The organism is Dermatophilaceae bacterium Sec6.4, assembly GCA_039636865.1.
GTDB lineage: Bacteria > Actinomycetota > Actinomycetes > Actinomycetales > Dermatophilaceae > Allobranchiibius.
In genome coordinates, this window is sequence record CP144172.1 from 3,510,675 (window position 1) to 3,568,345 (window position 57,671).

53 protein-coding genes, 1 tRNA gene and 1 riboswitch (2 of these 55 cut by a window edge) are annotated in these 57,671 nt (G+C 66.4%); of the genes, 31 read left to right on the plus strand and 23 right to left on the minus strand.

The window, feature by feature from the left end:
- The 4 genes from V3G39_16745 to V3G39_16760 all read left to right on the plus strand — a co-directional run.
- On the plus strand, positions 1-117 hold the end of the coding sequence (locus V3G39_16745; protein XAS76267.1) for an FmdB family zinc ribbon protein. It extends 333 nt beyond the left edge of the window; the window shows 117 of its 450 coding nt (coding positions 334-450); its start codon lies off the left edge, out of view; its stop codon occupies positions 115-117.
- A 100-nt stretch (positions 118-217) separates the two neighbouring features.
- Complete coding sequence (locus V3G39_16750; GenBank protein XAS76268.1) at positions 218-1,048, plus strand: S-methyl-5'-thioadenosine phosphorylase; 831 nt, start codon at positions 218-220, stop codon at positions 1,046-1,048.
- Complete coding sequence (locus V3G39_16755; GenBank protein ID XAS76269.1) at positions 1,045-1,722, plus strand: SAF domain-containing protein; 678 nt, start codon at positions 1,045-1,047, stop codon at positions 1,720-1,722. Before V3G39_16750 ends, V3G39_16755 begins: the two co-directional genes overlap by 4 nt.
- Positions 1,723-1,820: 98 nt before the next feature.
- Complete coding sequence (locus V3G39_16760) at positions 1,821-2,186, plus strand: MscL family protein (protein ID XAS76270.1); 366 nt, start codon at positions 1,821-1,823, stop codon at positions 2,184-2,186.
- Positions 2,187-2,215: 29 nt separating this feature from the next.
- Here the strand turns inward: V3G39_16760 and V3G39_16765 are convergent, their stop codons facing one another.
- Positions 2,216-2,404, minus strand: a complete 189-nt coding sequence (locus tag V3G39_16765; protein XAS76271.1) for a hypothetical protein — start codon at positions 2,402-2,404, stop codon at positions 2,216-2,218.
- A gap of 22 nt (positions 2,405-2,426) precedes the next feature.
- Positions 2,427-6,188 carry an AAA family ATPase gene (locus tag V3G39_16770; protein XAS76272.1) on the minus strand — a complete coding sequence of 1,254 codons (3,762 nt, stop codon included), beginning with the start codon at positions 6,186-6,188 and terminating at the stop codon, positions 2,427-2,429.
- A 314-nt stretch (positions 6,189-6,502) separates the two neighbouring features.
- On the opposite strand from V3G39_16770, the gene V3G39_16775 reads away from it, so the two are divergent.
- Positions 6,503-7,819 carry an AI-2E family transporter gene (locus V3G39_16775; protein ID XAS76273.1) on the plus strand — a complete coding sequence of 439 codons (1,317 nt, stop codon included), beginning with the start codon at positions 6,503-6,505 and terminating at the stop codon, positions 7,817-7,819.
- Positions 7,820-7,834: 15 nt separating this feature from the next.
- Here V3G39_16775 and V3G39_16780 read toward each other — a convergent pair whose 3' ends face one another.
- Positions 7,835-8,356, minus strand: a complete 522-nt coding sequence (locus tag V3G39_16780) for a hypothetical protein (GenBank protein XAS76274.1) — start codon at positions 8,354-8,356, stop codon at positions 7,835-7,837.
- A gap of 165 nt (positions 8,357-8,521) precedes the next feature.
- Here V3G39_16780 and V3G39_16785 point away from each other — a divergent pair.
- The 3 genes from V3G39_16785 (at position 8,522) to V3G39_16795 (ending at position 10,547) form a co-directional block, all read left to right on the plus strand.
- Positions 8,522-8,597, plus strand: a tRNA-Arg gene (locus tag V3G39_16785).
- 430 nt (positions 8,598-9,027) lie between these two features.
- On the plus strand, positions 9,028-10,254 hold the full coding sequence (gene ilvA, locus V3G39_16790) for a threonine ammonia-lyase (GenBank protein XAS76275.1): 1,227 nt from the start codon (positions 9,028-9,030) through the stop codon (positions 10,252-10,254).
- A gap of 26 nt (positions 10,255-10,280) precedes the next feature.
- Positions 10,281-10,547 carry a hypothetical protein gene (locus V3G39_16795; GenBank protein ID XAS76276.1) on the plus strand — a complete coding sequence of 89 codons (267 nt, stop codon included), beginning with the start codon at positions 10,281-10,283 and terminating at the stop codon, positions 10,545-10,547.
- Between the two features lie 75 nt (positions 10,548-10,622).
- On the opposite strand, the gene V3G39_16800 is transcribed toward V3G39_16795, so the two are convergent.
- Complete coding sequence (locus tag V3G39_16800) at positions 10,623-10,907, minus strand: type II toxin-antitoxin system prevent-host-death family antitoxin (protein ID XAS76277.1); 285 nt, start codon at positions 10,905-10,907, stop codon at positions 10,623-10,625.
- Between the two features lie 189 nt (positions 10,908-11,096).
- Between V3G39_16800 and V3G39_16805 the strand changes: the two genes are divergently transcribed.
- A complete protein-coding gene (locus V3G39_16805; GenBank protein XAS76278.1) occupies positions 11,097-12,251 on the plus strand; it encodes a cellulase family glycosylhydrolase in 1,155 nt (384 codons plus the stop codon).
- A 71-nt stretch (positions 12,252-12,322) separates the two neighbouring features.
- Here V3G39_16805 and V3G39_16810 read toward each other — a convergent pair whose 3' ends face one another.
- From V3G39_16810 to nhaA, 3 genes are all read right to left on the minus strand, one after another.
- Positions 12,323-13,849: an amidase gene (locus tag V3G39_16810; GenBank protein XAS76279.1), complete on the minus strand. Its 1,527-nt coding sequence runs from the start codon at positions 13,847-13,849 to the stop codon at positions 12,323-12,325.
- A gap of 35 nt (positions 13,850-13,884) precedes the next feature.
- Positions 13,885-15,885, minus strand: a complete 2,001-nt coding sequence (locus V3G39_16815; GenBank protein ID XAS76280.1) for a KUP/HAK/KT family potassium transporter — start codon at positions 15,883-15,885, stop codon at positions 13,885-13,887.
- 108 nt (positions 15,886-15,993) lie between these two features.
- Positions 15,994-17,211, minus strand: a complete 1,218-nt coding sequence (nhaA, locus tag V3G39_16820; protein XAS76281.1) for a Na+/H+ antiporter NhaA — start codon at positions 17,209-17,211, stop codon at positions 15,994-15,996.
- A gap of 293 nt (positions 17,212-17,504) precedes the next feature.
- On the opposite strand from nhaA, the gene V3G39_16825 reads away from it, so the two are divergent.
- The 4 genes from V3G39_16825 to V3G39_16840 all read left to right on the plus strand — a co-directional run bounded on the left by V3G39_16825 (position 17,505) and on the right by V3G39_16840 (position 21,711).
- Positions 17,505-18,512, plus strand: a complete 1,008-nt coding sequence (locus V3G39_16825; GenBank protein XAS76282.1) for a TerC family protein — start codon at positions 17,505-17,507, stop codon at positions 18,510-18,512.
- A 3-nt stretch (positions 18,513-18,515) separates the two neighbouring features.
- Positions 18,516-19,883 carry a hemolysin family protein gene (locus V3G39_16830; GenBank protein ID XAS76283.1) on the plus strand — a complete coding sequence of 456 codons (1,368 nt, stop codon included), beginning with the start codon at positions 18,516-18,518 and terminating at the stop codon, positions 19,881-19,883.
- Entirely contained in the window at positions 19,876-20,931 is a 1,056-nt protein-coding gene (locus tag V3G39_16835) for a hemolysin family protein (protein XAS76284.1), read from the plus strand. Before V3G39_16830 ends, V3G39_16835 begins: the two co-directional genes overlap by 8 nt.
- A 111-nt stretch (positions 20,932-21,042) precedes the next feature.
- A complete protein-coding gene (locus V3G39_16840; GenBank protein ID XAS76285.1) occupies positions 21,043-21,711 on the plus strand; it encodes a methyltransferase domain-containing protein in 669 nt (222 codons plus the stop codon).
- Here V3G39_16840 and V3G39_16845 read toward each other — a convergent pair.
- The 3 genes from V3G39_16845 to V3G39_16855 are packed head-to-tail and all read right to left on the minus strand — an operon-like array spanning position 21,708 to position 25,139.
- Entirely contained in the window at positions 21,708-22,346 is a 639-nt protein-coding gene (locus V3G39_16845) for a CDP-alcohol phosphatidyltransferase family protein (protein ID XAS76286.1), read from the minus strand. The two genes, V3G39_16840 and V3G39_16845, sit on opposite strands and share 4 nt — an antisense overlap.
- A 44-nt stretch (positions 22,347-22,390) precedes the next feature.
- Entirely contained in the window at positions 22,391-24,568 is a 2,178-nt protein-coding gene (locus tag V3G39_16850) for an MMPL family transporter (protein ID XAS76287.1), read from the minus strand.
- 4 nt (positions 24,569-24,572) lie between these two features.
- Positions 24,573-25,139: a hypothetical protein gene (locus tag V3G39_16855; protein ID XAS76288.1), complete on the minus strand. Its 567-nt coding sequence runs from the start codon at positions 25,137-25,139 to the stop codon at positions 24,573-24,575.
- A 62-nt stretch (positions 25,140-25,201) separates the two neighbouring features.
- Between V3G39_16855 and V3G39_16860 the strand changes: the two genes are divergently transcribed.
- Positions 25,202-25,768 carry a MarR family winged helix-turn-helix transcriptional regulator gene (locus tag V3G39_16860; GenBank protein ID XAS76289.1) on the plus strand — a complete coding sequence of 189 codons (567 nt, stop codon included), beginning with the start codon at positions 25,202-25,204 and terminating at the stop codon, positions 25,766-25,768.
- On the opposite strand, the gene V3G39_16865 is transcribed toward V3G39_16860, so the two are convergent.
- Positions 25,667-26,116 (minus strand): hypothetical protein, encoded by a 450-nt coding sequence (locus V3G39_16865; protein ID XAS76290.1) that lies wholly within the window; start codon positions 26,114-26,116, stop codon positions 25,667-25,669. The two genes, V3G39_16860 and V3G39_16865, sit on opposite strands and share 102 nt — an antisense overlap.
- Positions 26,117-26,127: 11 nt before the next feature.
- Positions 26,128-26,481: a ferredoxin gene (fdxA, locus tag V3G39_16870; protein ID XAS76291.1), complete on the minus strand. Its 354-nt coding sequence runs from the start codon at positions 26,479-26,481 to the stop codon at positions 26,128-26,130.
- Between the two features lie 53 nt (positions 26,482-26,534).
- Between fdxA and V3G39_16875 the strand changes: the two genes are divergently transcribed.
- From V3G39_16875 to V3G39_16900, 6 genes are all read left to right on the plus strand, one after another.
- On the plus strand, positions 26,535-27,008 hold the full coding sequence (locus V3G39_16875; protein ID XAS76292.1) for a hypothetical protein: 474 nt from the start codon (positions 26,535-26,537) through the stop codon (positions 27,006-27,008).
- A 94-nt stretch (positions 27,009-27,102) separates the two neighbouring features.
- Positions 27,103-27,906 carry a DeoR/GlpR family DNA-binding transcription regulator gene (locus V3G39_16880; GenBank protein XAS76293.1) on the plus strand — a complete coding sequence of 268 codons (804 nt, stop codon included), beginning with the start codon at positions 27,103-27,105 and terminating at the stop codon, positions 27,904-27,906.
- A gap of 343 nt (positions 27,907-28,249) precedes the next feature.
- A complete protein-coding gene (locus tag V3G39_16885) occupies positions 28,250-29,413 on the plus strand; it encodes a substrate-binding domain-containing protein (GenBank protein XAS76294.1) in 1,164 nt (387 codons plus the stop codon).
- Between the two features lie 113 nt (positions 29,414-29,526).
- Positions 29,527-30,339 (plus strand): ATP-binding cassette domain-containing protein, encoded by an 813-nt coding sequence (locus V3G39_16890; protein XAS76295.1) that lies wholly within the window; start codon positions 29,527-29,529, stop codon positions 30,337-30,339.
- A 2-nt stretch (positions 30,340-30,341) separates the two neighbouring features.
- Positions 30,342-31,661: an ABC transporter permease gene (locus V3G39_16895; protein ID XAS76296.1), complete on the plus strand. Its 1,320-nt coding sequence runs from the start codon at positions 30,342-30,344 to the stop codon at positions 31,659-31,661.
- Between the two features lie 4 nt (positions 31,662-31,665).
- Positions 31,666-32,874 carry an ROK family transcriptional regulator gene (locus V3G39_16900; protein XAS76297.1) on the plus strand — a complete coding sequence of 403 codons (1,209 nt, stop codon included), beginning with the start codon at positions 31,666-31,668 and terminating at the stop codon, positions 32,872-32,874.
- On the opposite strand, the gene V3G39_16905 is transcribed toward V3G39_16900, so the two are convergent.
- Entirely contained in the window at positions 32,863-33,750 is an 888-nt protein-coding gene (locus tag V3G39_16905; GenBank protein XAS76298.1) for an FkbM family methyltransferase, read from the minus strand. The genes V3G39_16900 and V3G39_16905 overlap by 12 nt on opposite strands.
- Positions 33,751-33,790: 40 nt before the next feature.
- Here V3G39_16905 and V3G39_16910 point away from each other — a divergent pair, with 40 nt between their 5' ends.
- Entirely contained in the window at positions 33,791-34,021 is a 231-nt protein-coding gene (locus V3G39_16910; protein ID XAS76299.1) for a hypothetical protein, read from the plus strand.
- A gap of 104 nt (positions 34,022-34,125) precedes the next feature.
- On the opposite strand, the gene V3G39_16915 is transcribed toward V3G39_16910, so the two are convergent.
- The 3 genes from V3G39_16915 to pdxH form a co-directional block, all read right to left on the minus strand.
- Positions 34,126-34,965, minus strand: a complete 840-nt coding sequence (locus V3G39_16915) for an NlpC/P60 family protein (GenBank protein XAS76300.1) — start codon at positions 34,963-34,965, stop codon at positions 34,126-34,128.
- Positions 34,966-34,969: 4 nt separating this feature from the next.
- Positions 34,970-35,170, minus strand: a riboswitch (cyclic di-AMP (ydaO/yuaA leader).
- Positions 35,171-35,254: 84 nt separating this feature from the next.
- Positions 35,255-35,977, minus strand: coding sequence for a metal-dependent transcriptional regulator (locus V3G39_16920; protein XAS76301.1), 723 nt, complete (start codon positions 35,975-35,977; stop codon positions 35,255-35,257).
- Between the two features lie 495 nt (positions 35,978-36,472).
- A complete protein-coding gene (gene pdxH / locus V3G39_16925; protein XAS76302.1) occupies positions 36,473-37,159 on the minus strand; it encodes a pyridoxamine 5'-phosphate oxidase in 687 nt (228 codons plus the stop codon).
- 33 nt (positions 37,160-37,192) lie between these two features.
- Here pdxH and serC point away from each other — a divergent pair, with 33 nt between their 5' ends.
- Both serC and pepN read left to right on the plus strand, forming a co-directional pair.
- A complete protein-coding gene (gene serC / locus V3G39_16930; GenBank protein XAS76303.1) occupies positions 37,193-38,311 on the plus strand; it encodes a phosphoserine transaminase in 1,119 nt (372 codons plus the stop codon).
- An 18-nt stretch (positions 38,312-38,329) separates the two neighbouring features.
- Complete coding sequence (pepN, locus tag V3G39_16935; GenBank protein ID XAS76304.1) at positions 38,330-40,912, plus strand: aminopeptidase N; 2,583 nt, start codon at positions 38,330-38,332, stop codon at positions 40,910-40,912.
- A 93-nt stretch (positions 40,913-41,005) separates the two neighbouring features.
- Here pepN and V3G39_16940 read toward each other — a convergent pair whose 3' ends face one another.
- A complete protein-coding gene (locus V3G39_16940; protein XAS76305.1) occupies positions 41,006-42,304 on the minus strand; it encodes an MFS transporter in 1,299 nt (432 codons plus the stop codon).
- Positions 42,305-42,494: 190 nt separating this feature from the next.
- Here V3G39_16940 and V3G39_16945 point away from each other — a divergent pair, with 190 nt between their 5' ends.
- The 4 genes from V3G39_16945 to V3G39_16960 all read left to right on the plus strand — a co-directional run bounded on the left by V3G39_16945 (position 42,495) and on the right by V3G39_16960 (position 46,772).
- Positions 42,495-43,190, plus strand: coding sequence for a response regulator transcription factor (locus V3G39_16945; protein XAS76306.1), 696 nt, complete (start codon positions 42,495-42,497; stop codon positions 43,188-43,190).
- Entirely contained in the window at positions 43,187-44,749 is a 1,563-nt protein-coding gene (locus V3G39_16950; GenBank protein ID XAS76307.1) for a HAMP domain-containing sensor histidine kinase, read from the plus strand. The genes V3G39_16945 and V3G39_16950 overlap by 4 nt, the downstream gene beginning before the upstream one ends.
- A 9-nt stretch (positions 44,750-44,758) precedes the next feature.
- The gene (locus V3G39_16955; protein XAS76308.1) at positions 44,759-46,300 is read left to right on the plus strand and encodes a trypsin-like peptidase domain-containing protein; all 1,542 of its coding nucleotides are present in this window, start codon (positions 44,759-44,761) and stop codon (positions 46,298-46,300) included.
- 166 nt (positions 46,301-46,466) lie between these two features.
- Positions 46,467-46,772, plus strand: a complete 306-nt coding sequence (locus tag V3G39_16960) for a WXG100 family type VII secretion target (protein ID XAS76309.1) — start codon at positions 46,467-46,469, stop codon at positions 46,770-46,772.
- A gap of 9 nt (positions 46,773-46,781) precedes the next feature.
- Here the strand turns inward: V3G39_16960 and V3G39_16965 are convergent, their stop codons facing one another.
- From V3G39_16965 to V3G39_16975, 3 genes are all read right to left on the minus strand, one after another.
- On the minus strand, positions 46,782-48,812 hold the full coding sequence (locus V3G39_16965) for an NADPH-dependent 2,4-dienoyl-CoA reductase (GenBank protein ID XAS76310.1): 2,031 nt from the start codon (positions 48,810-48,812) through the stop codon (positions 46,782-46,784).
- Positions 48,813-48,838: 26 nt separating this feature from the next.
- Positions 48,839-49,423 (minus strand): PadR family transcriptional regulator, encoded by a 585-nt coding sequence (locus V3G39_16970; GenBank protein ID XAS76311.1) that lies wholly within the window; start codon positions 49,421-49,423, stop codon positions 48,839-48,841.
- 108 nt (positions 49,424-49,531) lie between these two features.
- Positions 49,532-50,347, minus strand: coding sequence for a DUF1028 domain-containing protein (locus V3G39_16975; protein ID XAS76312.1), 816 nt, complete (start codon positions 50,345-50,347; stop codon positions 49,532-49,534).
- A gap of 74 nt (positions 50,348-50,421) precedes the next feature.
- On the opposite strand from V3G39_16975, the gene V3G39_16980 reads away from it, so the two are divergent.
- The 4 genes from V3G39_16980 (at position 50,422) to V3G39_16995 (ending at position 53,844) form a co-directional block, all read left to right on the plus strand.
- Positions 50,422-50,934, plus strand: coding sequence for a SigE family RNA polymerase sigma factor (locus V3G39_16980; GenBank protein ID XAS76313.1), 513 nt, complete (start codon positions 50,422-50,424; stop codon positions 50,932-50,934).
- Positions 50,931-51,923: a hypothetical protein gene (locus tag V3G39_16985; protein XAS76314.1), complete on the plus strand. Its 993-nt coding sequence runs from the start codon at positions 50,931-50,933 to the stop codon at positions 51,921-51,923. The genes V3G39_16980 and V3G39_16985 overlap by 4 nt, the downstream gene beginning before the upstream one ends.
- Positions 51,920-52,867, plus strand: coding sequence for a hypothetical protein (locus V3G39_16990; protein XAS76315.1), 948 nt, complete (start codon positions 51,920-51,922; stop codon positions 52,865-52,867). The genes V3G39_16985 and V3G39_16990 overlap by 4 nt, the downstream gene beginning before the upstream one ends.
- 164 nt (positions 52,868-53,031) lie before the next feature.
- Positions 53,032-53,844, plus strand: a complete 813-nt coding sequence (locus V3G39_16995) for a hypothetical protein (protein XAS76316.1) — start codon at positions 53,032-53,034, stop codon at positions 53,842-53,844.
- Between the two features lies 1 nt (position 53,845).
- On the opposite strand, the gene V3G39_17000 is transcribed toward V3G39_16995, so the two are convergent.
- From V3G39_17000 to groL, 3 genes are all read right to left on the minus strand, one after another.
- Complete coding sequence (locus tag V3G39_17000; GenBank protein XAS76317.1) at positions 53,846-55,705, minus strand: potassium transporter Kup; 1,860 nt, start codon at positions 55,703-55,705, stop codon at positions 53,846-53,848.
- A gap of 152 nt (positions 55,706-55,857) precedes the next feature.
- The gene (locus tag V3G39_17005; protein XAS76318.1) at positions 55,858-56,988 is read right to left on the minus strand and encodes an aminotransferase class I/II-fold pyridoxal phosphate-dependent enzyme; all 1,131 of its coding nucleotides are present in this window, start codon (positions 56,986-56,988) and stop codon (positions 55,858-55,860) included.
- Between the two features lie 113 nt (positions 56,989-57,101).
- Positions 57,102-57,671, minus strand: partial view of a chaperonin GroEL gene (gene groL / locus V3G39_17010; protein XAS76319.1) — the end only. The gene runs 1,068 nt beyond the window's last position; 570 of the gene's 1,638 nt are visible here — the last part of the coding sequence; its start codon lies off the right edge, out of view; the stop codon is at positions 57,102-57,104.

A 57,671-nucleotide genomic window follows, 5' to 3' on the forward strand; every position in this document is an offset into this window, starting at 1 on the left:
CCCGCCAAGACCGGCGATTCAGGATCGGCCGGGACGGGCTCGAAGCAGCCGGCTTCCTCCGGCGCGTCGACCGGCGGCACGTCCGGTTCCTCATCCTCGGGCGCATCGGGCTCCTGACCGCCTGAGGCTGTCCACAGCCCCTGCGACAGGCCGGCCGGTATCCCCAAGGCGTCGACCGGGTCCGCCCGTGCGCACCCATGCTGGATAGCGTGCTGCCATGAAGACAGCGGCAACTCCTGCGGACATCGGGGTCATCGGCGGTTCGGGTTTCTACTCCTTCCTGGAGCAGACCGAGCGCGTCAAGGTGACCACCCCCTTCGGCGATCCGACCGACGACATCGTGATCGGTGAGGTGGCCGGGCGCCGGGTGGCGTTCCTGGCCCGGCACGGCCAGGGCCACACCTACCCGCCGCACCGCCTCAACTACCGGGCAAACCTGTGGGCACTGCGCTCGGTCGGGGTCCGTCAGGTCCTGGCGCCCTGTGCGGTCGGGTCGCTGATCCGCGAGCAGGGCCCCAGCACGGTCGTCGTGCCCGACCAGGTCGTGGACCGCACCTACGGACGCGAGCAGACGGTCTACGACGCGCCGGGCACGGTGGTGCACGTCAGCCTCGCCGACCCGTACTGCCCGCAGGGTCGGGCCGCTGTCCTGGCGTCCGACGCACCCGGCCTGGATCTCATCGACGGCGGCACCATGGTCGTGATCAACGGCCCGCGCTTCTCCACCCGCGCTGAATCGTTGTGGCACCAGAGCGCCGGCTGGAGCGTGGTCGGCATGACCGGTATGCCGGAGGCAGCGATCGCCCGCGAGCTGGCGATGTGCTTTACCACCGTGTGCCTGGTCACCGACCTCGACGCCGGTGTCGACTCCGACGAGGCGGTCAGCCACCAGGCTGTCCTGAAAGTCTTCGAGCGCAACATCGAGGCTCTGAAGTCGCTGTTGAAGGACACCGTCGCGAAATTGCCCGATCCCGTCCCCGACGCCGATGCCACCTGCGGTTGCCGTCGATCCCTGGACGGCTTGTCATTGCCCTTCGAATTGCCATGAGGGACGGCGCCGGCGCCCGACTGCACCGGGTGCTGCCACCCGCGTGGCGCGGCGTCGGCCGCGCCGCCCAGTGGCACCGGGCCCGCGCCCGGCGGGTGCTCAGCGCAATTCTGCTGCTGATCTGCGGATCACTGCTCTGGACCGCGGTACGGCCCCCGGCGGATGCCGCCGAATCGATGCTGGTCGCGGCGCGCGACCTCCCGGCGGGTCATCGCATCGTCTCCGCCGACCTGCGGTCGGTCTCCTGGCCGCGCATTGCCCGGTTGAAGGGAGCGCTCACCCCCGCGTCTGCGCAGGGCTCGCTCACCGTCGCGGGCATCGACGCGGGTGAGCCCATCACGTCCTCGCGGGTGGCGGTCTCCCGGCGCTGGCCGGGGGTTGCCGACGGCAATGTCGTGGCATCGGTGTCGTCGGTGGACCCGGCCGTGACCGAGCTGGTGCGCGCCGGCGACCACGTCGATCTGATCGGCGCGCAGGGTCCGCTGGGGACGAACCTGCCCGTCGTGCTGGTCAGCCCTGGAACCGCCGGTGGCGGGTTCGGCGCCTCGACGCGGACCGCGGGCACCCTGTGGGTCAGTGTCCCCGCAGGCACCGCGGCGCGGATCGCGTCGGCCACCATGGTGTCGCGTACCTCGGGGGCGGGCATCGCGGTCGTTCTGCGACCCGCAACATGATGTGCGCTGCCCGAAATCTCGGCAGTCGACGAACGTCGTAGCCGGCTTGTCCCAGGCTGTACGGTCCTCCTTGTCTACTCATCAACTAAGGAGTCCTGGTGAAGGGTTTCAAAGATTTCATTCTGCGCGGCAACCTGATCGAGCTGGCCGTCGCCTTCGTCGTTGCCGCGGCATTCGCCGCACTTGTCAAGGCGACCGTTGAGATCCTGCTGGCCATTGTCGGCAAGGTCGGAGGAGCTCAGGATTTCTCGAGCTACAAGCCGAGCGGTATCCCCGTCGGCGGATTCCTCACCGCCCTGATCTCGTTCCTGACAATCTCCGCAGTTGTGTACTTCGTCGTTGTCTTGCCCTACAACAAGTACCGTGAAATGCGCGAGAAGAACGTGGACACCGAGTCCGACCCGACAGAACTCGACATCCTGGCCCAGATCCGCGACGAGCTGAAGGCCCGCCCGCACAACTGATCGGCGTATCTGAGCAGGAGTTCGCGCTCTTACTCCCAGTGTGGTGGCCGCTGCTCGCGCCACCACTGCTCCTCGCGGTCGGCGGAATCCCCAGCAGTCGGGTTTCCGCCGACCGGCGACCTGTGGGTGTCCGCCTGGTACCCCGCTTCGACGCCCTGAACCTGAGCAGACAGGTCCGGCGCGCCCTGCCCGATCGTCGCCGTGCCAGGACGCGTCACCCGTCGCGACCGGCGACGATGCTCAGTCATGGTGTTGCGTCGGGGACAGGGCCGGCATGGCATTGCGGCGTATCGAGGCGGCCTGCACGACCCGGATCAGCCGCGCTACCTCCTTGGCCGGGTCGCGGAACAGATCTCTGGTCAGCACTCGTTCGTAGGTCCATCCGCGGGCCCGTAACTGAGCCGGCCTGATCCGTTCGCGGTCGCGTGCGTAGCGCAACGATCCGTAAACCGCGCCGTCGCTCTCGATCGCGACCAGCAGATCACCACGACGTCTCGGGTCCTCGACCACGAGGTCGATGCGCGGGTCACCGAGGCCGTGTCCGGTGTGGACCGTGAGGCCTTCTGCGCCGAGACGCCGCGCGAGGTCCGCTATTGCCGGAGACACCTCGACGACCGCCTCACCGGGCTCAGGCCGGTCCAACACGCTGCCTGTCGACGCCGTCCGCCGGCGGCGCGCCGGGGTGGCGCCGACCGGTGCGACACCAGCCGTCCGCGAGATGCGACGTCCCGAACCGCCGGACGCCGCGTACAACAGGTAGTCGCGCAGCAGCATCGCACCGCGTGACCGTAGCGACGAAGGGTCCAGATCGTCTCCGGACAGCCCCGATACGACGACGATCCGGCGCCGCGCCCTGGTCATGGCGACGGTCACCAGGCGCTCGCCACCGGGTTCGCTGACGGCGCCGAGGCGGGCAGGGACCCGGCCGCGTTCGTCTCTGCCGAATCCGACCGCGACGATCACGGCATCCCGCTCGATCCCGATCGCCCGATCTGCGGTCATCACGAACCTGGGGTCGGGCAGCAGCGCCGCCAGGCCCGCATCCTCCACCGCGAGCGCCCGCACCCGGGCAAGAATCTGAGCTGCGTGCCCTTGGTCGAAGGAGATGACCGCGACGCTCTCCTGCGGTCGCGTCTGCAACTGCTCACGCAGCACCTGCACGACCTGGTCGACCTCCGCGGCAGAGGTGCCCTGCTCGTACCGCGCCTCACTGAGGACGTCCAGCCGCACCCCCCCGGTTTGATCCGCTGCGGGGAACGTGCCGATCTGGTGCCCGTACACCCGGGCACCGGCAAACGCGAAAAGGCGTTCGTCCAGTGACCGGTAGTGCGTGCCGAGGGTGCGCAGCGGGAAGAGCTGCTGGGCGTGATCCAGCAGCACGTCAGCTGCGGGGGACGTCTCACCGAGCGGGAAACGTGCGGGAGAGGCTCCCTCCGGGTCGCCGAACACCACTGCCTGCGACCCTCTGGACAGCGCGGGAATTGCGTCGGCCAACCTCACTGAGGACGCGTCGTCGATGATCACGGCGTCGAACCAGAGCCCGGCGGGAAGGTGCGCGGGCACGGCGAGCGGGGACATTGCCCAGCAGGGCGCGAGCGCCGTCAGTAATTCGGTCGCCTGCGGCAGCAGTTGTCCTACCGAACCCGCATGCCGTTGCAGCGCACCGACCTGCTCGGGCAGTTCCCGCTCGGCCGTCGCCCGCTGCACCGCGATCCGGGCGCGCAACCGGGCGGCGCTCAGACTGAGGTGGCGAGCATCGGCAGCGACGTACGCGCTCGCGACTCCGCGCACCTGCTCACCCGTCGAGCCGTCATAGGTCTGTTCGGTCGCCACGACGTGATCGACGATCGAGGCCCACCACACGAACTCCAGTTCCTGAGCGGCTTCGCGCGCTTCCACCCGCCGCGAGGCCAGATCGATGAGCAGCGGACCGAGGCCGAATCCACGCAGCCGGTCCACCGCCTGCAGGGACTGCGTTGCCGCGACGCGTCGTTCGGGTTGGGACGCAAGCAGCGTCATGCGCTCCTGCAACCGATCGCAGTCCAGCTGCAGCAGATCACCACCGTCGGGCGTCTCGGCCAACCGTTCGCCCAGCCACTCCAGGTCCTCGCGCAGCGCTTCGGTGTGCCGCGCCAGTTCCGGCACCCCCGCGCGGGTAGCCGGTCGGGCGCCGGCACCTGCCGCTTCCCGCCAGTCCTGCCGCTGGGTGCGGGCCCGGACCAGTGCCGTGTGCAGGTCCCGTGGAGGTGGTCCCGGGCGAAGCAGTGCACGCGCAGCGCGTTCCAGGCGCCGCCGCTCCATGGCGCCGATGCGGTGTTCGCCGGTGCTGCGGTCCTTGCGGGCAGCGGTCGCCAACACCATGTCGTCCAGCGGCGCGTCGAAAATCTGAGGGGTGAAGATCTCCAGGCTCTGGTGCACCTGCCGCAGCAGCTCCAAGAGCTGCTCCTGCGCGGTCACGGCGCTCGGGACGGACAACCCGAGATGGGTGCACAGCTCCTGCCACCGACGGCGTTGGGCGGGCAGTTCGTCGTGCGCGAGTCGCTGCACGAGGTCGCCGGCCCGGTCGGCCTGACTCGCTCCGACCAATCGGGCGCCATACCACGCATCGACGGCGCCTGTCGTGGTCCAGACTCCGTCCGCGACCACCGTCGACAGCTGCTCCTGCAGCTCGCGGCGACGCTCGAGGTCGATAGCGGTGAGCTGCGGTCCGTGCAGTCGGACCCGCGAACGCGGCGGCGGCGTCCGCTTGCTCAGGCGCGTCAGCCGCTCCTGGGCTTCGTCCAACGTGACGCCCCACGATGTCAGCGGCTCGTGCATCAGCGTCCAGTGCTGCTGCACCCGCCCGCGCAGCGCCTGGACGTCCAGGTCGGCAACGGGCACCTGCTCCGTGACACCCTCGGCGGACCGCAGCACCTGACGCAGCTCGTCCAGCGTCTGTTCCGGGGCGCAGTCAGAGCCCAGATCGAGCAGCACATCGGCGAGTCCCTCGGTCGCGAGGTGCGCCTGGACGGCCTCGATCGAGCCACGGGACTGCGCGACCAACAGGACCCGGCGCCCGGCGCCGGCCATCGCGGCGATGAGGCTGGCGATCGTGTGGGTCTTGCCGGTGCCCGCGGCCCCCACCACACATAGATCCGCTCCGGCGAGTACAGCATCGACGATGTCCTGCTGCGCGCTGTCCAGGTCGACGGCCAGCCACTCATCCGCGGGGTTGCGCTCGGCGTACTCCGGCGGCACCGCGCTGACAGCTGCGATTGCCTCCGGCTCACCGGCCAGGGCAGCGACGATTTCGGCGTGCCCGATGGTGTCCGCCTGACCGGGTAGATCGCGCACGAGTGGGAGTTTGAAATCGCTGTAGACCCCGACCGTCAGGTGCGGCTCGATGTGCAGGTCCAGGACCTGAGCGCAGGCCTGCCGCAAAACGCCGTACGCCGCCCGGGGTATGACGTCGGTGTCACCACTGACTGCCCGCAGTACCGCGTCTTCATCGACCTCGACACCGAACTCACGCAAGGTGGCCGTCAGTACCGGGTTGACCTCGAGCCGGTCGGACATGGTCAGTTGCAGGTCACCGGCAACTGACCGCAGGGAGCACGGCCGCAGGAGCACCGGGGCGTGCGGGGTGCGGTCGACACCCCGCCAGGGCCAGCTCGCGGTCCCGGAGGCCAGGTAGCAGCAGGAGAGGCCGTAATCGTCGAACAACCGGTCGGCGAGTTGTTGCAGCTGCTGGGCCTGGCTGAGCACCCGTTCGCGCGCGGCGGGTTCGCGGAACAGCTGCGAGAGACGCACCGTGCCGGAGGACAGCAGTCGCGCCAGTCCGGCCGGGTGAGCGGCGGTCAGGTCCAGCCGCAGGGCTTCGTCACTGCCGCCGGCCCACAACAGCGAGTTGGGTCCCCCGATCGCCACGAGCTGCCGTTGCCACCCCGCCACGGCGACGGCAACGATCTCGCTGGAAGCGGATTCGTCGGCTGGGCCACGCTCGCCTGTCTCCACCTCTGTCACCGTGCAAGGTTATCCGGGCTCGACCGCCGCACGGCTCAGCCGCGCTCAGGGTGGACGCCGAGGGAACGCCGGTGAGGTCGCCGGCTGCCGATGCCGGATACGGGGCCTGTCGATCGGCGCCGCCGGGTGTTGCGCGCGGATCGGCCTGCGTCCGTGTCATCGTTGTCCCCAGCCGGAACGACGCCAGGTTACCCATTCGTAGACAGCGCTTACTGCTGCTGGCCGACGATCGGCGGCTGCGCATGACCTAATGTGCGCCTGGACCTGCTTGGCTGGACCGCGAACCGCCGTACGCCACGACGAGAGGGACACCGATGACCAAGAGGCCCGGCCCGGCGTCCTTGGAGATGCCGAACGTGCAGATTGGCACGACCGAGTCGCGCCAGGATGCTCTGGACCGCTCCCCCAACATCGGCCTGGACCGCTCCCAGGTCATCTCGCAGGGTTTGCGGTGGACGGCGAGTTGGTCGCTGCGGATGCTGGTTATCTTCGCCGGCGTATGGGCCGTGCTCACCCTGTTGGGCATTTTCTGGAGCGCGATCCTGCCGGTCGTTCTGGCCCTGATCGTCTCCACGGTGCTCTGGCCACCCGCACGGTGGTTACGCAAGCACGGGCTACCCCCGGCTCTCGCGGCGGCCGGCACCATGCTGGGGACATTCGCGGTCATCGGCGGGATATTCACGCTCATCGGTGCGAACGTCAACTCACAGTGGCCGACGCTGACGACCAAAGCCATCGCCGGTGTGAAAGACCTTCAGATGCGCCTGGAACAGGATCCGTTCAACTTCAGCTCCAAACAACTGAACGGCGCAGTGGAGGCAGTCACCAGCAAACTGCAGGCCAGCGGCGACCAGATCACCAATGGCGTGGTGTCCGGCGCGACCGTGGCCACCCACCTCATCGTCACCTTCCTGGTCGCGCTGATCCTCACGTTCTTCTTCATCAAGGACGGCCCCCGCTTCCTGCCGCTGGTGCGCAGAATGGCCGGGCGTGGGGCCGGCGCCCATCTGACCGAGGCGCTCGCCCGGTCCTACAGCACGCTCGGCGGCTTCATCCGGGCGCAGGCGATCGTCAGTGCAATCGACGCGATGTGTATCGGCGTCGGCCTCTGGGTGCTGGGCGTGCCGTTGGCGTTGCCCCTGATCGTGCTGACGTTCTTCGGCGGTTTCATCCCCATCGTGGGCGCTTTCGTCGCCGGGGTGCTCGCCGTGCTGGTCGCGCTGGTGACCGTCGGGCTGACCAAGGCACTGATCCTGTTGGCGGTCATCGTGCTCGTGCAGCAGCTGGAGGGGCACATCCTGTCGCCGATCTTCCAGAGCCGCTCGATGGAGTTGCACCCCGGCGTGGTGCTGGTGTCGGTGGCGTTCGGCGGCGAAGCTTTTGGAATTACCGGAGCATTCCTGGCCGTGCCCGTGGCCGCAACGCTCACCGTGTTGATCCGTTACACCAATGAGCAGATCGACCTACGCACCGGCGACGTGCATGCGGAGCAGCTGGAGCCCATCACTCCCGAGGGCGTGATGGCGGCCGAGGAAGGTGAGCAACACGGCATCCGGCTCGCCACTGAGGCGTACGCGGAGGACATTGGTGAGTCGACCCGGACCTTGATGCAGCGCTTGCGACGTCACTGATGCGTTCGTTGCCGGTCAGCTGTAGACGCGGGTGACCGCGCGACGCACCCGCCGAGAGACCAACAGCAGGGCAGCTGCCAACGGGATCTCGATCAGCACGGCGGTCAGGGCGCTGGTGACCAGGTCGCTGCCGCCTGCAGAGGTCGTCACGTCGAACCAGGCATCGGTCAGAAGCAGCGTCGCGGCGGCAACGGTCGCGGCGATAGCGATCGGGCGGCGTCGCCAGAGCGTCCAGGCCGCCCAGCACAGCGCGGCGAGCAGCGCGAGGTCGAAACCGGTCCAGGTCAGTCGCCAATGCCCGGCGACGTATTCACGCGGCAACATCACCGCCAGCACCGCGATCCACGGCACCAGCAGCACGCAGCAGCCTGCAAGGATTCGCAGGAACCACCGGCGACTGATCAGCACTCGACGCGACTGGGGTAGGTCGATTCGCATCGGCCCCTCCCGTCTTGCCGACCCCTCCAAGCGGAGCATCAAGGCGCGGCGTTCGTCGTCAGTGAGCTCGGCCAGCATCGCGTCGGTGATCTGCGCCATGACGGGTCAACGCCGCCCATTCGAACCGCTGAAACGCCCGACGTGCCGCATGGTTACAGCCTCCCACTGTGCACCACGGTGCTTCTGGGGCGGGCAGGGGCAGGGATCTGGCTCGCTCCCTGATCGGCAGGTTCGAACCGCCCGGTAGAGTGGCCGATCTGCCCCGCCCTCGTAGCTCAGGGGATAGAGCACCGCTCTCCTAAAGCGGGTGTCGCATGTTCGAATCATGCCGGGGGCACCACACGCTTGCCCAGGTCAGAGGCCTGCGAAAGATCCCGGAGCTACGCCGTCTTGGGTGGAACCCAGACGGGACTACGAAGGTTTGACGACATCTGGCGGGCTCCGAGTTTCGTGAGTGACGTGTAGGCCTCCCTCGCCCGTACTCCGGAATCTTTCCTGCGGTGATCGGCGGGTGGTGGGAAGCTCGAAGCGCGAAAGCGCACCGCGAGGCCATGATGACGAGGACCGCGCGCGACTGTTGCCTATAACGAAGCCCGGAGGATTCGATCGCCCGGCTCATACCCACCGCACATTCCGTTCGGAGTTCCGCTACGACCTGCCGTGCGACGATTTTTTCAAGGTGCCTCGACGGCGCCGAATCCTCCCAATTCTCTTCGTCGCGCTGCCTGAGTCAGATGAGTTCCCACCATTCCGGCTGGCATGATCTGCGTATGGAGCTTGTGGGTGCGGAACGGATTGCCGCGGCGGCGCAGTTGCTGGAGCCCGTGGTGCGGCGCACCCCGGTACTGCCCTCCCGGGTGCTGACGGAACACACAGGAGTACCCGTGCACCTCAAGTGCGAGAACCTGCAGCGCACCGGTTCATTCAAGATTCGCGGCGCCTACACACGATTGCACGCACTCTCTGCGGACGAACGGGCCCAGGGCGTCGTCGCAGCAAGTGCAGGCAACCACGCGCAGGGCGTGGCCTTGGCCGCCCAACTGCTCGGTATCGGCGCCACTGTATTCATGCCCGCCGGGGCATCGCTGCCCAAGCTCGCCGCTACCCGCGCCTACGGCGCGCAGGTGTATCTGGAAGGGGCCGTCCTGGAGGATTCCATCGCAGCGGCGATGACGTATGCCGAGCGCACCGGGGCAGTGTTCATCCATCCGTTCGACCACCTCGACGTCATCGCCGGTCAAGGCACCTGTGGGCTGGAAATCGTTCAACAGCTCCCCAAAGTGGCCACCGTGCTGGTCTGCACCGGCGGCGGGGGGCTGCTGGCGGGTATCGCGGCGGCGGCCCGCGCACACCGGCCGGGGGTGCGCATCATCGGGGTACAGGCCGAGGCAGCTGCTGCCTGGCCCGCGTCGCTTGTAGCCGGCCATCCCGTGACCTTGCGCGAGATGTCCACCATGGCCGACGGGATCGCGGTGGGCGCGCCGAGCCCGATCACCTACGCCCACGTCGAAGCGCTGGTCGACCAGATCGTCACTGTCAGCGAGGACGCACTCTCACGTGCCCTGCTGCTGTGCCTGGAGCGCTCGAAGATGGTCGTCGAGCCCGCGGGGGCCGCGGCAGTGGCGGCGCTACTCGACCTCGATCTGCACCTGGACGGGCCGGTGTGCGCGGTGCTGTCCGGCGGCAACATCGATCCACTGCTGCTGGCCCAGGTGATGCAACACGGGCTGTCGGCAGCGGGTCGCTACCTGTCGCTCCAGGTCACCGTGCCCGACCGGCCCGGTTGCCTCGCTGCGTTGCTGAGCACCCTCGGCGCCGCAGGTGGCAACGTCATCGACGTCGCACATTCCCGCCTCACCGGCACCCTCGCACTCGGCGAGGTCGAGATCGAGACCACCGTAGAGACCCGCGGCGCCTCCCACAGCCACGACCTGGTCGCCAGACTGCGCGAACACGGGTACCAGGTCGCGGTGATGACCCCCGACCACCAGGACTGAGTATCCGACCCGACCAGAACACGTAAGTGAGGCGGTTCGGGCCGATGGCGTGCCTGGACGGGATCGGTCGGGCCGGGCTGACGTTCCGTGAGCGGTCGATCTTCCGTACCGCTCTTAAGGGATCGCCGCTCCAGCGAACCAAATCGACCTGGTCCAAGCAGTACGTGCGGCCGGTCGAGCAGGTCATCGACGGTTTTCTTTCCTATACCGAGCTAGACAGATCTCCGCAGGGTGGCTCCGGCTTGCCGATGCCGTCATTACCGTTCCTGCCGATGTCTGAAGCAAAATGCTGATGCGCCTGAGTATCTTTCGGTCATGGCCCTGCCACCACAGGTAGTCAACCCAGGCGCCCTTATCCCAGATCAGCTTCACTCGATCAGTTCTCGTTCCACGCCGTCATCGTTTTCGAGGCGACCTATGGACTCCAGCAGACGCCGAGCATTGGCCGGGCTTCGCAGGAGATACGCCGACTCCTTCAACGCCTCGCAGTCGTCAAGGGACACGATCACCACCGGGTCATGCCCTGCCCTCGTGATGACGACTTCCTCACGGTCATCGACAACAGCGTTAGGTGCCCCGCCTTTCTGCCTCAATAGCCCTACGCTGCGTCGCTGTTCCCAGGAGTACCCACCAGCTCGAATAGTCAGCCACAAAGTTTACGTGTTGTATAGTTCGGATATCCAAAAGGCCGTCCTCCCGAGTCGCGGCACCAATAACAAGCAACGCACCGGACCGGGTTCTTATCGTCTACCCAACTGTGGGAGTCGATCCGGCTGGAAGGGTAGGACGTGCAAGCGCTTCACTCAACACCGCCGCGTAAGACGTCAGGTCGACGCAGCGGTGTGATCGCCCGCCGCCTTGGCGCGGCGCTCGCTGCGGCAACCCTGCTGTGCTCGTGTGCCGCGCACAACGAGAGCGCATCCTCGCCCTCATCGCAGGAGAGCGCGAAAACCGCAGCGGCTCAGGATGCCAAACTCCCCGCCGGTGATTCGTTCTTCCCAACACCCACCGCCAGCCCGCCCGTACCGGTCTCGGAGCTGCCGACGCTGGGCGTCCAGTACAACGGCACCTGGAGCATCTACGACGATGCGGCCCGCGGTCGGGTGCTCGACCGACTCTCCGCAGCAGGAGTCAAGTGGGTGCGCATCGACGTCAGCTGGGCGACATTGCAGCCCCACCCGGGCGGTTACGACATGCAGTGGGGGGTCCCCTTCATCGACCATGTGCTGGCCCAGGCTCGGGCCAAGGGCTTCAAGATCCTGGTCACCTTCTGGCAGGCCCCGAAGTGGGCAAACGGATCGGACAACGTCGACGCCCCGCCCCGTGACCCCCGCCAGTTCGCCGCAGCCGCTGGATGGGCCGCGAATCGTTGGAAGTCCAGCGTGGATGCCTGGGAAATCTGGAACGAACCGAACTTCAACGGCTACTTCGTCGGAGCAAATCCTGCCACCTACACGCGACTGCTGTGTGACACCTACCCCGCCGTCAAAAAGGCCGATCCCAACAGCCCGGTCGTGTTCGGTGGCCTCATGTACAACGACGACGGGTGGCTCAAACGCGCTTACGCCGCGGGCGCGCACGGCTGTTTCGACGTGCTGGGCACCCATCCGTTCCAAGGCCCGTCCAAAGCCCCGCCGTCGACCCCCGACGACGGAAACGTCTGGAATCTGACCCACACGCCGGCGGTACACAACGTGATGGTCGCCCACGGGGACGGAGCCAAACCGATCTGGTTCACCGAATTCGGCTGGTCATCGGCCCAACCCGCCAACGCCAAGCCGTGGAACACCGGGGTCAGTGAGCAGACGCAAGCCGCCTACCTGACCCAGGCCGTCGAGATCACGGCTCGAAAGTACCCGTACGTGAAGGCCATGTTCTGGTTCCGTGACTCCGATCAGAGCACCGGCAACGCTCACGAGGACCATTTTGGTCTGCTCCGGAAGAACCTGACCCCCAAACCTGCTTTGGCAGCTATGAAGGCCCTCACCCCACGCTGACCCGCACGACGCAGCGATCCGCACCTGCACATGCCGGACCGTCCGACGATTGAACGCCGAACGCCCGCTTCCTACGCAGTACGCGCCGGCGACGTCGCGGATGCAACCAGCGCTTTGTCGAGTTGGGCGTAACGGTGCGACCACGGTTGGGCCTCTTCGAGCTGCGCGGCAAGTTGGAGCAGTAACCCGTCGCCGCCGAGGCGTCCGACAAATTGCACACCTAGTGGCAGGCCGGTGTCGGTCCAGTGCAGCGGCACGCTGATCGCAGGTCGTCCGGTCAGGTTCGCGAGCTGGGTGTAGGGCACCCAGCCGAGGTTGTCCGCGATCATCTGGTCGAGCACGCCCGTTGCCGCGAGCAGCTTGCCGGCCCGCACTTTCGCGACGACCCGCGCGGCGCTCTGAAGCCGATTGGGTGTCCCCAGGGCACCCACCTCGACAGGCGGCTTTGCCAGCGTCGGGGTCAGCAGCAGGTCGTAACTCTGATGGAACGCCGCTAGGGACTGGATGTAGTCGTTGGTGTTCGCCAGCGAGCGCAGCAGCGGGAGCATCCCGGCCGCCCGGCCGAGCTCGGCGCATGCCAGGGTGTCGGCCTCGAACTGACTGTCCGGAGCGCTCAACCTCCGTTTGATCTCGGCGACCTGGCCGTAGAGCTGGGCGAACCAGATGGTCAGGAAGTCCCGCGCCAGCGCCTCGTCGTTGTGCGGCGGCGCCACCTCCTGCACCTCGTGTCCCAACTCGGTGAGCAGCTCGGCAGCGGTTTGCACCGCGGTGACCGCCTCACGGTCGGGGTGGGCGTTGATCGCGGACGAGCAGGAGTAACCGATCCGCAGGGTGCCCGGTGGCCGGGTGATCAGGTCGGCGAACGGCACCGGCGGTAGCGCCGCGTCGTACCCGGCGCCCTGATCGCCGCCGATGATGGCGTCCAGCAGGGCGGCGCTGTCCCGGACGGTCCGCGAGACGACGCCCTGGGTCGACATCCCCAGCAGTGACTCGCCGGTCTGCGGACCGTACGGCCCGATCCCGCGAGAGGTCTTCAGCCCGACCAGACCGTTGCAGGCCGCGGGTATTCGCACCGAGCCACCACCGTCGTTGGCTCCGGCAGCCGGCACGATGCCCGCAGCGACCGCCGCGCCGGACCCACCGGAAGAACCGCCCGGGGTACGGGTGAGATTCCACGGATTACGCGCAGCGCCCCACAGCTCGGGCTCGGTGATCGCCTTCGCGCCGAACTCCGGTGTGTTCGTCTTACCGAAGATGACCAGTCCCGCGTCCAGGAAACGCTGGGTCACCAGGGAATGGCGTTCAGCGATGTCACCCGCCAGCGCACGCGAGCCGTTGGACGTTGCGAAACCGGCGTACTCCTGCCCAAGATCCTTGATCAGGAACGGAACCCCCGCAAAGGGCCCTGCCAACTCCGGGTCAACCGCCCGGGCGTCAGCGACCTGCGTCAGCGGGGTGACCACCGCGTTGAGCGATGGGTTGACCTCGTCGCAGCGTTGCCGGGCCAGCGCGAGCAGCTCTACAGCGGTGATCTCCTTCTCGGCGACCAGACCGGCCAGAGTCGTTGCGTCACAGGTGAGGTACTCGCTCAGGTCCATCGCCAGAGTGTAGGGGTCGACCTCGCCGCCCGGGCTCACAGGTTGATGGGGAAGCCCAACGTGACCGTATTCTCCACCGGCAGGTTGAAGTAACGCGCCGGGTCCGCAGCGTTGTGCGCCATCGCCATGAACAGCGCCTTGCGCCATCCGGGCATGCCGGGCGCGTTCGTGCGTTGGATCGATGCCCGGGACAGGAAATAGGTGGCGTTGTTCGGGTCGAACGCGATACCGCACCCTGGCAACAGCTTCTCCGAGGCAGCGAGAAGGGCCGCCGGAATGTCGGGGCGGTCGGAGAATCCGATGTGCATGGTCAGGTGCGCGATGCCGTCCTCCGTGCTGCCGAGGTGATCGAGCTCCAACCGCTCCGGACCGTCTATATGCGGTACGCCGTGCCGCTCGACCGAGACGATGACCACCTGCTCGTGCAGGATGCCGTTGTGGTCGACGTTGGCCCGCATCGCCAGTGGTGTGTTGACCTTGGACGGGTTGGGAAAGATGGCCGTGCCGGGCACGCGCGGCAGACCCTTGGCGTGCACCTCGGCCACGAAGTCCGCGAGCAGACCCTCCTTCGCCGTTCGCTTCGCCGTGACCAGGTCGCGGCCCTTGCGCCAACTGGTCATCACCAGGAACAGGGATGCGGCGATCGCCAGCGGCAACCAGCCTCCGTGCAGCACCTTGGTCAAGTTGCCGAACAGGAAGATCGCCTCGACGCCGCCGAAGATCACCCCGGCGCTGATCAGTTTCCACGCGGGCCAACGCCACAAGGCCCGCGCCACGATCAGCATCAGCGTGGTGTCGACCACGAGGGCTCCGGTGACGGCAATTCCGTACGCCGTCGCAAGACGCTGCGAGGAGCGGAAGAGCACCACCAGGACCACGACACCGATGTACAACATGGTGTTGATCGCCGGTAGGTAGACCTGCCCCGCCGACTTGTCCGAGGTCTGCCGCACCGTCAGCGAGGGCAGCAGACCCAGGCTGCTGGCTTGCCGGGCGATCGAGAACGACCCGGTGATGACTGCCTGCGAGGCAATGACGGTCGCCGCCGTCGCGAGGATGACAACGGGGAAGCGCGCCCACTCGGTGATCTGCAGGAAGAACGGGTTGGCGGCCGACTTCGGATCGGCGAGGATCTGGGCGGCCTGGCCCAGATAGTTCAGCGTCAGGCACGGAAACACCACGAAGAACCACGCCCGGGCAATCGCCGGCCGCCCGAAGTGACCCATGTCGGCGTACAGCGCCTCCGCACCGGTGATGCACAACACCACCGCCCCCATCGCGACGAACGCGAGGTAGGGGTGGTCCCCGATGAACACCAGCGCATAGGTCGGCAGCAATCCGCGGACAACCCCTGGGGTCCGCAACACCGACACCAGACCGATGGCCCCGATGACCCCGAACCAGATCAACATGATCGGCCCGAACGCCGAGCCCACCTTGCCGGTCCCCCAGCGTTGCGCGAGGAAGAGCAAGGTCAGAATGACCAGGGCGATCGGCAGCACCAGGTGCCCCAGACCCGGCTGGGCGACCTGCAGACCCTCCACGGAGGACAGCACCGAAATCGCGGGCGTGATCACCGAGTCGCCGAAGAACAGGCTGGCACCGAGCATGGCCAGGACGACGGCAGCCGCTACCCGCTTGGGCGACTTCGAGGTCATCACCCGTTGCGACAGCGCAGCCAGTGCCATCACGCCGCCCTCACCCTCGTTGTCAGCACGCATCAGGATCGCGATGTACTTGATCGAGACGATCAGCGTGATCGACCAGACGATCAGCGATATGACGCCGTAGACGTCGGCCTCGGTGGGCTTGACCAGGCCGTTGTCGAGGGAGAATACCGTCTGCATCGAGTACAGCGGGCTGGTGCCGATATCACCGAACACCACGCCGAGTGCGGCGAGCGCCACCGCAGCGGCAGGCCCGTGTTGCTGACCGGCACCACCCGTGGGCCCGGACTTCTCCGCTGCAGTCGCCTCGGTGACCGCCGAATCCGTCGCTGGTGCTTCGGTATCGCGTTCTTCACTGGAATTGCTCACGTTGCGCGGGACCTTAAACCTGATAGATGAAAGAACGATGGGAGGTGTGGGTCTCGTGGCCCAGGGTGGGACGGTACGCCGATCTGGTGGGCATCAAAGGTGTAGAGGTCAGTTGTTCTGCATGCTGACGGACGACGCGGATTGCCGTCGGCCCACGATCAGCAGAATGGCCGCGCCGAGTACTGCAGCGGCGATCGAGCCGAAGAAGATTCCCACCTTCGCAGTCTGCACCAGTTCGTCCTGGTCGTACGCAAGCTCGGCAATGAACAACGACACGGTGAAACCGATGCCCGCTACGGCGGCAACCCCGACCACGTGCACCGCCTGGACCCCGTCGGGCAGGCGGCCCAGTCCGGTGCGGACGCAGATCCCCACCGCCGCGCTGATACCGATGATCTTGCCGAGCAGCAGCCCGGCGGCGATTGCCCACGTCAACGAGTTACTCGTTGCCTGCCCCAGAAGTCCGCCGCGAAAATCGACGCCTGCGTTGGCCAGCGCGAACAAGGGGACGATGGCAAAGGCGGAGTAGGGGTGCAAGCGGTGTTCCAAGGTGGACAACACGTCGCGGCCGCTGACCTTTCCGGCCGGGGTCAGCAGGCCCAGAGCGACACCGGCGATCGTGGCGTGTACCCCGGACTCCAACGTCGCCAACCACACCCCGACTCCCACCACCACGTAGGGCCAAATCGCGTGGACGCCCATTCTTCGCAACCCCACAACGATGAGCAGTCCGGCCACACTCGCGGCAAGCCACCCGATGGACACCCCTCCCGAGTAGAAGATCGCGATGACCGTGATCGCAATGATGTCGTCCACGATCGCAATGGTCAGCAGCAGCAGTTTGGCGCCGGCGGGTACCCGGCTTCCCAACAGGGCCAGGACCCCGACCGCGAAAGCAATGTCGGTGGCCATTGGGATTCCCCACCCGCTGCTGGCTTCTCCGCGCGCCAACGCGACGAAGATGAGAGCCGGCAGGACAACCCCGCCCACGGCAGCGACCGCTGGTAGCACTGCCGCCCGCCGATCGCGCAACTCACCGATCACGAGTTCTCGTTTGATCTCCAACCCCACGACGAAAAAGAAGATCGCCATCAATCCGTCGTTGACCCAGTGCTGCAGGTCCTCGGTGACCGACAGCGACCCCCGACCGAGGGTGAGCCGGAAACCCCACAGCGATTCGTAACTGCCCGAGAACGAGCTGTTGGCCCAGATGACGGCGACCACCGCCGCCAGCACCAGCACGATCCCGCCGGCGGCCTCGTCGTGCAGGAACTCCCATAGCGGGTCCAGCACTTTGCGTTGCAGCATCGGATCGGGCTCGGTCATCGGTGTCTCCTGGCTTGTGCCCCGTCATCTGCCCCGCGGGTGGACGGCAAACAGCAGTCGTCGATGTCTCATCACCCGCCGCCAAACTACTACGGCCAACCGAGATACACCGGGTGCGTTCCCTTGAGGACGACCACATCAAGCAGCCTGATCTCCTATCGTTGTATTGCCTTAACCCGGCAGAAATAAGGCCATATGTTGTCCGTAATACCGCCTTACCTGCGTTGTCCTTGCACTCCACACTTGAAACAGCGGCGACCGCACGGGTTGCCATCCTGATTCCTGGAGTTGCCATGTTGACTGTTCCCCTGTGGGCCTGGGCCGCCTTCGCGGCCGTGATCGCGATCATGCTGCTGATCGACCTGTTGGCGCACCGCGGTGCGCACGTCATCGGCTTCAAAGAAGCCGCCTGGTGGAGCGCCCTGTGGGTAGGGCTGTCACTGGTATTCGCAGTTTTCGTCACATTCACCCTGGGCACGACTGCCGGGGTTGAGTTCACCACCGCCTGGCTACTGGAGAAGAGCCTGTCGGTCGACAACCTGTTCGTGTTCGCGTTGATCTTCGGGTACTTCAAGGTGCCGCGGGCCTACCAGCACCGGGTGCTGTTCTACGGCGTGATCGGCGCGCTGGTCTTCCGCGGAATCTTCCTCGCCGCCGGTATCGCCATCGTCAGCAAGTTCACCGCCGTCCTGTTCGTGTTCGCCGCGATCCTGCTCTACAGCGCTTACAAACTGATGAAAGACGAAGAGGAGAGCTTCGACCCCAGCACCAGCTTCGCGGTACGCCTCCTACGCAAGATCATCCCGGTCCGCGATGAGTACGCCGGCACGAAGTTCTTCCTCAAGGAAGCCGGTAAGCGCGTCGCCACCCCACTGCTCGCGGTGGTCGTCGCCATCGAAGCCGCCGACCTGGTCTTCGCCGTCGACAGCGTTCCCGCGGTCCTGGCCGTCAGCGACGACCCGTTCATCGTCTACTCCAGCAACGCCTTCGCCATCCTCGGGCTGCGGGCCCTGTACTTCCTGCTCTCGGGTCTGCTCGAGCGGTTCCACTACCTGTCCAAGGGCCTGGCCATCATCCTAGCCTTCATCGGCTTCAAGCTCATCCTGCAGGCCAGCCACAAGGTCATCAGCACCTCCATCCCGGAGATCCCGTCCCTGCTCAGCCTCGCGGTCATCATCGTGGTGCTGGCGGCCTCTATCCTGCTCAGCCTGAAGGTGCCCGCACCGGAACCAGAGCCTGGGACCGATGAGCAGGGCAGCCAGGACCTCATCGATGAGCAGCCCTCCAAGGACCGCGTCTAACCTGTGCTCACCGTTCTCAGCATCGCGTTCGGGGTGGTGGTCGTTATGGCGATCACCACCCTGACCGGTTACTTCGTCGCTCAGGAATTCGCGTACATGTCGGTGGACCGGTCGCGGTTGAAGGCGCAGGCGCACGCCGGTGACGGCGGGGCTGTCCGCGCGCTGAGCGTGACCGGCCGGACCTCCTTCATGCTGTCGGGCGCCCAGCTGGGAATCACTGTGACCGGCCTGCTGGTGGGGTACGTCGCCGAGCCGCTGATCGGCCGCGGTCTGGGTGAGTTACTCGGCGGTGTCGGCGTTCCCACCGCAGTAGGCATCGGTCTCGGAACGATCGTCGCCCTGCTGTTCTGCACGGTGGTCCAGATGCTCTTCGGAGAGCTGGTCCCCAAGAATCTTGCGATTGCCCGACCAGAACCCGTCGCCCGATGGTTGGCCAGATCGACCACGCTCTACCTGAAGGTGTTCGGGTGGCTGATCCGGGTGTTCGACCAGTCCTCGAACCTGCTGCTGAGGGCGCTGCGGATCCAGCCGGTCCATGACGTCGAACACTCTGCGACACCACGGGATCTGGAACACATCGTCGCGACGTCCCACGAGTCCGGTGAGCTGCCCCCGCACCTGTCAGCCCTGCTGGACAGGATCCTTGACTTCCCGACCCGCACCGCCGTGCACGCGATGGTTCCCAGGGCGCGGATCGACACCGTCCAGGCCGACGAACCGGTGGCCGACGTGCTGGAACAGATGGGCGCAGGCCACACCCGTTACCCGGTGATCGGGTCGACGCCCGATGACCTGTGCGGGGTCATCGACCTGCACGATCTGCTCGAGGTGCCCACCGAGGGGACCGTGCGCACCCGCACCCGCACCGCCGTGATCGTCCCCACCACACTGCCGCTGCCCGACGTGCTGACACACCTGGTGACCGCAGAGCAGGAGATGGCTCTGGTCGTTGATGAGTACGGCGGATTCGCCGGGATCGTGACCATTGAGGACATTGCTGAGGAACTCGTCGGAGAGATCGCCGACGAACACGACCCGAAGACCGGCAATGGCAGGGCCGGTTCCGCGGCCGAGGGCTGGACGATGCCCGGTGACCTACACATCGACGAGGTGGAACGCATCCTGGGCCATCACCTGCCCACCGGAGACTTCGAAACCCTTGCCGGCGCGGTGATCGCGCACTTCGGTGGCTTCCCGGGCCCCGGCGACGTCGTGACCATTGCTCTTGCACCCGAACCCGCAGATCTGGTCGGCAACGGTGGACCCCTCGTGCGGGAACTGGTCGCCGAAGTCCGGCAGATCGACCATTACGTGCCGTCGATGCTCTTCGTGACGCTTGCCGTCGGCCGGCAGGGGTCATCAGATGTTTAGCCCCTGGGTCATCGCGACCATCACTGTCGTGTTGATCGCTGCGAGTGCGTTCTTCGTCGCGATCGAGTTCGCGCTCATCGCTGCTCGCCGCCACCGGCTGGAAGACGCCGCGGCCACCAGTCGCGCGGCCCGCGCTGCGCTGCGCAGCGCCTCGGAGTTGACGGTTCTGTTGGCAGGCTCGCAACTGGGCATCACGGTGTGCGCCCTGCTGCTCGGCGCCATCACCAAACCGGCCGTTCACCTGTGGCTGACGCCGGCCTTCGAAGGCTTGGGCACACCATTCTGGGCCGCCGACGCCGCCGGGTTCATCATCGCCATTCTCATCGTCACCTTCCTGCACCTGGTCGTCGGTGAGATGGCACCCAAATCGTGGGCGATCGCGCACCCGGAGAAGTCGGCGATCCTGCTGGCGCTTCCCATGCGCGGTTTCATCTGGATCACCCGGCCGCTGCTGGTTGCCCTCAACCGGGTAGCGAACTGGTGCCTGATCAAGGTCGGAGTGGAGCCGGTCGACGAAGTCTCCTCAGGTCAGAATCCCGACACGCTGCGGCACCTGGTGGAGCACTCGGCCACAGTCGGCACCCTCGACCAGCACTATCACGGTCAGTTGACCAGCGCGCTGGACCTGCAGGCCCTGACGGTAGGTGACATCGTGCGCCGGAATGCGCAGCCGGGCAGTGTGGCTCCCGACGCCACCGCAGCCGAGATTCGCGCGGCGGGCCAACACAGTGGACACCTACGCCTGCTGGTGCGCGGTGACCGGGGATTCGAGGGCGTCCTCCACGTACGGGACAGCCTGCAGGCGCCGGCCTCCTGTACGGCCCGCGCGTTGATGAGACCCGTGGTCGCGGTGCCCTCCGATACCCCCGTGTACGAGGCGCTGGGCGCCATGCGTGAAACCCGTAACCACGTGGCCGTCGTTCTCGACAACGACGGTGACGTGGCCGGTCTCCTCACCCTCACCGACGTCCTACAGCGGCTGCTGCCCATCAGCCGCGCCACCCACCTGACCCGCACCAGCACGCCCTGCCTGCCCCGTCAACTTTGACCGCCTCGTCATGCACGACGTTCATGACGTTCATGACGCGCGTGACCGGGTGGCTGATCGTCTACCGTCGGGTACACCATCGACCCCTCCCGCCCGAGTAGAGGTTTATCTGTGAGCGGCACCAGTGAGCCTCGAGTCTTCGAGCGTTACGGCCCCGGAGCGCAGTGGTACGACGTGCTCTCGATGGAGCGCGCCATCTACCGGGCCGGTCGTGTCGCCCTGATCGAAGCCCTGCACATCGCACCCGGCGAGCGTGTCCTGGACATCGGCTGCGGCACCGGCCTGAGTCTGCCGCTGCTTGCTGAAGCAGTCGGCGACACCGGGCAGATCGTCGGACTGGACCCCAGCGCGAGGATGCTGGCCCAAGCGGACAAACGCGTTGCCGAGGCTGCGTGGGGTCCGCGGGTCCGACTGGTCGCAGGACAGGCCAACACCCCGCCGAGCACGATCGGCAGCAACTTCGACGTGGCGCTCTTCGCCTATTCCCTCGGCGTCATGGATGACTGGCGCGAGGCGTGGGAGCACGCCGTGCAGGCGGTGCGTCCCGGAGGGCGGATCGGCGTCGTGGACACCGACTGGCCGGCTGGTCCCTGGCGCGTGCTGACCCCCGCGGCGGCCGGGGCGTTCGTCCTCGGCGGTGTGCACCCGTCGCGGCAGGTCTGGAAATACCTGCGAGCGCGGACCGTGCATTCCACCGAGCAGACCCTTCGGGGTGGACACGTACGGCTCGCGACCGGCACTGTCACCAGCACCGAAGCCAGCTCCGAGACCGGCACCTAGCTCGCGAGCAGCCGGACCCCGTAGGACGCCCGCTGGACTGCGGTCACAGCGACGACCGCTGCGAAGATCCAGGCAATCGGCTCGGCATAGCCGGGCAGCACACAGATAAATGTGTAGGCGACCACGGTTTCGGTGCCTTCTGCGAGCCCGCCGACGAAGCGCAGCGAACGGTCGTCCGGCTGACCCGTGGTGCTCTCGCCGTCACCGGCCCGGTCGAGTCGTTCCAGTAGCGAGGACAGCGCGAGCAACGTCGCCCCCGACACGTAGTAGGCCGCCAGCAACGTGACACAGGCCAGTCGCGCCGACGGCACTGCCACGGCCACCCCGATCACGAACCCCGCGTAGATCGTGAAGTCCGCCACGATGTCCAGGAAACCGCCGAGCTCACTGCTACCCCGACGCCGGGCGACCGGCCCGTCCAACCCGTCCAGCACCCTGTTCAACAGCCACAGCGCCAGCGCCCACCACCACCAGCCGAGCCCCGCCGCGACGCACGCGCCGAGCCCGACGGCGAAGCCGAGCGCGGTGACAGCGAGCGCGGTGACAGCGAGCGCGGAGACACCCGCGTCGGCGAGCCTGTTCCCGGTCCGTGTCAGAGCTGGGGCCAGCGCGCGCCGGGCGAGCGGATCAAGCACCCGGCACCGCAGCGGCGCCGGAGCACTCGATCAGCACGTCGATCTCAACTCGATGATGCGTGGGCAGGCGTGTCGGAACGCTCGCCGCTGTCCAGCTTGCTCGGCCACCAGATAGCGCGACCGATGTCCTCGGCCAGGGCCGGTACCAGCAACGACCGCACCACCAGGGTGTCCAGCAGCACACCGAACGCCACGATGAAGGCAATCTGCGCGAGGAACAGGATCGGGATCACGCTGAGCGCCGAGAAGGTCGCCGCCAGCACGATGCCAGCCGAGGTGATCACGCCTCCGGTCGCGGCCAGGCCGCGTTGAATGCCCTTCCTCGTCCCGTGTCGCGCACTCTCCTCGCGCACTCTGGTCATCAGGAAGATGTTGTAGTCGACCCCCAGCGCCACCAGGAATACGAATCCGTAGAGCGGCACCGACGGGTCAGCGCCCTGGAAATCGAAGACGTGGTTGAACACCAGCGCCGACACGCCGAGCGTCGCCGCGAAGCTGAGCACCACCGACGCCAGCAGCAGAACGGGCGCCACCACCGCTCGCAACAGCAGCATCAACAAGCCCAGGATCACCAGCAGCACGATCGGGATGATGACCCGCAGATCCCGCTCAGCAGCCCGCTGGGTGTCCAGTTGGATGGCGCTCTGTCCGCCGACGAGCGTGCCCGGAGCGGCCTTGCCAACCGAGGTACGCAGCCGGCCGATGGTCTGCAGTGCGCTGTCGCTGTCGGCGGCCTGCTTGAGTGTCGCCTGGATCTCGACCTTGCCGTTCACCACCTTCGGGTCGCCGCCCGGCGCGACCGGTTGACCACCGGCACCGAGTACGGCGACCGACGCGATTCCGTCGACTTTCTGCACGGCGGCCAGCACCTTCGCGGTCGAGGCGACCGGACCGATGATCTCCACCGGACTACCCGCGCCCGCCGGGAAGTGCTTGGCGGCGACATCCTGGCCGGTGACCGACTGAGCCTTGTTCAGGAAGAGCGCGCTCTGCGGCACACCGCTGGCTCGCAGCGTGGGTAGGAACGCCACGAAGCCGATCAGCACGACCGTGCAGACGATCCAGAGTTTGCGCGGCTGGCGCCCGACCAGGGCTGCCACCTTGCCCCACAGTCCAGCGCGCTCGGGGTGTTCCGAGCCGTACTTCGGCCCCTTCGGCCAGTACGCCTTGCGACCCAGCAGCACCAGGGCGGCAGGCAGGAACGTCAGCGCAGCAAAGAGGGCGCAGGCGATCCCGATCGCCGCCACCGGGCCCAGGCTCGCGGTGGAGTTGAGGCTGCTGACCAGCAGGCACAGCAACGCGAGGATGACCGTCACGCCGGAGGCGAGGATCGGTGCTGCGGACTGACGCAGCGCCACCTTCATCGCCACGAAGCGCGACTCCTCTTCGCGCAGCTCCTCCCGGAACCGGGCGGTCAGTAACAACGCGTAGTCCGTCGCAGCACCGACGACCAGAATGAACAGAATTCCCTGACTCTGCCCGTTGAGGGTGATCGCGCCGCTGTCGGTGAGGAAGTACACCACTCCGCTGGCCAACGACAGCGCGAAGAGCGCCGAGATCAGCACCAGGAAGGGCAGGATCGGACTGCGGTAGACGATCACGAGGATGACCAGCACGACGACCACCGCAACGAGCAGCAGAATCCCGTCGATCCCCGCAAAGGCATTGGTCAGGTCGACGGCGAAACCCGCCGGACCCGTCACGTAGGCCGACAAACCGGGCGGTAGATCCGCCTTCAGCTTGGTGCCGAGCTGATTGACGACCGCCACCGTCTGATCACCCAGGGTGCCGTCCACCGGGACGATCACCTCCAGGGCTTTGCCATCCTTGGACGGGATCGGACCCACGACCTTGCCGACCACACTCTTGGAGTCAGCAACGGAGGCGACCGCCTTGGCCACCGCACCCGTGTCGGCGGCGGTGATTCCGCTGGAGCGTTCGTAGACCAGGATCGCCGGGTTGATCTTCTTGTCCTGGAACGTCTTCTGCAGGTCGGCGACCTTCGTGGCTTCGGCGCTGGTCGGCAGGAAACTTGCCGGGTCGTTGGTCGAAACAGCGCCGAGCTTGCCGGCGAACGGCCCGGCGACGCCACCGATCAGCAGCCACACCACCAGCACGAGCACCGGCAAGATGATCCGCAGCCTGCTACCCAGAATCCTGCCCTGGGAAGAGCTGGCGCCCGAGCGATCCGCGTCCTGTGTCTGGGGTGCCTGGTGTGACATCGGTTCAGTTCTCCTGCTCGGTGGTGCGTGCATCATCGGGCCCAGCACTTGCTACCTCGACAACCTCGTCGGCCTCATCAGGCTCGTCCACTGCCTCGGCGGTCAGCCGGAAGACGACCATCCGCGGCATCGCGTCAGCGACCTGCTCACGACTGGGATCGTCGGGCAACCCGAACGCGCGCAACGCCCACGGCGCCTGCACGACCGACAGATAGGTGCTCACCGCATCGATTCCCTCTTCGCCCGCCGCCTCGAGCGCCTCGAGCGCGTCGCGCCGGTCACCGCCGAGAATCGCGCAGCGCGATTTGCGCTCCAGGTTGCGCGGCCAGTCCCGGGTTCGGTCCGGGCATACCAGGTAGGAGTGCTCTGCCATTGCCAGCACTCCGACCGGTGTGTGATGCGCCCGCCCCGACTTGCGTCCATGATGTTCCAGCACCCGCAGGCCGTACCCGCCGCTCGGTATCGGCTCCGCCGGGGTGGCGAGCAACCGCGCCACCATCTGTTCGTTCATCTCCCGGGGTGTGGGAGGTCCGCTGCGCCCCGCGTCGGATGGAGCCTGGAAGGTCGTCATGGACAGGCAGCCTAGCGAATGTCACTAGATTGTCTACGGACCTACCCGCTAGCATGCAAATGATGAGCACTCCAGAGAGCGGATCCGGGCGACCGGACAGCATCGGTCAGCAGATCCACGACCTGCTGATGCTCTCCCCTGCGGTGCACGCCGAGCTCGCGGCGCGGGTCGGCGTCGGAGTGACCGACCTGCTGGCACTGGACCACACCACCTCGGCGCCCAGCCAACTCGGCGTCGTCGAGCTCGCCAATCTGCTCAAGATCCGATCCGCGTCAGCCACGGTGCTCGTCGACCGGCTGGTCGCGCGCGGTCACCTCGAGCGCGCGCCGCACACCACCGACGGGCGCCGCACCAGCCTGCATCCCACGGCCACCGCGCACCAGGAGGTCCGCGCGGCCCTTCAGCCCCTGGTCCGGGACCTGGGCGAAATCACCGACGATCTGAGCCCGGCCGAACGCGAGGTCGTGCTGCGGGTCCTGCACCAGGTCAATGCGGCGCTGCGGGCATTCACGCAGGCGTCGGACCCCTCAGCCGCCGTTGCGGACAGCAGCGAGTACCAGACCGACGGGGATGCTGATCACCAGGACGGCGATCACCGCGCGGTAGGCCCAGGCCAGCACACGACGTGAGGCAGCCCGCGTCGTCGGCCATGCGATGCACAGCGCTGCCAACAGCACCAGCCCACCGAGATCGACAATGACCGGTGTCGCCGTCAGCGTGCCGACGACGACGGCGGCATTCCCCACGTTCCAGCACGCCACCTGGGTCCACGCAGCAGGCCGCGACAGGCGCCGCCCGCCGAGGTACTCCTGGGCGAGGCCGATCGCGCACTGCGACACTCCGCAGACCAGCACGAGGTAGGCCGCGAGCCAGCTTCCGTGAGCAAGGTCCAGCGGTCCGGTGACGGCCGACACCAACCCGCCGAGCACCGTCAGGACGACGCCCACGCCGACCAGTGCGGCCAGCGGTGTCAGCATCCGCGCCGCCATCAGGAGGTGGCAGGCACCTGCGGGGGCAGGCCAGCCACCAACGGGGTGTCTGCGCCGAGCGCGCCGAACTTGGCGGCGCCGCCGGGAGAGCCCAGCGGCTCATCCCTGCCGTCCAACGTTTCGGTGAAGAAGACTTCGTTGTCGAGCAGATACGGGTGCAACGCGTCGGGCAGGTCGTCCTCGTAGTAGATCGCCTCGACCGGGCACACCGGCTCGCAGGCGCCGCAGTCGACACATTCGTCGGGATGGATGTAGAGGCTGCGGGCGCCTTCGTAGATGCAGTCGACCGGGCATTCCTCCACACAGGCCCGGTCCAGCACATCCACGCAGGGCTGACCGATCACGTACGTCATGTCGTATATTTTACACGAATAGTTCGTACTTATTGAAGGGGCGAATGCCACGGATGCCGACCCACCTGACGCACACGCTCCTGGTGCTCGCTCTCGTCATCTCCGCCGCCGTATGGGTAGGCGGTTATGTCGCCATCGTCGTCGTAGCCCGCGCAGCGACGACATCTCTGGACCGGGCCGGTCGCATCGCATTGTTCCGCGCACTCGGCCGCGCCTACCTGCGCGTCGGCATACCGGCCCTGCTCATCGCCTACGGCTGTGGCGCCGGGTTGCTGCGTGATCACCCGGTGGACCCGACCGTGATCATCACCGCCGTCACCGCTGCCGTCCTGCTGGCCGTCCTCGTACTCGGCGTGCTGCAGGCCCGACGCATGACGCACCTGCGACTGCGTGCGCTCGCCGCACCGCAGGAGCTGGACGTGCAGGGTCGCGTCACCGCAGCGGCCCGCCGGGCGGCCGGCCTGCGCGGGGTCATCGGCCTGTTGAGCCTGACGCTGGTGATCCTGGGCTCGATCCTTGCCGGCTGACCTGGCAGCGGGAACACCCAGCGCAAGTACACAGACCCACCGACATCGTCTGCATGGAATAATTCACGATGGATGCCACACGGACGCCGGTCCGATGGCGAGGGTGGGAGCGCACGACGTGACGACGCATGGTTTGTCCCAGCGCCGGGACCTGGTGCGCGCGGAGGTCCTGAAGGCCGGGTATGTCCGCGTGGAAGACCTCGCCCAAACCCACCAGGTCAGTTTGATGACGATGCACCGCGACCTGGATCAGCTGCAGATCGAAGGCTGGATCACCAAGATCCGCGGGGCTGCGACCGCCAACCCGACCGCATTGCGCGATGCCGGCGTCACTGAGCGCAGCATGTCGATGAGCGCTGAGAAAGCCGCCATAGTCCGTGAGGCAGGCCGACTTCTGGGGCGCGGCCAGACGATTTTCCTGGACGACAGCACGACGGCAATCGGCCTGGTCCCGCTGCTGTCGGTACACGCTCCGGTTACCTTCGCCACCAACTTCGTGCCGGCGATGGCTCTGGTCAGTCCGTCCGACGGGGTGGAGGTGAAGCTGCTCGGCGGCACCTATGACCCGCGCCTGCAGTCGTGTTCGGGCCTGCAGACTGTCGACGCGATCAACAATTTGCAGGCAGACCTCTTGTTCATGTCCACGACCGGGATCACCGAGAGCCGCTGCGTGCACCGCTCAGAAGCCACCCTCATGGTGCGCCGCGCGCTCCTGGCCCGCAGTCTGCGCAAGGTGCTACTGGTCGATCATGCAAAATTTGGTCGACCTGCACCCCATGTGCTGTGCGGGGTGGAGGCGTTCGACACGATCATCACCGATGATCGGGCCTCCGAAGAAGACCTGCAAGGGCTGCGGGAACGGTGCACCGACGTGCGTGTTGCCGCCACCGAACCCTGAGGCCATCGCGCACCGGGGATGTTAGATCAACCAATCGCGACATGATTCCCAGTGCGTCGACCATCATGACCTGCGTCGCGAGTGCCCCGGAAAAACGGCGTCTCGACGTCGAATAGCCACGCCGACAGCGCTTTGACGCAATCCCCCCATAACGCCGGCATCTGCCACCGCGACGATTTCGCCCAATATTTATCGGTGTGGGGCAGCGCCGCGGACGGATGGGTGGACATCACAATTTGGTCTCGGGAGTGGCGAACTTCACACAAAGGCCTATATGTTGCCGACCACAACAATTTATGGTGGCGGCCTTCCGGGTGCCACGTCCCCGAGAAAGGTGTTCTTCATGCGCAAAGAAGCGCTGAGCCTGGCGGCCATTACGGCAGTCGGCGCCCTTGCCCTGGTCGGCTGCGGCAGCAGTTCCACAAGTCCGAGCTCCTCCGCTGCACCAGCGGGCTCGTCCTCGACCGGCTCGGCCTCGGCCTCGGCCTCGGCCACCGGCGGCGGCGACTCCGCCAAGATCGACGGCAAGGGGGCGAAGGTCGGCATCATTCTGCCGGACCGCACCACGTCCAACCGGTGGATCTCCACCGACCCGGCCGCGCTGAAAGAGCGCTGCGCAACCGACAACCTCAAGTGCGATATTCAGAACGCCAACAACTCGGCGACTCAGATGGCGACCATTGCCGACTCGATGATGAGTAACGGCGTCAAGGTCCTGATGCTGGTCAACCTCGATTCGGCCTCGGCCGCGAAGATCGAGACCAAGGCCAAGTCCAAGGGCATTCTCACCATCGACTACGACCGACTCACCCTCGGCGGCAGCGCAAGCCTCTACGTGTCGTTCGACAACGTCGCCGTCGGCAAGCTGCAGGGCCAGACACTGGCAGGCTGCTCGCAGGTCAAGGACAAGAAAGCCGTCAGCTACGTGGAGTTGAACGGTGCTCCGACCGACAACAACGCGACGCTCTTCGCGCAGGGCTACAACAGCGTGCTCAGCAAGCAGGCCGGTTGGACCAAGAAGGCCGACCAGTCGATCGCCAACTGGGACAACACCCAGGCCGGCATCACGTTCGCCTCGATGCTGCAGAAGAACCCGAACCTCGACGCTGTGATGGTCGCCAACGACGGCATGGCAGGCCCGGTGATCACCGATCTGAAGAAGCAGAAGAAGAACGGCAAGGTCGCGGTGTCCGGTCAGGACTCCACGGTCGAGGGTCTGCAACGGATCATGACCGGCGACCAGTGCTTCACGATCTACAAGCCGTCCGTCGGCGAGGCCTACCCGGCCGTGGATGCAGCAGCCAAACTGGCAACCGGCTCGTTGCCGAAGACCACCACCACGATCAAGGACACCCAGACCGGGCGCAACGTGCCCGCCATCCTGGCCACTCCCATCGCGATCACCAAGACGAACGTCGCCAAGCCGATCAACGACGGTTACACCCCGAAGTCCGCGGTCTGCACCGGTAGCTACGCAGCGATGTGCACCACGAACGGCGTCAAGTAGTCCATCCCAGCGGGCGGTCGTAGCGGCAGCCCTTGTCATCACCCGTATCGACGCGGGAGCCTCCACCGGTCGTGCCTTGCGGCACGACCGGTGGTTGTCCCGCAGGAGCCCTGATGCCTGAACACTCCGTCCCAACCCCCACCACTACCGATGAGCCGATCCTGCGGATGCGCGGTATCAACAAGAATTTCGGTGCTGTCCACGTCCTGAAGGGCGTCGACTTCGAGGCCCGGACCGGCGAGGTCACAGCGCTCGTCGGCGACAACGGGGCCGGCAAGTCCACCCTCGTCAAATGCATCGGTGGCACCCACCCGATCGACTCCGGCGAATACCTCTTCGAGGGTAAGCACGTGACGGTGCACGGGCCGCGTGACGCCTCGGCACTGGGCGTCGAGGTCGTCTACCAGGATCTGGCACTCTGCGAGAATCTGGACGTCGTCCAGAACATGTTCCTGGGCCGTGAGCGGGTCAATTCCCGCGTCATGGATGAGGACTCGATGGAGCTCGCAGCTTCTGATGCGCTCAAGTCGCTGTCGGTGCGCACGTTGTCCTCGGTGCGGCAGCGGGTGTCCAGCCTTTCCGGTGGGCAGCGGCAGACCGTAGCCATTGCCAAAGCCGTGCTCTGGAAGGCAAAGCTCGTCATCCTGGACGAGCCCACGGCCGCCCTCGGAGTCGCGCAGACCGAACAGGTGCTGCAACTGGTGCGCCGACTCGCCGACCAGGGCGTCGCGGTCATCCTCATCTCGCACAACATGAACGACGTCATGCAGGTGGCAGATCGGATTTCTGCCCTGTACCTCGGTCAACTGGCAGCCACCGTCGAGACGGCCTCGGTGACCTCGACCCAGGTCGTCGAACTGATCACCTCGGGGCGATCCGGTGACATCGGGCTCAACGCCGCCAAGCCGCTAGGAGAAGCATCATGACCATGACCGACAGCGACCGCACACCGGCCGCCACGGCCGACTCGCAGGCATCAGGTGGGGATCTGAGGCAGTATTTCGCGGCCTATGTCCGGCGGGTCCGCGGCGGCGACATGGGGTCCTTGCCGGCCGTCGGGGCGCTCATCGTGCTGGTGGCCGTCTTCTCGGTCGTCGACTCCGCGTTCTTCTCCCTCGGTAACCTGTCCAACCTGATCACCCAGGCAGCGCCGGGGGTCCTGCTCGCGATGGGGGTGGTCTTCGTACTGCTGCTCGGCGAGATCGACCTCTCTGCGGGAGTCACCTCCGGAGTAGGCGCCTCGATCGTCGCCGTGCTGTTGTCCAAAGGCCTGCCGTGGCCGTTCGCCTGCCTGGTGGCGCTGGCCGCCGGCGCAGTCATCGGTCTGTTCATCGGCTGGATGCGGACCAAGGTGCGGGTGCCCTCCTTTGTGACCACCTTGGCGCTCTTCCTGGCGCTGCAGGGCGTGGTCATCCTGATCGTGAACACCACGGGCACCTCCGGTGCGCTGTCGTATCGCAACAAGACGCTTGACGCGCTCGAGAACTCGTTGATGCCGGTCTGGCTCGGTTGGCTCATTGCAGTGCTGATCACGGTGGGCTTCGCTGCCACTCAGGTGCGCCGAATCGTGGCCCGTCGCCGTCGCGGATTACCTGTCGAGCCGACGATCGTCCTGGCCGCAAAGATCATCGGTTGCGCCGTCATCGTGTTCGGAGCCACCGCGCTGCTCAATATCAATCAGAACTCGGGTGCTGCCCCAGGAATCACCCAGACAGCAAGCGGTCAACTCGTCCAGACCAAGGCCCCCACCCTGCAGGGTGTCCCGTGGGTCGTCCCACTGGTGCTGGTGCTGGTCGTGTTCCTCGGCTTCGTCCTCAACCGCACGCGGTACGGGCGACACATCTACGCCGTCGGCGGTAACGACGAGGCTGCCCGCAGGGCCGGTATCCGGGTCGACGCGGTGCGCGTGTCGGTCTTCGTCATCGGATCAGTGCTGGCCATGGTCTCCGGAATCGTGCTCGGTTCGGAGTACGGCGTCAGCCAGCAGACCGGTAACGGAAACACCCTCCTGCTCGCCGTCGGTGCTGCCGTGGTCGGTGGCACCAGCCTCTTCGGTGGCAAGGGCAAAATCACCGACGCCCTGATTGGTGGACTGGTCGTGGCCGTGATCATCAACGGGATGTCTGATCTGCTGCAGGGCAAGAACAACGCCGCCTACCAGGCCATCGTCACCGGGATCGTGCTCGCGCTCGCCGCGACCGTCGATGCCCTGTCCCGCCGACGCGCGGGATCCAGCGGACTCGGCTGAGCGGGTGGTTGCTCGCGACGATGCCGCTCGTCCTGAGCAAATCCGAGAACACAACCTCGGCCTGCTCCTGCGGTTACTGCACCGACAAGGTGAGTTGACCCGTAGCGAACTGGTCGAGGCGACCGGACTGAATCGCAGCACCATTGCCGCGCTGGTCTCGGAACTGGCGGACCAGGGCATCGTGACCCAGAACCGCAAGACACCCACGACGTCCGGCGCCGGCCGGCCGTCGTACACCGTGGTCGCGTCGCGGCGGGCGGTCTACGGGCTGGCCGTGGATATCGACGTGCGCTCGGTGCGGGTCGCGGCGTTCGGGCTGGGTGGGGACCAGATCTCGCAGCGATCCTGGAAACATCAGGACCGCTCAGCGCGTCCGACCGAGGTGGTGCAGCAGCTGGTGCGAGCGGCCGCGTCCATAGCGCAGGAGATCTCGGGCGCCCGGTGTATCGGCGTGGGGGTCGGGGTGCCGGGAGTCGTTCGGGCGGCCGACGGCCTGGTGCTGAATGCGCCCAACCTGGGCTGGCGCAGTGTCCCGTTCGGAGTGCTGCTGGCGAACGCGTTCGACGTGCCGGTCCGATGCGGCAACGACGGCGACCTGGCCGCGCTCGCTGAGCATCAGCGCGGCGTCGCCACCGGGCACGACGATCTGGTGTGCGTGATCGGCAGGGTCGGGGTCGGCAGCGGCATCGTTTCAGCAGGGCTACCGCTTCGCGGTTCGCGGGGGTACGCGGGAGAGATCGGGCACCTGTGCATCGATCCGCAGGGTCCCCCGTGCCATTGCGGTCGTCGTGGCTGCCTCGAGCAGTACCTCGGCACGCAGGCGATACTGGATGCAGCCGCCGCCGAGGGGCTGCACGTGCTCGCCCTGCCCCAGCTGTTCCAGGCTGCAACGCAACGCAACCCGGCCGCGCTGCGGGCATTGGACGGTGCGGCACGTCACCTGGCACGTGGGCTGTGCGATCTGATGAACCTGTTGGACCCACAGATGGTGGTCCTGACCGGCCATCTCGCTGACGTCCTGACCCACAGCGGCGACATCGTCCGCGACGGCATCAGCCACGCGGCCGTCGCTGACACGACGCGCCCGGTCAAGCTGACCCGTGGCCTGCTCGCCGAACCGACGCTGGTGGGGGCCGCAGAGTTGGCCTTCACGAGTCTGCTCAGTGGTGAGATCGTGACGCGCGGAATTCCGGCGCAGGAACTACCCAGCTGACCGCGTCCGGGACCCGACCCGCTCGAGTACGTCCGCTCGGTAGGTCTGCTCGGCGTCGGTCGCCAATACGGACCGACGAACGAGCTGCTGCACGCATGCCAGCGCCACACCGTACGACCCGTAGGCCACCTCGCAGACCAGGGCCAGTTGTCGCAACTGCAGGTCACTGAGCCGGTCCAGGTGGGCCAGGTCACGGACGTACAGGACATCGGCCTCGACCAGGTGATGGGCCGCCTGCTGCATCGGGTCCGCCCATTGAACGGGGGCCAGCGGCCACGTCTTGGTGTTCACGAACCGGTGCGGGACGAAACCCTGCCCGCGCAGCTCCAGGTCGATATCTGCGAAAGTCGGCTGCCCCTCGTACAGACGGTGGAAGCCGACTTCGGTGTGCACGGCAACGGCTGCGGCCAGCCGCGCCCGACCATGGCGGAACACCTCCAGCTCCCCACCCTGGATGTCGATCTTGAGCAGATCCATCCGCTCGATCTCCTCGATGTCGTCCAGGCGCACGGTCGGCACCTCGATCCGGTCGAGGACGGCTGCCATCGCGGGGAAGTCGGTCAGCAGTGCCAGCTGTCCGTGATCCGGCTCGAGGGTGCTGGTGAACCCGGACTCTGCGCACAGCCGCAGTACCTGGGTGGATCCGTCGCCGACGGCATACGGCAGATACCGGTGCCGCTCATCGGTTGTTGCGGTCAGCTGCGCGAACGCCGCCGGTTGAGGTTCGAAGCCGGTAACCCGGCCGATGCCGGACTCCAGCAGCGGGGCGTACGGGGGTGTGCCGTCGATCGGGTTGGCGCCCACATCCACGATCTGCACCGGCAGGTCCGGGTCGTGCAGCAGAGCAGTCGTGGCGGATTTCGGTGGCGTTGTCACCGGCCCAGACTAGGCACCCGCCGACGGACATACTGAAACCATGAGTATGGACACCGAACCGCAGGACGCCGCACCAGAAGACCGAGCCGACCACAGCACCGATGCACCCGCAGAACGGTTGATGGCCGACCACGACGAAGCAGGCGATACCGGATACGCCACAGATTCTGCGGCCAGCGGCGGGAAGGGCGCGCCGGTCATGCGGGGGTTCAGCTTCGCTGAGCAGGACGCCATGAAACATCCCGGCGACGGTCCGAATGCTCGCGATTGAGGTGCACTGACACCGGCCGTGCCGGTCTCTTGCGTCGGCACACCGGTCATCAAAAATGCGCCGCTGACCGGGTCGGTCAGCGGCGCATTTTCAAGAGTTGACCGTCAGGGGCGGGCGTATCCCGAGGGGGTGCCGTAGATGGGCTGGATCTTGACGTGGTCGCCCGGCTTGGGAGCCGCGATCTCCATGCCGTTACCGAGGTAGATGCCTACGTGATAGGCCGGTGAACCGAAGAACACGAGGTCACCCGGCTGCGGGTTGCTGACCGGGGTAAGCGCGGACTGCTGCGCGGCAGCCGTGCGCGGCAGGTTGATGCCGACCTGCCGGAACACGTAGCTGGTGAACCCGGAGCAGTCGAAACCACTGGGCGTGGTGCCGCCCCAGACATACGGAACGCCCAGGTAGCGCTCTGCGATCGCAATGACGCCACCGGTTGCTGCCGGAACGTTGGTGACCGGGGTGGAAACGGGCGGGGTGGAGACAGGCGGGGAGACAGGCGTGGTGGAACTGCCTTGGCCGCCACCGTTCTGCGTGCCACCGACCCGAGTGGATGCGGCGCCGGAAGGTGCGACCGGCGGACGGGTGGCGGATCGCGAGGTCAAGGGAGCCGGCGCGGGCTTCGGAGCCACGTACGTACGGGCGACGATTGCCGACAGCTGGGTCTCCGCTGCTACTGCATTACGAATTCGGGGAGCTGCGACGGGCGCGGACACCACCTCGGCAAAGTGCCGACCGGTGAACTGCACCAGGGTCAGCGACGACTGGGCCGGCGTCGCGGCGACCTGCGCGGGTGCGACGGCAGCCTGCGCGGACTGGGAGAAGACGGCTGAGGCCACCAGGCCGCCACCCACAGCTACTGCTGCGGACACGCGCGCGGTGGAGTTGACCGAGGACGCCAACTTGTTCGGAGCGCGGTGGCGCCCACGGGGTTGCAAAAACGACATTGGAGAAACCTCTCGGCGCCTACGAGGTGAGCTGTCGGGCTCGGGTGGAGGTTACCCGGTTCGTAGCAGTCGATACCCCGTATGCGGCTGCTCGTAACTTTGCCCCGAGGTCGCCCGTGGTGCGGCGACCGAGGGTGGTTCCCCCGCTCCTGCCTTGCGGTTTGTGCATTCCCGGGCTGCTGGCAGGACTCGGCGGTGCTGCTCGGGGGACCTCAGGCTGAGATCCGTTGGAAAAGATACAACAGATCCACAGATGGTCACAAACGGGTCACGGGAGCCTGTGCAGAACCTATGAGGGGTCGGTGTCCTGGGAGTCTGCGGGCCCGACCGCGACGAAGACGTGGCTGGCAATCTCGCGCGGCAGCGAGACCCCCTCCGGCCCGTCCGGCACCTGCGCCAGGACGCGTCCGTCAGCGGTGTGGGCAATGATCGAAGCGCCCGGGCGAATCCCCGCAGCAGTCAGAACTTCGAGCGTCGACTGATCTGCCTGGGCGGGCTCGCCGATGCGGCGAACAACCAGGTTCGCGGGCTGCGCCGACACGACGTCCGTCAACGGCACGACGCCGTCCCGGAAGTTCTGCACCGGACTGGTCGAACCGAGCTCGGCCAGTCCGGGGATCGGGTTCCCGTACGGGGACAACGTGTGTTCCGGCAGCATGTCGAGGATCTTGCGCTCGACCCGCTCGCTCATCACGTGCTCCCACCTGCACGCCTCTTCGTGGACGTATTCCAGCTCCAGACCGATCACGTCGACCAGCAGCCGCTCCGCCAGCCGGTGTTTGCGCATCACCCGCGTCGCGATACCGCGACCGTGCTCGGTGAATTCAAGGTGCCGGTCCCCGGCGAGGGTCAACAGACCGTCGCGTTCCATCCGCGCCACCGTCTGGGACACCGTGGGCCCGGAATGACCCAGGCGCTCGGCAATGCGTGCCCGCAACGGAACGATCCCCTCCTCCTCGAGGTCGAAGATCGTGCGCAGGTACATCTCGGTGGTGTCGATCAGGTCAGTCACCACCATAGTTTCCCATCGATCGCGGATGGGCGGGCCGATCGCGTGCTCAACACCGGACGGGAATGATCGGGGCGGGTTGCACGTTTGCACAGATGACAGTCGGTGGTCACCCCCCTGAACACCGACTGTTGAATGAGGGTCCTGGGGTTCTTCCCCATGACGAGCGGGCTTAGCGCCATGCTCGGGAGGTCGCCTTCCTCCCCCGGTCGGCGACCTCCCTCCTCCCTCAGCCCTCTTCGACAAACCCGTTGCGCTGTGGCAGAACTGGAATTATCGTGCTGGGTACACGAGAAAAGGAGGTGGTCCCAGAGTGCATTCAACAAGGACGCGTGAGGTGGTTGCGCACTAGCGCAGCCCGTCAGTCAGCGGACAGCGCGGTGAATACCACGCACCACCGCAGCCCGTGGGGCGCGACCCGTCCATCGCGTGCCGGCCACCAGGCCGGAGCCCACGGGCTGTTTCACGCCCCGAAGACGCGAGTGGCAGACCCTCGTGTCAGGGCTGCAACCGCTCGTTCGTCCAACAGCTGGGGTCATCCAGCGGCCCGTCACCGGAACACTGGAAGAGCACCCGGTCATGCAGCCGACTGCGCTGCCCAACCCAGAACTCCACCGTCTCGGCACGGATCAGGTAGCCACCCCAGAACGACGGCAGCGGTACGTCATCCGCGCGACCGTTGTCCGGGTAGCGCTGCGCATACTCACGCTCGACCTGCTCCAGTTCGCTGCGACCGGTCAGGGGGGCACTCTGGCGCGATGCCCAGGCACTGATCCGCGAACCCCACGGTCGCGACTGGAAGTACTGCGTGACCACGTCGCGCGGTAGTTGTTCGGCGCGTCCGGTGAAGCGAATCGAATGGTAGAGCGCGGGCCAGGTCAAGCTTGCCGCGATACGCGGATCAGCGGCAATATCGCTGCCCTTACGCGATGTGAGATTGGTGTAGAAACCCGGGCCGCCCGGGGTGAGGTAGCGCATCAACACGGTACGGACCGTCGGCGACCCGTCAGCGTTCACGGTGGCCACGCTGATAGCGTCCGGCTCCTGCACACCTGGCGCGTCGTCGTCGGCCGCGGCCTCGCGTGCCTGCCGCACCCATTCGGTGATGATCGGCCAGGGCGCGTCCGGCACCTGACCGTCTTCCAGTCCGTGCCCGTCGTAGTCCCATCTGGTGACGTCGCTCATCCAGCCAGGTTAGGCGCTGGCAGACTCTAGCCCGTGACCATCGTGATTCCCGCGGACCTGCTGCCCGCCGACGGACGTTTCGGGTCGGGGCCGAGCAAGGTTCGTCCCGATCAACTGCAGGTTCTGCAAGAAATCGGCAGCAACGTCATCGGCACCTCGCATCGGCAGGAGCCGGTCCGCGCACTTGTCCGCGAGGTGCGGCAACTGCTGAGCGACTTCCTCAGCGCGCCGGACGGCTACGAGATCGTGCTCGGTAACGGCGGGTCGACGCTCTTCTGGGACGTCGCGACCTTCTCGCTCATCGAGCGATTCTCGGCGCATGGGGTGTGCGGCGAATTCAGCTCCAAGTTCGCCGCCGCCGTCGCTGCCGCCCCGTTTCTGGACGAGCCCGCCGTGAGCCGATCCGCCCCTGGCGAGGTCACCCCGCTGGTCGCGGTACCGGGTGCGGACAGCTACGCCTACGCGCAGAACGAAACCTCCACAGGCGCCATGCAGCCCGTGCGCCGAGTGGCCGACGCCGACGCAGGCGCGCTGTCCCTGGTCGATGCCACCTCTGGCGCGGGCGGACTGCCCGTAGACCTGGCAGAGGCCGACGTCTACTACTTCGCCCCGCAGAAGTCCTTCGCCTCCGACGGCGGCCTGTGGTTCGCTGCGATGTCACCGGCAGCGCTGCAGCGGACCGCGGCTGTCGCGGCGTCGGGGCGGTGGATCCCGCCGAGTTTGAATCTGCAGACCGCAGTGACCAACTCGCGACTGGACCAGACGTACAACACCCCCGCTATCGCGACCCTCGCGTTGATGGCGTCCCAGCTGCGGTGGTTGATAGCGGGCGGCGGTCTGGACTTCGGGGTATCCCGCAGCGCGCAGAGCAGCACCCGGCTCTACGACTGGGTCCAGGCGCGGCCGTTTGCCGCGCCGTTCGTGTCCGACCCGGCCGCGCGTTCGGCCGTGGTTGCCACCATCGACTTCGAGGAGTCCATCGACGCCACCCTGCTGGCCTCGACGCTGCGCGCCAACGGGGTGCTGGACACCGAGCCCTACCGCGCCCTGAAGCGGAACCAGCTGCGGATCGGGATGTACCCCTCCGTCGATCCCGACGACGTCAGTGCCCTGACCGCCTGCATCGACTACGTCGTCGAACGCCTCGCCTGACCCACGAAAGGTCGCCTCATGCCTGATCTCAACCTGACCCGGGACGAATGCGCCCGCCGTAGCACCGAACTACGCGTGCTGGACTACACCGTCCGGCTGGACCTGCGTAACGCTGGGGACCCTGAGCAGGCCACCTTTGACTCGATCAGCACCGTACGGTTCGCCGCGAGCACCGTCACCAGCTGGATCGACATCGTGGCGCAGGACCTGGTGGCGGCAACGCTGAACGGGGCCGCGCTGGACGTGAGCGGGTACGACGGCGCGCGCCTGCCGCTGCCCGGACTCGCGCCCGACAACGAACTGGTCGTGCACGCCCGCCCGCTCTACAGCCGCACCGGCGAAGGGCTGCATCGGTTCACCGACCCGAGCGACGACGCGACCTACCTCTACACCCACTTCGAACCCACCGAGAGCAGAAGGATGTTCGCGGTCTTCGAACAACCGGACCTCAAGGCGCACTTCACCTTCACCGTCATCGCGGACGCCGGTTGGCTGATCCGCTCGGGGCAGCCCGAGGTATCCCGCCGCGAATACGACGGGCTGGCCGAAGTTGTTTTCGCACCCACTCCCCCGCAGTCGTCCTACATCACGGCGATTGCGGCTGGCCCGTATCACCTCGCTACCGACGAATGGTCCGTGCAGCGGGCCGACGGGCGCCGGCTCACCGTTGCGCTCGGGGTGCTGTGCCGCGCGTCGATGGCGCCGCACCTGGACGCGGAGGACATCTTCACCGTCACCCGACAGGGCCTGTCCTACTTCGATGACCTCTTCGCATTCCCCTACCCCTGGGGCAAGTACGACCAGATCTTCGTGCCGGAGTACAACATCGGCGCCATGGAGAATCCCGGACTGGTGACCTTCACCGAGAGTTACCTGCACCGCGGAACCGCCACGATCGCAGACCTGACCAGCCGGTCCGAAGTGATCCTGCACGAGATGGCACACATGTGGTTCGGCGACCTGGCGACGATGCGGTGGTGGGACGGGCTGTGGCTGAAGGAGTCCTTTGCGGACCTGATGGGTTACCAGGCCAGCACCGAAGCCACCCGCTACACCTCGGGGCTGACGATGTTCGCCATCGGCCGCAAGCAGTGGGCCTACACCCAGGACCAACGACCGACCACCCACCCGATCGCGGCCGATATCCCCGACATCGAGGCCGCCGCGCAGAACTTCGACGGCATCACCTACTCCAAGGGCGCCGCGGCGCTGCGGCAACTGCAGGCGTACGTCGGTCGTGAGGCATTCGACGAGGGCGTGCGCGGCTATTTCGCGGCCCACGCGTGGGGCTCGACCGAGCTGGCTGACTTCCTGGCCCCGCTCGCCGCCGCGAGCGGTCGGGACCTGGGCAACTGGGCAGATACCTGGTTGCGCACCAGCGGCCCCTCACAACTCAATGTCACGGTCGCCGAGCGTGACTCGCGTACCACCCTCACGTTGCGCCAGACGATGCCCGCGGGCTCAGCGCCCGAGGATCTGCGCACCCATGTCTTCGGAGTCGGCCTGTACGCCGACCGCGACGGTGTGCTGACGCAGCTGTCCCGCGTGCCGGTCGAGATCACCGACGAGGCCACTCTCGACCTGGCCGGCACCGCCCCCGATCTGGTCCTGCCGAACGACGATGACGCGACCTACGCCATCGTCCGACTGGACCTGGCTTCCCGGCAGTCTGCGCAGCGCTCGGTGTCCACGATGCAGTCACAGCTGGCCCGGGCGCTGCTCTGGTCGGCGCTGTGGAACCACACCCGCGATGCCCAGCTGGGCGCCGAAGAGTTCCTGGACACGGTCCACTCCCAGCTACCGAGCGAGCGCGATCCGTTGCTGGTGGATGCAGTGCTGTCGATGGCCCGGACCGCGGTGGCGGGCTACCTCACCGGCGAGCGGCAGGAGCACCATGCCGGCCGTCTTAGTCGCCTGGCGCACTCTCGGATCGGTGAGACCGATGGCGACGAGGCGATGATCTGGGCCGGGGCGCTGGCGTCGTTCGGCGCGATGACCGCGACTGCGGCCCCGCTGATCCAGCCCTTCCTCGATCCGACCGCGACCGGGTCGGGCCCGGCGACCGACCTGCCGGCCGACCCCGAGTTGCGCTGGGAACTCATCACGGCGCTGGCCGCCACCGGGTCGCGCACTGTTGCCGGGCTCGAATCCGATCTGAGCGCCGACTTCACGATGAGCGGTCGCCGGGCGTACGAGCGGGCGGTCGCGAGCCTGCCGACCCAGCAGGCCAAGGCGACGTCGTGGGACATCCTCACCGGCGTCAGCGACATCCACCTGACCAACGACGGTCAGCGGGCGCTCATCGTCGGCTTCCGGCAACCTGCGAGCGGCGGGCTGGCAGCCGCTTTCGCACCTCGCTACTTCGAGATCCTCGAGCAGCTGTGGGCAACGCAGTCCCAGTCGATGGCCATGCGATTCGTGACGGGCCTCTTTCCGGCGCCCGAGACCGGCAGCACTCTTGACACCGACCGGGTCATCGTGGCGGCGCGCGACTGGCTGGACCAGCACACCGCTGCCCCTGCTGCACTGCGACGCGGAGTGATCGAAGGTCTCGACGACGCCGAACGGATCCTGCGGGTGCGCGCGTTCGACGCGTCGTAACCCGCCATCAACGCACGATTGCGGCCACCACTGCGATACCGATGAAGACGGCGAGCGCAGCAAGCACGATCCACCGCCGGAACCGCGGCGACATCACGCCACCCGCTCAGGCAGTACCTCGCGGGCAGCCTGACGCGAACTGACCTGGATCTGTGGCAGGCGGGAGAGCGGCTGGCGTTCGATCCGTAGACGGAGCTGTTCATGTCGCATCAGGTACACCATGGCACCGATCACCGTCAGCCCGGTCGCGATGCTGCCGACCAGGATGGTCCACCGGGGTCCCCAGGCGGACCCGATCCACCCGATGATCGGCGCGCCGATCGGCGTGCCGCCCAGGAAGATCGCCATATAGAGCGACATCACCCGCCCGCGCATCTCCGGTGAGACAGCCAGCTGCACCGTCGCGTTGGCCGTGGTGAGCACGGTCAGCGCGCACAACCCGGTGGGGATGAGGAAAAGACCGAAGAGCCAGAAGTTCGGGGCCAGTGCAGCTGCGGTCGCAGCGACAGTGAAGCCCGTCATTGCGATCAGCAGCACCCGTAGCCGAGGCCGCGGGCGCCGCGCCGACATCAACGCCGCAGCCAGCGAACCGACCGCCATGATCGACCCCAGCGCACCGTAGGCAGTCGCGCCCTGATGGAACTGGGCGGTGGACATGAGAGCGATGGTCAACTGGAAGTTCATTCCGAAGGTACCGAGCATGAAGACCATGAACATGATCAGCATGATGTCGGGGCGCTCTCGGACATAGGCCACACCCTCGCGGATACGCCCCTTCCCCGCGCTGCGAGGTGCGGGCCGCAACTCTGCGGCGCTCAGCAGACTCAGCGCGATCAGGACAGCCACAAAGGAGACCGTGTTGACCGCCAACGTCCAACCGGTGCCCACCGCGGCAATCAACAGGCCGGCCACGCCGGGACCGATCAACCGCGCACCGTTGAACGACGCACTGTTCAGGCCCACGGCGTTGGCGAGGCGCTCCCGGGGGACCATCTCGGACACGAACGCCTGGCGCGTGGGGTTGTCGAACGCTGTTGCGACACCCTGCGCCGCGGCAATCAGGTAGACCTGCCAGAGGCTGACGACCGAGCTGAGAACCAAAACCGCCAGCACCGCGGAGGTCACCGCGAGAGCCGTCTGGGTCGCGAGCAGAACCGTGCGCTTGGAGAAACGGTCGCTCACGGCGCCCGCGATCGGCGCCAGCAGTACGACCGGCGCGAACTGCAACGCCGTCACGATGCCGAGCGAGGTCGAGTCATGGTCGGTGAGCTGGGTCAGGACCAGCCAGTCCTGGGCAACCCGGCCCATCCAGGTACCGACATTGGAGACCAGGGCTCCGGCAGCGTAGATGCGGTAGTTGCGGTATCGCAACGAGGCGAACGTGGGACTCATCGCGCCACTGCGATACCGCGGACGCCTGCGCGACGAGCACTACAGACTCGGCGCGGGTACGCGGTTTCGGGGCAGAGACGTGTCATCAGCATGGCAAACCAATTATATTGGTTGACTATTCCTTGTGCTGCCCAGCCCGTAACTGGACAGTTCCCAGCTAACCTCCAGGGATGGCGCGAATACTGCACTCATGACCACAGCCGAAGCCCGCCTCCTGATCGCCGAAGATGAGCTGAATATCCGCGAATTGCTCTGCACGAGCTTACGATTCGCGGGATTTGAGGTGTTCTCGGCCTCGAACGGCGCCGAAGCGGTGGAGGTCGCGACGACCCAGCAGGTCGATCTGGCCGTGCTGGACGTCATGCTCCCGGACATCGACGGCTTCAGTGTCACCCGCAAGCTGCGTGATCACGGCCAGCAGATGCCCATCGTCTTCCTGACCGCGCGCGACGCGACCGAGGACAAGGTCAAGGGCCTCACGGTCGGCGGTGACGACTACGTCACCAAACCTTTCAGCCTCGAAGAGGTGGTGGCCCGGATCCGCGCGGTACTGCGCCGCACCAGGCTCGATCAGCGCGAGAGCCCCGCCCTGGTCGTCGGTGACCTGGAGTTGGACGACGACTCCCACGAAGTCACCCGCGCCGGGAGGGTGATCGAGGTCTCCCCCACCGAATTCAAACTGCTGCGGTACCTGATGCTGAACAATGGCCGGGTGTTGTCTAAATCTCAGATCATCGACCACGTGTGGGACTACGACTTCCGCGGCGAGCCGGGCATCGTTGAGAGCTACATCTCCTACCTGCGTCGCAAGGTCGACGTCGACGCGGTGCCGCTGATCCACACCAAACGCGGAATCGGTTACGTGCTGCGCGCTCCTCGCGAGTGAGTTCACACCGCAACTCGATCTGGCGTCGCGGTCTACGCGAGCTGCACGAGCTGCCGTTGCGGCTGCGGCTGTCCGCCTTGCTGGTCGCGATGCTGATGGTCGGCCTTCTGGTCACCGGAACCGCTGCCACCTACGAGTTGCGCGGCTTCCTGCAACGCCAGGAGGACGTCGAACTTCAGGTGACCTCCGGGCAGTTGGTCGCCGCGTCGGTAGCACGTCACCAACAGCCCGGATCTCCTGCGCCGTCGCCCTCGATCACCCGCAACGGGTATGTGGTCCGGCTGCAGTGGACCACCGACACGCCGCAGGACTATTTCCGCAGCGGTACCAGCCAACCGCTGTTCCCCACCCTGAGTCCGACGTCGCCGCAGGTACGCGATGGCAAGCCGTTCACCGTTGGTTCCGTCAACTCCAACAGTTCGTGGCGGGTCGTGGCGGGCACCACCGTCGTTGACGGGGTCGCCGTTCCTTACGCCGTGGCGGCCTCACAGGACAGTCTGCATGCGACGGTCGACCGACTCGCAGCCATCGTGGCGCTCGCCGGTCTGATCGTGCTGCTCGCTTTCGCGGTGCTGGGTTGGTACGCCGTGCGCCGGACCCTGCGCCCCCTCACCAATATTCAGAGCACGGCCCGCCGGATCGCCGCCGGCGACCTCACCCAACGCATCCCGGTGCATCAGACGCGTGACGAGGTTGCCAGCCTGGCCCACTCACTGAACCTGATGCTCGGGCGCATCGAAGTCTCGTTCGCAGCCCGGCAGGCATCCGAGGAGCGGATGCGGCGTTTCGTGGCCGACGCGTCCCACGAGCTGCGCACGCCGCTGGCGTCCGTACGCGGCTACGCCGAGCTGTACCGGATGGGTGCCGTGACCGGCGCGAAAGACGTCGCTGCAGCGATGCGCCGCATCGAGGACGAGGCAACCCGGCTGGGAATGATGGTTGATGAGCTGCTGTTGCTGACCCGACTGGATACGCCCGAATTCGGACCGGGCGAAGCCGGCCGCCCGTTCACGGCGGTCGACCTGACCGTCCTCGCGGCGGATGCGGTGCAGGATGCCCGGGCGCGCGCGCCGCATCGCACAATTCGGATACTCAGCCTGCACGGCCCGCTGCAGGCGACCATGGTGTCCGGCGATGACGCAGCACTGCGCCAGGTCCTGACGAACCTGCTGACCAACGCCCTGCGGTACACCCCCTCCGATACGCCGATCGAGGTACTGGTGGGTTATCAGAAGGACGCGGATGAGACTGCACACGTCATCGTGCGCGATCACGGGCCGGGTGTGGAGGCAGCTCTGAGCGAACGGGTCTTCGAGCGGTTCTACCGGGCGGACGCCGCTCGCAACAGCGCGCACGGTGGCAGCGGGCTCGGGCTGGCCATCGTCTCGGCCATCATCACCTCGCATCAGGGCACCGTGGCGCTCACCCGGACCGCCAGAGGGGGTGCGACCTTCACCATCGGGATACCGTCAATCGCACAGCGGCCCCACAAGAAGCGCGAAGGTTCGAACAAGATTTCTGTCGCAAACTGGACCGCAGATCAGATTCATGCCGAATGAGGAGTTTTAATGTCGCAGGACCAGTCCCCCGACCAACCGCAGGGACCGTCGGCGGATGGTGACCGTCCGCACACCGACCCGTCCAGCACCCAACCCATCCCTGCGCAGCAGCCGACCTATGGCCAGTACGGAGCCCAGGGTCAGCAGAACCAGCCAAACCAGCCAAACCAGCAGGGTCAGTCCTCCCCCTACGGCCAACGGAGTCAGCAGGGGCAGCAGGGCCAACAGAGCCCCTATGGGCAGCAGAACCAGCAGGGTCAGGGGCATGGTCAGCCTGGTCCGTACGGCCAGCAGAGTCAGAACCGGCCCTCGCCCTACGGGCAGAACCCCTACGGCGCTCCCGGACAGTCGTCGCAGCAGGGCGCATTCGGACAACCCTCGAACGGTTCATCCAACCCGATGACCACCCCACCGACCCCGTCCGGCACCACCAGGCGCCGGTCCCGAGGCGTGTGGTTCGCGGTGCCGATCGCCGCCATCCTCGCCGCCGCGCTCGCGTCCGGCACAACGTATGCCCTGACCAACAACCCCGACAGCGCGTCGGGCGGCACGGGCAGCCCGAGTGTCAAGATCAACCCCTCCGATTACCAGAACAACAATGCCGTCAACTGGACCAGCGTCGCGTCAAAGGTCAGCCCGTCCGTCGTCTCGATCACCGTCAGGGTGGGCAACAGTGGCGACCAGGGGTCCGGTGTGGTGCTGGACAAGTCCGGAGACATCGTGACCAACAACCACGTCGTCGCCGCGGCGAAATCATCCGGCTCGGTGCAGGTCACTCTGAGCAACAACAAGACCTACTCCGCCAAGATCGTGGGCACCGACCCCAGCACCGACCTGGCCGTGATCAAAATTACGAACGCGCCCAGCGACCTGACGGCCATGCCGTTCGGCAGTAGCAAATCACTCGTCGTGGGACAGCCCGTAATGGCGGTCGGAAATCCGCTCGGTCTGTCCGGTACCGTCACGACGGGAATCATCAGCGCTCTCAACCGCCCGGTCACCACATCTGAAGCACAGGCAGGTCAGGCCGCCGATCCGGTAGTCACCAATGCCATCCAGACCAGTGCTGCCATCAACCCGGGCAACTCCGGCGGTGCACTGGTGAGCGCCAGCGGTAAATTGATCGGGATCAACTCCTCGATCGCGACTCTGGGTCAGAGTTCGCAGACCACGCAGTCGGGCAATATCGGCATCGGTTTCGCCATCCCGGTCGAGGTTGTCAACAACATCACCGGCCAGCTCCTCAAGAGCGGCAAGGCAGTCCACGCTCAGCTCGGCGTCACGGCCGGTACCGCCATCGCCAAGGTGGACGGCGCCACGCAGGCCGCAGCGCAGGTCAAATCGGTTAAGTCCGCCAGCGCCGCCAGCCGCGCCGGCCTCAAGGTCGGCGACTTCATCATCGATGTCGACGGACAATCTGTCGCCGGGAGCGATTCGCTCGTCGGATTCGTGCGTGCACGCAACGTGGGAGACAAAGTGAAGCTGACAGTGATTCGCAACGGCAACAAGCAGGACGTCACCGTCACGCTCGGCAAAGCGCCGAGCAACTAACGCTGTTCAGCAGAACGGGGCTCGACCGGGATCCGGTCGGGCCCCGTTCTGCTGCCTGTGGATAACTTCTGGGACCACGGTCGCTGCACCGTAGCGTGCGGTGACAACGGGTCAGCCAACCGGGCGGCCCGACAGATTTCCACCCGATATTTTCCCAGGAGAAGCAATGACTGCAGGCAACAGCGGCGCATTCGCCGTCGACAGCGGCCAGCTCACGCAGCACAGCACTGACGTGACAATGATCGCCGAACAGATCCACGACTCGATGAACACGATGCGCGTCAAACTGGAGTCGCTACAGGGCTCGTGGAAAGGTGCGGCCGCAGGTCAGTATGTCCAACTGCACCACGAGTGGGAGGTCGCCCAGGAGAGGGTACGGATCGCGCTGGAGGACATCAGTTCCTCCCTCGCCCGAGCAAGCAGCGCCTACTCCTCTGTCGAGCAACAGGTCACAGCCGTTTTTCGGCCATAGTGCACTGAATCAAAGCGTGGCCGCCACCTCGGTCGCCTGCCGTATCGCTCGTTTGGCATCCACTTCGGCGGCCACGTCTGCCCCACCGATCAGATGACGTTTCGGGTCCTGGGCATCGGCCAGATCGCACACAGACTCCTGACCGGCGGCGATGACGATCGTGTCGACCTCCAGCAACAGCTGCTCGGACCGGCCCTCGCTGTCAGTGTCGTCGCCGGAGCGGACGGTGACGTGTAGGCCGTCGTCGTCGATCAGGTCGTAGGTGGCGCCGCCGATGAACGTCACTCCGCTGTCCTTAAGCGTCTGGCGATGCACCCAGCCGGTGGTCTTACCCAGGCCTTTGCCCAGCGGTGCCGGCTTACGCTGCAGCAGGTAGACGGTGCGAAGCGGCTCGTCCCCGCTCTTGGGTCCCACGCCACCTCGCGCTTCCTGCGGGTCGAGCACTCCCCAGCGCGATTTCCAATGCTTCAGCGACTCTCCGCTCTCGTGCAGCAGGAATTCACTCACGTCGAAGCCGATCCCGCCGGCGCCGATCACCGCGACCCTGGGGCCGGCGGTAGCGCGCCCACTCAACAGGTCGTCGTACATCACGACGGTGAGGTGTTCGATGCCCGGGATCGAGGGCCGACGGGGCTTGACCCCGGTAGCGACGATGGTGTGATCGAACCCCGCAAGGTGACTTTCGTCCACCCGGATGCCGGTACGCAGCTGCACACCGAGTACCTCCATCCGACGCGTGTAGTAGCGCAGCGTCTCGGCGAACTCCTCCTTACCGGGAATCCTCATCGCGTACCGGAACTGGCCACCGATCTCGTCCTGCTGCTCGAATACTGTGACCTGGTGCCCGCGCTCCGCACTCGCGACTGCGGCAGCGAGCCCGGCCGGTCCGGCACCGACGACCGCGACCTGCTGCGCCGCGTGCGGGCCGACGGGGATCAACCGCAACGTGGTCTCGTGCCCGGCGCGGGGGTTGACCAGGCAACTGGCCCGCTTGTTGGCGAACGTGTGGTCCAGACAGGCCTGGTTGCACGCGATACAGGTGTTGATCTCATCGCCGCGCCCTTCCCGGGCCTTGTTGACGAACTCAGGATCGGCCAGCAACGGGCGAGCCATCGAGATCAGGTCGGCGTGGCCGTCGGCCAGGATCTGCTCGGCCACTTCTGGGGTGTTGATCCGGTTGGACGCCATCACTGGTATCCCGACGTGCTCGCGCAGCTGGCCCGTGACGGAGGCGAAGGCCGCACGCGGCACGGAGGTGACGATGGTGGGGATCCGGGCCTCATGCCAGCCGATCCCGGTATTGATGACCGAGGCGCCGGCAGCTTCGATGCGCCCTGCGAGCTCGACTGTCTCCTCCCAGTCCTGCCCATCCGGCAGCAGATCCAGCAATGACTGCCGGTAGATCAGCAGGAAGCCGGCTCCTACCGATTCGCGCACCCGACGGACGACCTGCTCGGGGAAACGCATCCGATTGCTCGCGCTGCCACCCCACTGATCGGTGCGCTCGTTGGTGCGTGCCGCGAGGAACTGGTTGATGAGGTAACCCTCCGAACCCATGATCTCGATGCCGTCGTAGCCCGCCTGCATTGCCAGCCGCGCTGCCTTCGCGAAGTGGCTGATGGTGCGCTCGACGTCCTTTCCGGACATAGCGCGTGGCGCGAACTTGCTGATCGGGCTCTTCACTGCGCTCGCCGACTTCACGAAGGGGTGGTAGCCGTAACGACCGGCGTGCAAGATCTGCATCGCGATCCGGCCGCCGGCCTCATGTACTGCCTCGGTGATGACCTTGTGCTTGTCGGCCGCCCGCGAGGATGAGAGCTCCGAGCCTGCCGGTAGCAACCAACCGGTCTTGTCGGGCGCGAAACCGCCGGTGATCAGCAGGCCGGTGCCACCGCGCGCGCGCTCGGCAAAGTACTCCGCGAGCTCGCCGAAGTGCCTGGAGCGATCCTCCATCCCGGTGTGCATCGAGCCCATCACGACCCGGTTAGGCAGCGTGACGTCACCGATCGTGATCGGGGCGAGCAGTCTGTCGTAGGACATCGGTGTTCTTCTTTCCTCAGGTTCTGTCAGCATTTTCGGTCGCGGTCAGCATCTTCAATCGTGGACAGCGCGGGTATGCGCTCGGTGAGTACGGTCAACATCTCGTCGCACCAGTCCACGTAGCTGCGCTCTTGACGGATACCACCGCGCAGCACGAGGTAGACGGGTAGTTGCCGATCGGGGATGGCTGCCAGGTTGCAGAAGTTCGCTGCCAGATCGGCTTCGTAGCGCGTCAACCGCTGCTGATGCTCGGTGCGTTGCTGGCCGATATCCGCGTAAATGGCAGTCGCATCCCCGAACGGCAGGGCACGCACCTTGACCGCCAGGTCGCTGCGCAGCGGCTCACGCCGGCTCGGGGTCGCCGTCCACGCAGCCAGTTCGGCGCGGCCCTGCGGCGTCAGGTCGTAGACCTTGCGATCGGGTCGACCATGACCCTGCTCAACGGTGCCGTACACCGACTGGGCAGCTTCCAGACGTGCCAGCACCCGGTAGATCTGCTGATGGGTGGCGGTCCAGAAGAAGCCGATCGAGGCATCGAAGCGACGCGTCAGGTCGTACCCGCTTGCGGCACGTTCGGCCAGCGACGTGAGAATCGCATGATCGAGGGCCATGCACGTAGTTTCATATGCACCTCAGTGCATAGTCAAGACGTCCCGGGTCCCCCTCCCCAGTAACCCGACGCTCGACCGGCGAGTGGGCGGCAGAGGCTCGCTCGTCGCTCAGCGTTCCGTTTGCGAGCGCAGCATCCGCAGCACTGTCTTGTCGATCCACCCGTCGCGCAACCGCAGCTCCAAGTTCTCCACCCCCGCGAAACCGTCAAGATCTTTGTACCCGGCGGCTTGTAGTCGCTGCCGCACCTCCCATGCAAGATCGCCCTGTAACGGCAGCAGATCCTCCGTGCTCGGCGCCTTGAAGAGCACATCGTGGATATCGAGCAACCGGCCGAGTTCGCCGACCGGATCGGTGTGATCGTCCACCCGCAGGTCGTAGGCGACATCGTCGCCGGGGGTGTACCCGCCGACTTCGGACACCACGTAGAGCGCCGAGGACTGACGCCCGCGCCGATCTCCACCGGCGCGGTCCCCCGCCACCAGTGCGGCGTACAGCCGCCGTGCCAACGACGCGTCTGCAGCAGCTGTCCAGGCGGTGTGCATGGCGTCGACCACCTGGGGGCCGACCAGGATGTTGCCCTGGATCGCGACGTCCGGGCCGGTGATGCCGCCCGCCCACTGCATGCAGGACGCACCGGTGAAGGTCGCACCGCCACCGGCGGCGTCGACCACGCCGACCTGGCGCTCTTCGCGTAGTTCATCTGCGGCCAGCAGCCGGGCCAGCGTCGCGTCGGCGTCTAGTCCGTCCGCGAGCGCAGCGAGACCGTCGCGTTTGTAGAGCGTATTGGCGAACGACTGGGTCGCTATCGCGCCCAGCCCGAGCCGGGCGGCGGGTACTGCCGCTCCGACACCGAGGAACTTGGAGGCGACCGCGACACCGAGGTCACCGGTCGAGGAATCGCGGCCGACGATGGAGAAAGTCATGGGATGACGCTACTGACTCAACCTTCCCCGCGTCTGCTGCGTAGACAATGCAGGAGACCGACAAGGAGTGGGCGATGAAGCCGACTGACACCGATGAGTTCGTGGCGTTCGTGCGCGTCTCGTCACCCGGGCTGTTGCACACGGCCTGGTTGTTGTGCGGTGACGCCCATCGCGCAGAGGAAATGGTGCAGGAATCCTTCGAACGCGTCTATCCCAAATGGGTACGGGTGAACAAGGGCGGCCAACCACTGGCCTATACGCGCCGGGTGCTGGTCAACCTCAATACCGACCGGTGGCGGCGCACCCGCAAGGAGTCGCTGACCAACGACGGCGAATTACGCGACGCCTCGGACGCCCGCGAATCCGGCGTGGAGGACCGCGACCAGGTCATCCGGCTGCTGCGGTTGCTACCGGCGCGCGAACGTCAGGTCGTCGTCCTCCGGCACTACGCCGACATGTCCGAGCACGATGTCGCTGAGCTGCTGGGGATCAGCACTGGCACCGTAAAGAGCAGTGCGTCCCGAGGTCTGGCCACCATGCGCGCCGCGATAGCCGCCCCGACCGAACACGAGGAGAGCCGCTCATGAACGCCTACGACAACGACATCGAAACCATGCTGCGGGAGGCACCGGCGCCGGACATGGGCATCGACCCGAGCGCCGTGATCGCCGGAGCCCAGCGCTCGGTTCGGCGCCGACGCGCCACTGTGGGAGCCTTCGGACTGGCTGCCGCGCTCGTCATCGGTGCGACTGTCGGCACCACCCAGTTGGCGAATCATCAGTCCAGCACCGTGCCCGCGCAATACGGCACGAGCGGCCCACTCGGCGCCTTGTTCAAGGATTCGAAGGTGGGCGAACAGCGCTTCAGCGAGTACATCGTCAGCCGCAGCGCAGCGGGCGAACTGACAGTCCGCACCAACGCTCCAGGCACCACACCATTGCCGAGAACCGGCGCCCTACCCGGTGGGATCGCCGCCTTCCGCGATGGTCAGCACGTGGTGGTGCTCGCCCCGCTCCCACGGATAACCCAGGACGCAATGGTTGTGTTCAAAACCACCGACAACAACGGTGGGGGCGTCACAAGCTCGGGAATGCGGCTGTCGACAGGCCACACCGTTGCTGTATTCGTCACCGAAAAGCCGGCGACGCCCCAGGCCGTTCTGTGGAATGTCGGGGCCGACTATTTCTCCTCCACTGGTGAACGCGGCCAGGTTGCGTCCTTTACCGACGCCCGGGTCTACTGGTTCCCGAAGCTGAATGTCTACGGATTCGCCGCGAGCGATGGCGGTACTTCGAAGCAGGAACCGCCATCGAACAGCTATCTAGGAGGCGGACAGCTCACGGGCGGCAAGTCAAGCTCCTTCTTCGCCGCCGCAGTACCTCGCGGAGCACGTGCGGTCAGCGTGCAGGCGCGGGCCGGCCAGAGGTTGAATCCGTTGCAGATCAAACCACTGGGCACTTCGCCATACGACGTCGTGTATGTGACCTCGCCGCCGACCCCCGGCGATCACACTGCCATCGTCGGGAGCATCACGTGGACCGACTCAACCGGGCGGCACACCAAGAGCTTCTCGTGACCAGCCGTGCTGCGGCGCTGATCGCCCTCACCGTGATCGGCACTGGACTGGCGGGATGCGGGTCGCCCCCGCCAACTCAACCCGGCGCCCTTTCCTCGACCTGCCCGGCACTGTCTAACAGCGCCGCTACCCGATCGAGCTTGTATCTAAGCCATCCAGCCAACGGACTGGTCCTCTATCTGCCCGACAACGACGCACCCCCCGCGACCCAGGCCGATGGCACGACATTGCAACACTCACATACCGACCTGGCATCCCAGAAAAGCGACGGCACCTTGTCGCTGCGCCGGGCCGGAAGCACCGTTGACCTCCCAGTGACCGGGGGCGGTGCCTGCGGCATCGCCACCTTCCGCGACGGCCAGGACACCATCACCTTGGCGCCTACCGCACCGGACGCTGTCCAGACACAGCTGATGGACGGTTCGACGCAGGTTGGCGGCGCTTCTCAACCGGTCACGCTGGTGTCTGGTATGACTGTCTTGGCCGCAGATAGGTTCGGCGCTGCACCCAAGCGCCCGCGTGTCTTCTGGAGTACCGCAGCTGGCCAGTTCCTTGCCGGCGACGGCGAGCAAGGTCAGGTATTGAGTATCGACGGGGTTACCGTCGTGGTCTTCGCGAAATCGCAGCTGGTGTCGATGACCGCACCGCCGGGCACCTTCTCCCTCAACCCGATCGGACGGATGCCGTCGATCGCCGAGGTTTCCACCAGTGAAACTCTCGCCACCTACGTCGCGCTCCTTCCGGCCGGTGCGCACGCCGTGTCGATGCAACTGAACCCGCCGAGTGGCACACCGTCGACAGGCCAGGGTGCTGTCGTTGTGCGACGGGTGCCTGGCACGTCGTACGACGTCGCGGCCGTCGGCCCGCTGCCGGGCGGGTCGTTCGGGCTGGTGATGAACTGGATCGACAAGATCGGAAAGGCGCGCACATGGTCCATGCACTGATCCGCCCGTCGCATCGGATGGGAGTCACCGCATTGGCGATCGCCGTCGTGACACTGTCGTCCGCGTGCGGCTCGCCTCCGCGGCCGTCCCCCGTGACCCGACCTGGGCCATTGACGGCGACCTGCGCAGCGGCTGTCCACGCCCAATCACCGCGCTCCCCCTCGGTGACGTTGACATCGACGAATGGGCAGATAGCCGACGTCCCCGACGGCAAGAAGGGGGCGCCGTGGGGGACTTACGGGGGCGGCTATCACACCGATACCGTCAGTATCAGCTCATCCGGCATCGTCTCGGTCCGGTCGAATGCGAGCACGCACGACCTTCCTGTGGTCGGCGGCGGCCGATGCGGAGTCACCACCGTGCAGGACGGAAAGGGCTTCCTGACGGTCGCGCCGACTGGCAGCGACACCGTTGATGCAACAGTCCTGGACGCAGGGGAAACCATCGGCGACGTGCGGATGTCCACGAGGCTGCCCTCTGGGCAGGTGGTCGCCGTCGCCATGGGCGAGGGCGCACGCACCCGGCAGCCCGCTGCCTACTGGGTCACGAGCTCGGGCCAGTACTTCTCCAGCACCGGTGGACGCGGGCACGCTGCGACCGCCGGCGGTGTCCGAGTGGTGCTGTTCCCCAGCGCGAGACTGGTGGGTTACTCCGAGGCTTCCGGGGTTGCGAGCATCGAGGGCCTGGAAAAGATATCGCCCCCGCCGATGTTCTTCGGGCTGGGTGGCCCTGGCGATCACAGATCCGACATAGCCCTGCTGCCTGCAGGCTCGCACGACATCACCATGCAGTTCAATGTCGACGGTTCGCAAGGTGCAGCGAACAGCGGTATCCAGGCGGCTGCGATACCCGGCACCCGGTACATGATCGCTGTCCTCGCCTCCGCATCGAACGAGGCCGGTGACGCTGGCATGCAGTGGACGGATGCCCATGGCCACGTCAACCAGTGGCGCTCGAATGACCTCGCTACGCCGTGACCTAGAAGGAGACCTGCGAGCCCATCACGACGGTGCGGTCGACCGGGAGGCGGAAGTAGTCGACCGGTGAAGCTGCATTGTGGGCCATGCCCAGGAACAGTCGCTTGCGCCAGCGCGGCATTGCTGAGTCACCAGTGGCGTGCACGGTGATCCGGGACAGGTAGTAGTAGGCCTCGTCCGGATCGATCGGAACGCCTTGTTCCGCGGCGAGCCGCAGCCCATCGGGGACGTTCTGGTCGTCCTGGAAACCGTAGTGCAGGGTGATGTGACTGATCGAGTCGTGCGCATCGCCCATGTCATCGAATTTGACCCGATCCTGCGGCGCAACGTGCGGAATGTTCTCCGACACCGTGGAGACGATGAAGACGTTGTCGTGGATGACGTGGTTGAAGTTCGCGTTCTCGCGGAACGCCAACGGCGTGGTCATCCGGTCCGGGTGCAGGAAGATCGCCGTCCCGGGCACCCGGCTGACCGGGTCGGTGTGCAACCAGTCCAGGAACGGCTGCATCGGTCCTTCGAGCTTGACTCTGCGCTCTGTGACGATCGCACTGCCCTTGCGCCAGGTGAACATGATCGTGCAGATCGCCAGAGCGATGAGCAGGGGCAGCCACCCGCCATGCAGGACCTTTGTGAGGTTGGCGGCGAAGTAGGTGAGCTCGAGGACCCCGAAGACAATCCCGACCAGCAGCATCTTCCAGCGCGGCCACTTCCACACCGAGTCGGCATAGACGAGAAACAGCGTCGTGGTGATCAGGAAGGTGCCGGTAACCGCCAGGCCGTACGCGGTGGCCAGTTTGGCCGAGGACCGAAAGAGCACCAGCAACAGCATCACCCCGACGTACAACGCCCAGTTGATCGCCGGGATGTAGATCTGACCGCTACTGGACTGGGAGGTCTGCCGCACAGTCATCCGAGGCAGGTAACCCAGCCTTGATGCCTGCCGTGAGACCGAGTACGCGCCGGAGATGACGGCCTGGGAAGCAATCACCGTGGCCATCGTCGCAAGGATCACCAGCGGGATCTGCGCCCAGCTCGGCGCCATGATGTAGAACGGGTTGCTGATGCTCTTCGGCGACTGCACAATGAGCGCGCCCTGACCCAGGTAGTTGAGCGTCAGGCACGGAAATACCAGGAAGAACCACGCCCGCCGAATAGGCACCGGTCCGAAGTGGCCCATGTCCGCGTACAACGCCTCGGCGCCGGTGATGGTCAACACCACCGCGCCCATCGCCACGAACGCGATGTATGGATGGTCGACCACGAACATAACTCCGTAGGACGGGGACAAGCCCGTCACAATGGACGGCTCAGCCACGATCTTGCTCAACCCCATCAGCCCCAGGGCCACGAACCAGACCACCATGATCGGACCGAACAGCCGGCCGACCACGTGCGTGCCGAAACGCTGCGCGAGGAAGAGGAGGGTGATGATGACCGCGCCCACCGGCACCACGAGGTGTGCCAGGGACGGGGTGGTGACCTCCAGCCCCTCTATCGCCGAGAGCACCGAGATGGCCGGCGTGATCACGCTGTCGCCGTAGAACAGTGAGGCCCCGAGCACTCCGAGGATCATCACCAGGCTGAAGCGTTTTCCGCCTGAGGGGACATATCGCCGGGCCAGAGCTGCCAGCGCCATCACCCCGCCTTCACCGTCGTTGTCGGCCCGCAGGATGAACACCACATATTTGATCGACACCACGACGGTGATCGACCAGAAAACCAGTGAGATCACCCCGAATACGTCGCCCCGACTCGCCGTGACGGCGTTTTTGTCGATCGAGAAGACCGTCTGCAGTGAGTAGAGCGGGCTGGTGCCGATATCGCCGAATACGACACCGAGCGCACCCAGAGCCAGAGCCATCCCACCCGTGTGGTGCGCTGTAGCCGGCGACGCAGTCGAAGGCGCTTCCGCTTCAGGGGAATCGGACGGTACGTCGAGTGTCACGCAGATGAACTGTCCACTCCGAAGCTGCACGTTTGCTGATAACCCCCTAGGACCAGCCACGCTGCAGCTCAGTGCACCAGCGTCGCCATTCTGCGCACTGCTTCGCGGATGACCTGCGGCGATGTGGCGAGATTGAAGCGGACGAACTGGGCACTGCGCGGGTCGTAGTTCACGCCGGCGCTGACCGCGACCTTGCCCCGCTCCAGGAAGCACGCGTGCGGGTCGTCCAGCCCGAGCGCCGAGCAGTCCAGCCAGGCGAGGTAGGTGGCCTCGGCGTCGACCATTCGAACCTGCGGGAGGTGCTCGGCGAGTAGCTGGCGCAGTAGAACTCGTCGTTCACCCAGCTCGAGGAGTAGTTCATCAAGCCACCCGGCTCCGTGCGCGTATGCCGCGACGTGTGCAATCTCTCCGAGGTGATTGGCGCCGTGCGTGACCACCTCGTGCAACATGCCGAGCGACCCGGCCGCATCGGCGCCCGGTACCGCGAGCGCAATCTTCAACCCGGCCAGGTTCCATGACTTGGAGGCGCTGACGACCGCGATCCCGCGGCTCGCTGCGGGTACAGCGAGGTACGGCGTATAGGTCACCCCCGGGTGAGTGAGCGGAGCGTGGATCTCGTCGCTGATCACCAGGATGTCGTGGCGGTCGGCGAGACCGGCGAGCATCGCCAGTTCGGCGGCCGTGTGCACTGTGCCGGTGGGGTTCTGCGGGTTACACAGGATGTACGCCGAGCCGGGCCCGGCTTCGGCGAACGCAGCTTCCAGCGCCTCGGGATCGAGGCGGAAGTCCGAGTCGAGGTACGCCGTCACGAGTCGCCGACCCAGGGACTGCACGAACCCGAAGAACGAGTCGTAGCAGGGCGGGCTCACGACAACCGCAGCGCCGGCCACTGTGTTCGAGCGGATGATCTCGGATATACCGATCATCACGTCCGGCAGCATCATCATCGCCGCCGGGTCGGGGGCCCAGCCCCAGCGGGATGCGGCGAATTGCGCGAACGTCTGTTCGAGCGGGCCGGGTGCGGCGTACCCGACGTCACCCCGCCGCAGGGCCGAGGTGACGGCATCAACCACCGGCTCGCAGGGCACACAATCCATCTCAGCCACCCAGACCGGCACTACATCGGGGCCGTAAAGGCGCCATTTGATGCTGGTGCGGGTCGCGCGAAGTTCATCCAGGTCGGCATCGAGAATCGGCATAGCCCATCCTTTCATTCAGCAGGCCTGAGCTCTCGCGCACACACGAGAAGCGGCGCGCTCCCAAAGAGCGCGCCGCTTCATCCTGCTTTGGTGCTGGTTGTGCTGAGCTGGACTTAGAAGCCCATACCGCCCATGCCACCCATCTCGTCGCCGCCACCGGCGGCCGCAGCTGAAGCCTTCTCCGGCTTGTCAGCGATGACGGCCTCGGTGGTGAGGAAGAGCGCGGCGATCGATGCGGCGTTCTGCAACGCCGAACGGGTCACCTTTGCCGGGTCGATGATGCCGGTGGCGATCATGTCGACGTACTCACCGGTCGCGGCGTTCAGGCCCTGACCGGAGGGCAGGTTGCGCACCTTGTCCACAACGACGCCCGGCTCGAGCCCGGCGTTCTTGGCGATCTGCTTCAGCGGAGCCTGCGCGGCCACCTTGACGATGTTCGCGCCGGTAGCCTCGTCGCCCTCGAGCGACAGGGTTGCCCATGCAGCGTCGGTCGCCTGCAGCAGCGCAACGCCACCACCGGCAACGATGCCCTCTTCGACGGCGGCTTTCGCGTTGCGAACGGCGTCCTCGATACGGTGCTTGCGCTCCTTGAGCTCGACCTCGGTCGCCGCGCCCGCCTTGATGACGGCAACGCCACCGGCGAGCTTGGCAAGCCGCTCCTGCAGCTTCTCGCGGTCGTAGTC

What these genes read in the sequence shown, in the direction of transcription:
- V3G39_16750 (XAS76268.1), top strand. Translation starts at nt 218, where the DNA reads ATGAAGACAGCGGCAACTCCTGCGGACATCGGGGTCATCGGCGGTTCG.
- V3G39_16755 (XAS76269.1), top strand. Translation starts at nt 1,045, where the DNA reads ATGAGGGACGGCGCCGGCGCCCGACTGCACCGGGTGCTGCCACCCGCG.
- V3G39_16775 (XAS76273.1), top strand. Translation starts at nt 6,503, where the DNA reads ATGACCAAGAGGCCCGGCCCGGCGTCCTTGGAGATGCCGAACGTGCAG.
- V3G39_16780 (XAS76274.1), bottom strand. Translation starts at nt 8,356, where the DNA reads ATGGCGCAGATCACCGACGCGATGCTGGCCGAGCTCACTGACGACGAA.
- ilvA (XAS76275.1), top strand. Translation starts at nt 9,028, where the DNA reads ATGGAGCTTGTGGGTGCGGAACGGATTGCCGCGGCGGCGCAGTTGCTG.
- V3G39_16810 (XAS76279.1), bottom strand. Translation starts at nt 13,849, where the DNA reads ATGGACCTGAGCGAGTACCTCACCTGTGACGCAACGACTCTGGCCGGT.
- nhaA (XAS76281.1), bottom strand. Translation starts at nt 17,211, where the DNA reads ATGACCGAGCCCGATCCGATGCTGCAACGCAAAGTGCTGGACCCGCTA.
- V3G39_16825 (XAS76282.1), top strand. Translation starts at nt 17,505, where the DNA reads ATGTTGACTGTTCCCCTGTGGGCCTGGGCCGCCTTCGCGGCCGTGATC.
- V3G39_16835 (XAS76284.1), top strand. Translation starts at nt 19,876, where the DNA reads ATGTTTAGCCCCTGGGTCATCGCGACCATCACTGTCGTGTTGATCGCT.
- V3G39_16850 (XAS76287.1), bottom strand. Translation starts at nt 24,568, where the DNA reads ATGTCACACCAGGCACCCCAGACACAGGACGCGGATCGCTCGGGCGCC.
- V3G39_16855 (XAS76288.1), bottom strand. Translation starts at nt 25,139, where the DNA reads ATGACGACCTTCCAGGCTCCATCCGACGCGGGGCGCAGCGGACCTCCC.
- V3G39_16860 (XAS76289.1), top strand. Translation starts at nt 25,202, where the DNA reads ATGAGCACTCCAGAGAGCGGATCCGGGCGACCGGACAGCATCGGTCAG.
- V3G39_16865 (XAS76290.1), bottom strand. Translation starts at nt 26,116, where the DNA reads ATGCTGACACCGCTGGCCGCACTGGTCGGCGTGGGCGTCGTCCTGACG.
- fdxA (XAS76291.1), bottom strand. Translation starts at nt 26,481, where the DNA reads ATGACGTACGTGATCGGTCAGCCCTGCGTGGATGTGCTGGACCGGGCC.
- V3G39_16875 (XAS76292.1), top strand. Translation starts at nt 26,535, where the DNA reads ATGCCGACCCACCTGACGCACACGCTCCTGGTGCTCGCTCTCGTCATC.
- V3G39_16880 (XAS76293.1), top strand. Translation starts at nt 27,103, where the DNA reads ATGGCGAGGGTGGGAGCGCACGACGTGACGACGCATGGTTTGTCCCAG.
- V3G39_16885 (XAS76294.1), top strand. Translation starts at nt 28,250, where the DNA reads ATGCGCAAAGAAGCGCTGAGCCTGGCGGCCATTACGGCAGTCGGCGCC.
- V3G39_16890 (XAS76295.1), top strand. Translation starts at nt 29,527, where the DNA reads ATGCCTGAACACTCCGTCCCAACCCCCACCACTACCGATGAGCCGATC.
- V3G39_16895 (XAS76296.1), top strand. Translation starts at nt 30,342, where the DNA reads ATGACCGACAGCGACCGCACACCGGCCGCCACGGCCGACTCGCAGGCA.
- V3G39_16910 (XAS76299.1), top strand. Translation starts at nt 33,791, where the DNA reads ATGAGTATGGACACCGAACCGCAGGACGCCGCACCAGAAGACCGAGCC.
- V3G39_16915 (XAS76300.1), bottom strand. Translation starts at nt 34,965, where the DNA reads ATGTCGTTTTTGCAACCCCGTGGGCGCCACCGCGCTCCGAACAAGTTG.
- pdxH (XAS76302.1), bottom strand. Translation starts at nt 37,159, where the DNA reads ATGAGCGACGTCACCAGATGGGACTACGACGGGCACGGACTGGAAGAC.
- pepN (XAS76304.1), top strand. Translation starts at nt 38,330, where the DNA reads ATGCCTGATCTCAACCTGACCCGGGACGAATGCGCCCGCCGTAGCACC.
- V3G39_16940 (XAS76305.1), bottom strand. Translation starts at nt 42,304, where the DNA reads ATGAGTCCCACGTTCGCCTCGTTGCGATACCGCAACTACCGCATCTAC.
- V3G39_16945 (XAS76306.1), top strand. Translation starts at nt 42,495, where the DNA reads ATGACCACAGCCGAAGCCCGCCTCCTGATCGCCGAAGATGAGCTGAAT.
- V3G39_16955 (XAS76308.1), top strand. Translation starts at nt 44,759, where the DNA reads ATGTCGCAGGACCAGTCCCCCGACCAACCGCAGGGACCGTCGGCGGAT.
- V3G39_16960 (XAS76309.1), top strand. Translation starts at nt 46,467, where the DNA reads ATGACTGCAGGCAACAGCGGCGCATTCGCCGTCGACAGCGGCCAGCTC.
- V3G39_16965 (XAS76310.1), bottom strand. Translation starts at nt 48,812, where the DNA reads ATGTCCTACGACAGACTGCTCGCCCCGATCACGATCGGTGACGTCACG.
- V3G39_16970 (XAS76311.1), bottom strand. Translation starts at nt 49,423, where the DNA reads ATGGCCCTCGATCATGCGATTCTCACGTCGCTGGCCGAACGTGCCGCA.
- V3G39_16975 (XAS76312.1), bottom strand. Translation starts at nt 50,347, where the DNA reads ATGACTTTCTCCATCGTCGGCCGCGATTCCTCGACCGGTGACCTCGGT.
- V3G39_16980 (XAS76313.1), top strand. Translation starts at nt 50,422, where the DNA reads ATGAAGCCGACTGACACCGATGAGTTCGTGGCGTTCGTGCGCGTCTCG.
- V3G39_16985 (XAS76314.1), top strand. Translation starts at nt 50,931, where the DNA reads ATGAACGCCTACGACAACGACATCGAAACCATGCTGCGGGAGGCACCG.
- V3G39_17000 (XAS76317.1), bottom strand. Translation starts at nt 55,705, where the DNA reads ATGGCTCTGGCTCTGGGTGCGCTCGGTGTCGTATTCGGCGATATCGGC.
- V3G39_17005 (XAS76318.1), bottom strand. Translation starts at nt 56,988, where the DNA reads ATGCCGATTCTCGATGCCGACCTGGATGAACTTCGCGCGACCCGCACC.